The following is a 57,671-nucleotide window of genomic DNA, read 5'->3' on the forward strand; positions in this document are numbered from 1 at the left end:
CCCGTTAACTTTTATGCCCGAAGTAAGATTTGATAACGGTAAAAATGAAATCTTTACAGATAAAAATGGTGCGCCAACAAAATCAGCTTCTCAATTCCTGGTTGCTGCCGTTTACGCATTCTAATTAATTGAAGATAAGCATGCGCTTTATTACTAATTTGTTTGTTGATTAGTTAGTTAAACCGGCGCATGCAAAAGGGGATGTTTTGGCATCCCCTTTTATAGGTTAAAATTATGGCTGAGGAAAATAAAGAGCAATCGGTAGCGCATTTTTTGGAGCTGATAAAAAGCTCAAGGCGCGGTAAGTTCAAGATCTATATTGGCATGAGCGCCGGTGTAGGTAAAAGCTACCGTATGCTGCAGGAAGCCCATTCGCTGTTGCGCAACGGTATTGATATACAAATTGGATACATTGAAACCCATAACCGGGCAGAGACGCAGGCGCTGGTAAATGGCATACCTTTGATTCCGCGCCGTAAGATATTTTACAAGGGTAAAGAGCTGGAAGAAATGGATCTGAAAGCCATTCTTAACAGGCACCCCGAGGTTGTTATTGTTGATGAGCTGGCCCATAGTAATATTGAAGGCAGCAAAAACAGCAAGCGCTGGCAGGATGTGATGGATATTTTAGATGCCGGTATTAACGTAATATCAGCCGTAAACATACAACACCTGGAAAGCCTGAATGAAGAAATAGAAAAGATAACCGGCGTTGGCATTACCGAGCGCATACCCGATAAGGTGTTGGAGATGGCAGATGAAATCGTGAATATTGACCTTACTGCCGATGAGCTGATCGGCCGGCTTAAAGAAGGCAGGATTTATGACGAGTCGAAGATTGAAAGGGCTTTGCAAAATTTCTTCCGCAGCGAAAAGATCCTGCAATTAAGAGAGATCGCCCTAAAAGAAGTAGCACACCATTTGGAGCGTAAAATTGATACTGAAATACCTAAACAGGTTAAATTAAGGCCGGAAAAATTTCTGGCTTGCATATCATCAAATGCTGAAACTTCGAAGATCGTGATCAGGAAAACGGCAAGATTGGCCTCCTATTACCGGTCGCCGTGGATAGTATTATATGTACAAAGCAGCAGCGAAAGCCTGGACCGCATTAAACTGGATAAACAACGGCACCTTATCAATAACTTTAAGCTGGCTACCGAGCTGGGCGCCGAAGTACTAAAAGTGAAAAGCGACGAGATAACGAAGACTATTATGCAGGTAGCCACAGAACGCGAGATAACCACCATTTGCATCGGCAAACCACATTTAAACCTATTTCAGGTAATTTTAAAAACGCCCGTATTTAACGGCCTGCTTAAAAATATAGCAGCCGCAGAAATTGACTTAGTAATACTATCATGAAAGTAAAAAATAAACTCCGCTTAGGATTTGGCTTCTTATTTGTCATTGTCCTTTTTTTTGGTTTGATATCATTGTTTTATATCAATGAGATTTCAAACAGCGCCAAAGTAATTTTAAAAGATAATTATGAATCTTTAAATTTTACCAGGGATATGCGTACGATACTTGATAACGAGGACCTGCCGCTTAGACCTGAAGCGGCTAAACAGTTTAATATCCAGCTGGTAAAAGAAGAAAACAACATTACCGAAGCTGGTGAGCTGACGCAGGTAAAGGGTTTAAGAAATGCCTTTAACCAACTCCAAAATAAAGCCGCCGCAGTGCCCCAACTTAAATTAGCTGAACGTGATGCCCGGAAATATCTTCGCGCCATTGATATGGTTAATATGCGGGCCATTGTTATCAAGAATGACAAAGCGCATGAGTCGGTAAAAAATGCCAGTATCTTTTTGGGCCTTGCCGGTACATTTACCTTTTTGGTTTTATTCAGCTTCAGTATAAATTTCCCGGGCATTATTTCTGACCCGCTAAATTCTTTGCTGGACGGTATCCGCGAGATCGCCAGGAAAAATTACAGCCAGCGAATCCATTTTGATAAACATGATGAGTTTGCCGAGGTTGCCAACGCTTTTAACGACATGGCCGCCCGGCTGGACGACTGGGAAAATAGTAATCTCTCCAAGATCATGTCAGAAAAACTGCGTATTGAAACTATTATTGAGCAGATGCATGATGCCATCATCGGTATAAATGAAACCCGCGAAATTCTTTTCATAAACACCGCGGCTAAAAACATCCTCGGCTTAAAAGAAAACAAACCCGAGGGCAAATCTGTAAACGCAATTATTAAAGGTAATGATTTGCTTAAATCCATTGTCGAAGACGAAAAAACCGGGACACCCTTTAAAATATTTGCTGACGGAAAAGATTCTTATTTCCAACTGGAGACCCGCGAAATATCCATCCCCGACCTCTCGGCCGACCAGACAGCACCGGTTGTAAAAGCGCAAAAATCTGCCGGCAAAGTTTATATTCTTAAAAACATAACCGAATTTAAAGAACGCGATGAGGCTAAAAGTAACTTTATAGCAACTATATCCCACGAGTTAAAGACACCTATATCAGCCATAAAAATGAGCGCCAAATTACTGGCCGATAACCGGGTTGGTAATTTAAACCCCGAACAAAGTCAGTTGGTTGAACATATAAGCGGCGATGCCGAGCGCTTACTTAAAATAACGTATGAATTGCTTGACCTTTCGCAGGTTGAAACTGGCAACATCCAGCTTAATTTTGTGCCGGCCCGGCCCGAGAAAATTATTGAATACGCCGTTAAAGCAGTAAAGTTTGAGGCAGATCAAAAAGGGCTGATCATTGAGCAAAATATAGCGGGCAATATCCCCGAAATTAACGCTGATGTTGAAAAGACTGCCTGGGTAATGATAAACTTTTTATCGAACGCGTTACGTTACAGCCATAGCAAATCAAAGATCGTGGTTGATGTAAGTCTAAAAGGAAATAAGGTAGAGTTTTCTGTAAAAGATTTTGGTAAAGGTATTGATGCCCAATACCGCGAGCGGTTGTTTGACCGTTATTTCCAGGTACCGACTGACGGGCAGAACAAATCCGGATCGGGGTTGGGGCTGGCAATATCAAAAGAGTTTATTACGGCACAAGGGGGTGATATTGGCGTGGAAAGTGAAGTTGGGGTAGGTAGCAGATTTTACTTTCAGTTACCTACGCTGGCTGTCTAGTTTACAAATAAATTGAAATTTATGTTACTAACTGTTTTAGAGATTGCATTGCTGGTGGGGGCAATTATATTGCCCCTACGACCACGGAAAAGCAAGCAACGGGCGGGGGCGAAGCTAAAAATAGATACCGGCACGCATGATTCGACCTATGCCGTTAACAAAAACGGCAAGCTTGAAAAAATTGACAAGCATAGTTTGACTGATCATCGTTAATAGAAAGTAAACATACGCCATTGAAATTATCTATGGTCGCAACGGAAAACGATAATGATTTCATTTGCAATAGTTTTTGATCTTCTGTACACAACGATTCAGGTGGCCTGCAAAATTTTCGGACATATTGATATCATTATATCCCCAAAAACTCCTTTTTATATTCAGACGGCCGTTTTTGCATAATATCTCTAAACTGTTTGTTAAAGTTTGATAACGTTTTAAACCCCGACCTTTCAGATACAACCAGGATACTGAGGTCAGTTTCGGTGAGTAGTTTACAGGCGTGTTTAACTCTTAATTCACTGATGAATTTGGCAAATCCTTTATTGTTGGTTATGGTAAAATAACGGCTAAACGAGGTGGGAGTCATGCAAACTAACTCCGCCAGCTCGTTCAGATGTATCTTTTGGCGATAATTCTTCAATATATACTCGTACACGGCGCTCATCCGGTCAGTCTCATTCTTTTTAAAGGGTTCAATATATTCATTATGCGATATAAAGTGATACTCCCTGGTTGCGCTTAGCAACTGCAATATCATGAGTAAATGTATCACCGCCTCTAATCCGTTTAAATGCAATAATTCATGCATCAATTTAATTACTTTCAACTTTACACCGCCATAAAACTCTAACCCCCGTTGCGATTTTTTGAAAAGTTTATGCAATTGCACCAGTTCATCTTTACCCATCAGGTGTTCGCCCAACAGGCTCTCTTGCATATAGATCACTATACCCCTGACCTTTAACATATTGCTTTTTTCAAAATAAGCTTCATCGCTCCTCCACAAATGCGGCAGGTTTGAGCCTGTTAATATCAATTCATTTGGCTTAAAAGATTTGATGCTATCGCCGATAAACCGGGTACCCGTACCCTCTAACGGAACAAACAATTGATATTCTGAATGCGAATGCCAAACAGGGTCAAAATATTGATCCTCGAGGTACTTAATCATAAATATTTGTGAATCAGGAATAGAAGACTTATGTATGGCCGCTTTCATAGTTGATTATTTGCATCAAAAAATATAAAACTAAATATATTATGATAAAATACAGTCGGATTTAGACAAAAAAGAAAAGGGTTTGATTGCCATATTTGTTTTATACTAATTTCTGATTACGTATAAACCTATTTAGTCCCATTTTCATGAAGAAGTACTTAGTCCTGGCTGCGATTTGTTTGGCGGCTGTAATCAATTTTAAAGGCACCTTTATTAAAGGCGCCCCTCCGCACAGGTTAGAGATTTTGTTTCTAGGTCATACGGCTACGCACCACCTGTCTGATAAACTGGCAGAGATCGTCCAGCAATCCTTTTTTAAGGACGGCATCAATATTACCTACACAACCAACCCGGACGACCTGAATGAGGCCACGCTGTCAAAATATGACGGACTGATGCTTTATGCTAATTATGATACCATATCTAAATCGCAGGAGCAAGCTTTACTGCAATTTGTAAAAAGCGGAAAAGGTTTTATCCCGGTGCATTGCGCGTCATACTGTTTTCGCAACTCGGACGAGGTTGTTAAAATGATAGGCGGCCAGTTCAGTACCCATAAAACGGATACCTTTAAAATGGTCATCATAGACAAAAATCACCCGGTCATGAAAGGTGTAAATGCATTCACCACCTGGGACGAAACTTACGTACATACCAAGATTAATAAGAATATTCATGTTATAACCCAGCGGGTTGAAGGCGATCATCATGAGCCATATACCTGGACAAATACTTACGGCAAGGGCCGTGTTTTTTATACAGCCTATGGTCACGATGAGCATACCTGGAAAAACCCCGATTTTTTAAAAATGTTAGAAAATGGTGTTATTTGGGCAGTAGGCAAAAAAGCTGAAAAGCAATTGGATAAATTACCAAAGCCAGATCCGGCTTATACCGTTGCTGATATTCCAAATTATGAAAACCGCAACCCGGCACCTAAACTACAGGCACCGTTATCGCCTGCCGAATCGCAATTGTTAACGCAAATACCTGTTGGCTTTAAAATGCAGCTATTTGCCGCCGAGCCTGATATTGAAAAACCAATTGCCATGGCCTGGGACGAACGCGGCCGTTTATGGATCTTAGAAACTATTGATTACCCCAACACCGTCAGAGAAACCACCGGCGAGGGCAATGACAGGATAAAGATCTGCGAGGATACCGACGGTGACGGCAAGGCTGATAAGTTCACCATCTTTGCCGATAAACTAAATATCCCTACCAGTATAGTTTTTGCCCGTGGCGGTGTAATTGTAGCCCAGGCGCCCGACTTTTTATTTTTAAAGGATACCGATGGCGATGACAAAGCGGATATAAGAGAAAAACTGGTTTCGGGCTGGGGTAAGAGCGATACCCACGCAGGGCCATCAAATTTAAAATATGGCCTGGATAACAAGATTTGGGGAACAGTTGGCTATTCTGGTTTTGTGGGAACGGTTGGCGGCCGGAAATTTAATTTTAACCAGGCAGTTTACCGGTTTACGCCAGATGGTAAAAAACTTGAACATTTAGGATCAACCAGTAACAACACCTGGGGGCTTGGTTTTTCTGAGAATTTTGATGTGTTTATATCTACGGCAAATAACTCGCACAGTGATTACCTGGGGATACCGCTGCCTTACCTGCAAAGGCTGGCAATGCCGGGCATGGAGTCGGTTATGAAGATAGACGGGCATTACGGCATGCACGTGGTGACCAAAAATTTGCGACAGGTTGATGTGCACAATGGATTTACCGCCGCCGCAGGACATAATTTATATACCGCCCGTAATTTCCCTGAGGAATACTGGAACAAAATTGGCTTTGTAAACGAACCCACGGGCCGGGTTATACATCGCGCTGTATTAGAGTCCGATGGTTCAGGGTTTAAAGAAAAAGATGGCTGGAATTTTTTGGCCAGTGCTGACGAATGGATGGCGCCCGTACAATCAGAAGTTGGGCCGGATGGTGCACTTTGGGTAAGTGATTGGTATAACTTTATCATTCAGCATAACCCTACGCCAAAAGGCTTTCAAAACGGGAAAGGGAATGCTTATATCAATCCGCTTCGCGATCGTACGCATGGCCGTATCTATCGCATAATTTATGATGGCGCCAGGCCATCGCCAATAACCAAACTGGACAAAAACAATCCGGAACAGCTATTAGCCGGTTTGCAAAGCGATAATATGTTTTGGCGTACAACTGCCCAACGCCTGATAGTAGAAGGTGGCTATAAACAACTTGCTCCGCAACTTTTCGGATTGATTCGGAATCGGTCTGTTGATGCCGTTGGTATTAACGCTCCGGCTATACACGCTTTATGGACTTTAAATGGGTTAGGCCTATTAAACGGATCTGACGCGGAAGCATTAGCCGTTGCAGAAGACGCACTAACCCATCCATCTGCCGGGGTGCGCAAAGCCGCATTACAGGTTTTGCCGTTAACAGCAAGATCAATGGCGGCAATACAGAAAGCCGGGACATTAAATGACGTTAACTTAAATACAAGGTTAGCCGCATTTTTAACTATTGCAGACATGCCAGCGTCTGAACAAATGGGCGAGGTTTTGGCAGCAGCCCAAAAAATCCCGCAAAATGCTAACGATTACTGGCTAAGCCGCGCCATACCGATTGCTATGGCTGCACACGTAAAGGGTTTTGGCGATGAAACCAAAGCCGCCAACCTGGCTGCTATAGAAAATGCCAATTTATCACGGGCAAAAATTGACCAGGTGGTAAAGGTAAGTGTGGTGCAAAACGCCATGAAATATGATACCAAAACATTTACTGTAAAAGCAGGCAGCATGGTTGAAGTTGATTTTTATAACCCCGATTTTATGCAGCATAATTTCCTGATACTGCAAAAAGGCAGTTTAGAAAAAGTAGGCGCAGCGGCTGATAAACTGGCACAGGATCCAAAAGGTATTGAACAAAATTATGTCCCCAAAATATCGGAGGTCTTGTTTTCAACCAAACTGATTAACCCGCAGGAAACATTTAAGCTGAAGTTTAGGGTACCTGCCGATGCCGGCGATTATCCATTCATCTGTTCATTTCCAGGACATTGGCGCATTATGAATGGTATAATGAAAGTTGTTAAATAACCTTTAAATACAAATCAAACTATGGCCGCTCAACAAAAAAGCAGGAGTATTGATAACGCATCAGTGCCTGACATGAAGTTGTTTTATGCATGCTTTATAGCATTGGTTACCACCGCCTTTGGCTTTATTTTACGGGCATTAATATTACCGCAATGGGGCCATGATTTTAATTTAACCCAAACCCAGCTTGGCGAAATTGCCGGCGTGGGCTTATGGCCCTTCGCAATTAGCATCGTGCTTTTTAGCCTGGTTATTGATAAAATAGGTTATAAAACAGCCATGATATTTGCGGTGATATGCCATATTTCGTCGGCTATACTTACCATTTTTGCCAGCGGCTACTGGATGCTTTATATAGGCTCTTTTATCTGTGCAATTGGTAATGGCACCGTAGAGGCGGTGGCAAACCCGGTTGTTGCTACCATGTTCCCCAAGCAAAAAACCAAATGGTTAAGTATGCTGCATGCCGGTTGGGCAGGTGGCTTGGTTTTGGGCGGCATTATGGCATTACTGTTAGGCGTTAATACCCGTTGGGAATATAAAATCGCTTTAATACTGATACCCACCCTGACCTATGCAATCATGATGATCTCCAGAAAGTTTCCGCTGAACGAGCGGGTGCAGGCCGGTGTATCCTATAAAGAAATGCTGCAGGAGGTTGGCGCGGGCGGCGCGCTTATTATTGTGGCGCTAATTATATTCCAGTTAGGTGCGGTATTTGGCTGGTCAACCACAACCAATGTCATTATCACTTTGCTGATAACCGCAGGCTTTGGCTACTACACCCGGAGTTTCGGCCAACCGTTATTTATTGTTTTACTGTTGATCATGATCCCGCTGGCGACTACCGAGCTGGGTACCGACAGCTGGATAACCGACCTGATGACCCCCGAAATGAATAAAATAGGTTTCCAGGCCGGTTGGGTATTGGTTTATACATCGGCTATAATGTTCATTCTGCGCTTTTTCGCCGGACCCATATCACATAAATTTTCATCGCCGGGGTTATTAGCTATATGTTCGGCTATTGCCGGTGTCGGCTTGTATATCATGTCATTTTCTGCCGGTACAATGATCTTGGTCGCTGCCACTATTTATGGTTTAGGCAAGTCGTTTTTTTGGCCCACCATGCTTGCTATGGTGTCAGAACGTTTTCCAAAAGGCGGCGCTTTAACCTTAAACATCACGGGTGGTTTGGGCATGATAGCTGCCGGGGTTATCGGCGCAGGCATACTAGGTTTTATACAGGATAAGTCAGTAGATAAAAAGATAAGCTATTATGATACCGCCAATCATACCAATATCCACAACACTTATATAACCGAACAAAAGACCAGCTTTTTTGGTGACTATAAAGCCCTGGACCAAACCAGGCTGGCCAAAGCCGACGCTAACCAACAATTAACCGTTACCACTATCCGCGACGCGGCAAAAAAAGAAGCCTTGCGTTATATTGTTATTTTCCCATTGATCATGCTTATTAGTTTTTTACTGCTGATAGTCTATTTCAGATCAAAGGGCGGTTACAAAGTTGTGTTATTGCACAAACCCAACGAGCCGGAATCTACACCTTATTAACAGAAAGATATGCCATTACAAATAAAATTCGGTGTAAGTACCTGGCTGTTTACTTCGCCATTTCAAACATCATCAATAGAAGAGCTGTTTCCCAAAATCGCCGAGATGGGTTTTGATACGGTTGAAATCGCTATAGAAGATCCCGCGCTGATAGATGGTAATGCAGTTAAAAATGCGTTGAATAAATACAACCTTAAAGCTGTCGTATGCGGCGCGTTTGGCCCTACCCGCGATCTGACCAATGAGGATTCCGCCATACATGAGATCTGCTTTAAATACATTGCAGATTGCCTTGATTTATGTGCTTTATGGGATACCAAATTTTTTGCCGGGCCAATGTATTCGGCGGTAGGTAAGGCGCGGATGCTACCGCCGGAGCAACGCAAAGCCGAATGGGACCTTGCCGTTAAAAACCTGCGCAAGGTTTGCGACATGGCACAGGTCCGGGGATTAGAAATAGCTCTTGAGCCCCTGAACCGTTTTGAATCTGACCTGGTAAATACCGCCTGGGATGTAATGCGTTTGGTGGATGAAATTGATCATCCGGCTGCTAAGGTGATCCTTGATAGCTTCCACATGAATATCGAAGAACCCAATATTGAAGAAGCCATAAAACTTGTGGGCCATAAACTGATACATATACAGGTGGCCGAAAATTATAGAGGAACGCCTGGTAGCGGCCAAACCAACTGGGCCGCTTACCGCCGCGGATTGGAAACTATTAACTATAAAGGAACAGTATCAATAGAGAGCTTTACACCCGATAACAAGGAACTGGCACAGGCGGTTTGTATTTGGCATCCGCTGGCGCTAAGCCAGGATAAATTCGCATCAGAAGGGTTGGCATTTTTAAAACAATGGGCACAGTAGCCCGCAAAATATCTAACAAAGCTATTACGAATATGGAAAATAAAAAAATTAACGTAGCCATTGTTGGCTTAGGTTTCGGGGCAGAATTCATCCCCATTTATCAACATCATCCAAATGCCAATATGTACGCCATCTGTCAGCGGGATCATACCAAGCTGCACCAGGTGGGCGATGCCTTTGGAGTTGAAAAGCGTTATACCGATTATGAAGAGTTATTGCGCGACCCGGAGGTTGACGCCGTACATATTAATACACCTATTCAAAACCATGCCGAGCAATCAATAAAAGCATTACGCGCAGGTAAACATGTAGCTTGTACTGTACCAATGGCCACAACAGTGGAAGAATGCCGCATGATAGTTGAAGCTGTACAAGAAACCGGCCTCACTTATATGATGATGGAAACGGTAATTTATAGCCGCGAGTTTTTATTTGTAAAAGAGCTTTATGAAAATGGCGATTTGGGCAGGTTGCAATTCCTTCGTGCATCGCATCAGCAGGAAATGGCCGGCTGGCCGGGCTATTGGGAAGGCTTACCCCCCATGCATTACGCTACTCATTGCGTGGGGCCTGTTTTGGCTTTGGCTAAAGCTGATGCCGAATATGTTTCGTGCTTTGGTTCTGGTCGTATTGATGAAAATCTGATCAGCAAATACGGCTCGCCTTTCGCAATAGAAAGCTGCCATATTAAGTTTAAAGATTCTGACCTGGCTGCCGAAGTTACGCGATCATTATTCAACACCGCCAGGCAATACCGCGAAAGTTTTGATGTATATGGTTCAAAGAAAACATTTGAGTGGACTTTGGTAGAGCATGAGCCTTCTGTTATTCATACCGGCGAAACCCCTGAAAAAGTAACCATACCTGATTATGCACACCTGCTGCCTAAAGAAATACAAGCCTTTACTACCGGCGGGGTTTACGACGCTAACAGCAACCAACACTTATCCTTTATACAGGGATCGGGTCATGGGGGCTCGCATCCGCACCTGGTAAATGAATTTGTATCGGCACTGGTTAGTGGCCGCCAGCCATTCCCCAATGCACGGCAATCGGCCAATATCACCTGTGTGGGTATCTTGGCGCATGAATCTGCAATGGATGGCGGCAAAAAAATAAATCTGCCTGATTTTACGTTGGCAGATTAGCATCATGAAAAGAAGAACTTTAATAAAAGGACTGGCAACCGGATTGTCATCCTTGTATTTTTCAAAAAGTTATGCTGGCAGGTTATTAAAAGCGCCCTACGCCCCTGGGCCGTTCAAACCTACCTGGGATTCATTAACCCAATACCAGGTGCCTGAGTGGTTTCGCGACGCCAAGTTTGGCATGTGGGCCCATTGGGGGCCACAATGCCAGCCTGAATATGGCGACTGGTACGCGCGCGGCATGTATCAGGAAGGCAGCCCGCAATATAAATATCATGTTCAAAAATATGGGCACCCGTCAAAGTTTGGGTTTAAGGACATCATTCATGAGTGGAAGGCAGAGAATTGGGACCCCGAAGAATTGATTGGTCTTTATAAAAAAGCCGGTGCCAAATATTTTATGGCGCTGGCAAATCACCATGATAATTTCGACCTGTATAACAGCAAGTACCAGCAATGGAACTCAACACGCATTGGCCCCGGAAAGGACCTGGTTGGCGGTTGGGCAAAAGCAGCCCGGCATCTTAATTTGCGATTTGGCGTAAGCGTACATGCGGCCCATGCCTGGAGTTGGATGGAGACAGCCCAGCGTTCAGATAAAAACGGCCCTTTGGCAGGAATTCCATACGATGGTAAAATCACAAAAGCCGATGGAGCCGGTAAATGGTGGAATGGCGAGGATCCACAGGAATTATACGCGCAAAACCATCCGCTTAGCGAAGGGAGCTTAAATGATGGTATGATCCATCGCCAATGGAACTGGGGTAATGGTGTAACACCACCATCAAAAGCCTATTGCGAAAAGTTTTATAACCGCACCATCGATTTGATTGATAAGTATGGGCCGGATGTGGTTTACTTTGATGATACCGCCTTACCGCTTTGGCCTGCAAGCGATGCGGGCTTACGCATAGCCGCCCACCTGTACAACGCCAGTATTAAAAAGCACGGTAAGCTGGATGCTGTTATTTTTGGTAAGATACTGGATGAGCAACAGCGTAAATGTATGGTATGGGATATTGAGCGCGGTCAAAGCAATCAAATTGAGGCACAGCCCTGGCAAACTGATACCTGCATTGGGGGCTGGCATTATGATCGCCGTATTTATGACCGTAACGAATATAAAAGCGCCAAAACAGTTATACATACATTGATAGATGTGGTAAGTAAAAACGGCAACCTGATGCTGAATATCCCCGTACGCGGTGACGGGACGATTGATGATAAAGAACGAGCCGTAGTTGAAGAAATTACTGCATGGATGCAGGTTAACAGTGAAAGCATTTATGGTACCCGTCCATGGAAAACATTTGGCGAAGGGCCGGCGATAGAATCTGCCGCCCCATTAAGTGCACAGGGATTCAACGAGGGCAAGGGCAGACCGTTTGGTGCAGAAGATATCCGCTTCGTTGCCAAAGGCAAAACACTTTACGCCACCCTACTGGGCTGGCCCTCAACCGGAAACGTATTAATCAAAACAATTAAAGACAAGATAAAAAAAGTTGACTTGTTGGGACATCCGGAAAATTTGACATTTGAGCAAACCACCGCCGGATTAAAAGTAAATTTACCGGAACAGGCAACCGGCAAAAACGCTTTTGTTTTGAAAATAGAATGACCACAAGAGGTAAAATTGGGCATGATAAGGTTGAGATGAAAGCACACAATCTAATTGATAACAGGTAATGAAAATGGGCACCATGAAAGTCTTGGTTTGTGATAAACCGGGCGAACTGCTTTATACAACCAGGCCAATCCCGCAACCTGAGAAAGGTTATACCTTACTTAAAATAAAACGCATAGGTATTTGCGGCACCGACCTCCATGCTTTTGAAGGCTCACAACCTTATTTTAATTACCCCCGGGTATTAGGGCATGAGTTAGCTGCCGAGGTGGTAAGCAGTGCTGAAGGCGAATTTAAGCCGGGGGATTTAGTAACCCTTATCCCTTATGTTAATTGCCAAACGTGTTTTGCCTGCCGTTTGGGCAAAACAAACTGTTGTACCGGTATACAGGTATTAGGTGTTCATGCGGATGGCGGTATGGCAGAATATATGCAAGTACCCACCCGGCTGGTGTTAGCCGCCGATGGTTTAAGCCCGGACGAACTGGCATTGGTTGAGCCACTGGCTATTGGTGCACATGGCGTTCGCCGTGCTGCTGTAGTAAAGGGCGAGTATGTATTAGTAATAGGCGCCGGTCCGATTGGGTTAGGCACAATGGAGTTTGCAAAGATTGCAGGAGGCAAAGTAATAGCCCTTGATATTAACCCCCAACGCTTGGTTTTCTGTAAAGAAAAATTAAAGGTTGACCATATTATCAACGCCCTGACAGAGGACGTAACAGCACGTTTGTATGAAATTACCGGCGGAGATATGCCTGCCGTTATTATAGATGCCACAGGCAGTCAAAAGGCTATTAATAACGCGTTTCACTATATGACACATGGAGCAAGGTTTATTTTGATCGGCCTGCAAAAAGGCGAGATCAGTTTCAGTCACCCCGAGTTTCATAAGAGGGAAGCTACGTTAATGAGTAGCCGTAACGCCACCCGGGAAGATTTCGACCAGGTAATATCGGCAATAAAAAACAAATTGATCGAACCGGCCAACTACATTACACATCGTGTAAAATTTGATAATGTAGCCCACAATTTTTCAAGCTGGTTAGATCCTGACAACGGCGTTATTAAAGCTATGGTTGAGGTTGACTAAGATCAATTCGATATCTTTATATGGACTAAGGAAATCGATAATTCGATCTGATATATAATTATTTGATTAATATACTTCAAGCCTTGAGCAATGGGTTTTAGTTGTAGTTTAAACGGCGACACCCTGCTGAAGGTTGGCACTTTTCCTCACTACTTACGAAGCGGATAGGCTGTTTCGTGCTTAGCTTCCGACATCACAAAAAAACTCTGCATCATACCTACATCCGGCAGTTTGGACAGCTTGTTCATCACCAGCTGGTTATATTCGTCCATGTCCGAAATCGCGATCCGCAGCAAAAAGTCAAAGGCTCCCGTCATATGGTAACATTCCATAACTTCGGGAAGTTTGACCACCTCGTCCTGGAAAGCCAGCAAACTTTGCTGTGAATGCTGCTTCAATTGCACCTGTGTATAGGCAATCAGCCCACGGCCGATCATTTTCGGATCGAGGATGGCAGCGTAACGTTTGATATAGCCCTCTTCTTGCAGCCGCTTGACACGGGCATGTATAGGAGTAATCGTTTTGTGCAGCCGTTCGCCGATCTCTTTATGGCTCAGGCGCGCATCTTCCTGCAACAGGCGCAGGATACCGATATCAGTCGGGTCAAGTTCGTGCAGATTCATAAGCTATAATCATTAAAAGTAAGTTCGCCGGCTGCCGCCATAAAAGCCTCGGCACGCCGGACCATAGCATCAGAGCCGATAAAAACCGGCGAGCGCTGATGCAGTTCGGTGACCTCCAGGTCCAGGATCCGGTCGCTTCCGTTAGTCGCCCGCCCGCCCGCCTGTTCAATCACAAAGGCCATCGGGTTACATTCGTAAACCAGCCGTAGTTTACCATTAGGCGCCGAAGCCGTTACCGGATAAATAAAGATCCCGCCCTTGATCAGGTTGCGGTGCAGGTCCGCCACCATCGAGCCGATATAACGCGAAGTATAGGGCCGGCCGGTAGCCTGGTCCTCTACCTGGCAATACTTAATATACTGCTTTACGCCGGTAGGGAAATGCACATAATTGCCCTCGTTGACCGAATAGATCGTGCCGGTCCGTGGCATTTGCAGGTTAGGGTGCGAGAGACAGAACTCGCCGATCGACGGGTCCAGCGTAAAACCGTTTACGCCTTTACCCGTTGTATAAACCAGCATTGTCGATGAACCATAGATCACATAACCCGCTGCCACCTGTTCGCTGCCTTTTTGCAGCACATCACTCAACCCACAATCGCTGGCCGAAACCCGCCGGTAGATCGAAAAGATCGTTCCCACAGCCACATTAACATCAATATTGGATGAGCCGTCCAGTGGGTCGATGGCAACGATATATTTTGCCTGGTCAGACAGCGGCACAATGTCCTCGTTTTCTTCCGAGGCCACGATGCAGCATTCCCCGCCGCAGCGCAGCGCGGCTATAAACTGCTCGTTGGCATAAACATCCAGTTTTTGCTGGCTTTCGCCCTGGATATTGGTGCTGCCCGCCTGGCCGAGAATATCCATCAAGCCAGCTTTGTTGACCTCGCGGTTAACGATCTTGGCCGCGATGCCGATATCGCGCAGCAGCCGCGAAAGCTCGCCTTTGGCAAAAGGAAAATCCGCCTGTTTTTCAATAATAAACTGCCCCAAGGTCTTAAATTTCAGCATAGCTTAGTGTAAAAAATACATGACCGGCATGTTCCGACTAATGGCACGAAAGTAAAAATAAATTGCTGATAACCACAAATAAAGCCATTAATCTAACTAAAATTCAACCCTAAAATCAGACACTTAGTGTATTGAACTTTAAAAATAACGCGCCTAAATTTAAAAAAAAGACCAAAATGAGCCCTCAAAAAGTCATCACGACCAAAAAAAACCACTTTTTTAGGCATTGTTTCCAAAGTTCAGGCAGGTTGTGGTACATATGACCAAAACCCTCAAACTTTACGCTGAAATAAATCGCTAATGATGACGTCAACCGGCACCACTTTCCCGGCCACTATGGTCGACCTGTCCTACCTGAATTTCAGTAGTAACCAGGCCTGTTTTTATCAATTATCACCGGAAGACTTAATGGCCTATGCCCTGGAAAATGGGGAAGGCGTACCGACCGCTGACGGTGCCCTCGCCGTCGATACAGGCGCTTTCCATGGCCGCTCGCCGAAGGACCGTTTTATAGTTCAAGATGAACTGACCAGAGACCATGTTTGGTGGGGGGACATCAATATCCCGCTCAGCGAAGCATCGTTCGACCGAATCCTCACCAAAATGGTGGCCTACCTGGGCGAACGTCCGTTCTTTTTGCGGGACGCCTACGCCGGCTCCGAACCCGGCAGCCGCTTATCCCTGCAGGTACTCACGGAAACAGCTTATCAGCAATTATTTGCCTATAACCTGTTCATCCGGCCGGCCGCGCCGATAGAAGCCTTCCCTGAATGGACGGTCATAGCTGCGCCGGGCTTTAAAGCCGACCCAAAAATTGATGGTACCCGGCAGGAGAATTTTTCGATCATCAACTTTTCAAGAAAAATGATTTTGATCGGCGGGACAGGTTATACGGGCGAGATCAAAAAAGCAGTCTTCTCGGTATTGAACTTTTTATTACCCCAGCAGGGCACTTTGCCTATGCACTGCGCGGCCAATACTGGTAAAAACGGCGACACGGCCATTTTTTTCGGTCTATCCGGCACGGGCAAAACTACCCTGTCGGCCGATGCGGAAAGACGTTTAATCGGTGATGACGAGCATGGCTGGGCAATTAAGGGCATCTTCAATTTTGAAGGTGGCTGCTATGCCAAGACCATTAACCTCAGTCCGCAAAAAGAACCGCAGATCTACTCGGCGATCAAAGCCGGCGCCTTGCTGGAAAACACCTGTTTTTATGATGGTACCCGCCTGGTCGACTACGACAACGGCAGTAAAACCGAGAATACGCGAGTTTCTTACCCTATCCATTTTATTCCAAACGCGGTCATCCCTTCGCTGGGCGGGGCGCCAAAAAATATTTTTTTCCTGACCTGTGACGCCTTCGGCCTCCTGCCGCCCGTCGCCAAATTGGATATGGACCAGGCCCTGTATTATTTTCTGTCTGGTTACACCGCCAAGGTTGCCGGTACTGAGCAGGGCGTAGCCGAGCCGCAGGCGACCTTTTCGGCCTGTTTCGGTCAGGCTTTCCTGCCACTACACCCGCAAACTTACGCCGCCTTACTCAAAGAAAGGCTGGCCGCTCAACAGCCCAACATCTGGCTGGTCAATACCGGCTGGACCGGAGGCGCCTATGGCACCGGCCGGCGGATCAGCCTGAACTATACCCGCGCCATCATCAAAGCGGCGCTGAACGGCGAATTGAATCATCCGGCCTATGAAGTATTGCCCGTATTTAACCTGGCCATACCCCAGCGCTGTCCCGGCGTACCCAACGAACTGCTAAATCCGGTAAAAAGCTGGGCGGACCAGGCCACCTATTGGGCCAAAGCCGCGGAGCTTAAACAATTATTTACCCAAAACTACGAACGGCTGTTTAACAACGCATAATAATGAAAAAACATAATTTTGGAGCGTGACCTTACATCCTCCCGCCAGCCGTATTGGATCAGGCAGCGGCGGCCGTTAAACGCTGGGACGAACCGTAGCCGGGCTGCCGGGCTTTCAAAAGCTGCATGGACAAGAAAGCCGGCTAGTGACTAGCCGGCTTTAGTTTCTACGGGTTCGTATATTTTATAACACCCTTGTTCAATAAACAAAGTTTGCAGGCATCGTCATGCTATAAACCATATGCACTTATTTCGCCCAATACCATATAACTCTGTGGGCCGCTTATACCAACAAACTTAAAATACCTTGCCCTTGGATTATTGGGGGTTAAATACCGCTGTTCGCCATTAATTAAGCGATTAAAATTAAAAGTACCCTGATCTACCCAGTTTGTATTGTCGATACTGGTAAAAAACTGGAATTTATCAGGTCCGCGGTCATCTCCGCCAGTTTCAAAAGTAGTGCGCCAAACGCCAAATTGGGTAATTATCCGCTCTACGCCCATATCTATCGTTGCAAAATGCGGGTAGCTGGAGCATCCGGCACAGGTGTGCCAGCGTGTTGCATCGGTACCATCAATGAAATTGGTTACAGCGTTATCACCAGCAGAATGTTGCGTTGAATAAGCTATGATCTTCCAGTCTTTCTTGTCAAATGAAAACAGGCCGCCATCTGAATAGCTTGTGTAGAAATTATCAATACTTAAGGAATCCGGTCTAAATATAGTTCTGAATTGATAACTTGTGTTGGGTTTAAGATCAGTTATTTCTGACGTTTTCAAGTCCACTGAAAATATTTTAGACTTAATATTTCCCGACACGTCTGTATATTTAACTTCTGATGCAAAAGCTCCGTTTGATATATCGGCTCCGCCCCAATTTATGGTAAGGACTCCCTTAGCATTAATTACAGTTGAATTTACCGGCCTGGTTAATAACTGAGCCTGGTACTTTACTCCATAAGATCCGCCTACCACTTCCACAGGGATGGACGAATTTCCCTTTCCGTCATAGGTGCGGATTACAAATGTGTAATTTTTTTCCTCCAAATTTTCAATCATTGCGCTTATGGTATCCCCGGCAGGCGGAATATCAATGGCTAAGGAATCTGCAAAATTGTTCCAGAAAATTTTTGCTTTTATTACAGAGGGGTCTGCACCCCTTAGCCATGCTATCTTTATTCTGTTAAGGCCCGAATAAGCCTTTGGTGAAGTGGCTTTTTGTGTATAGGTTAATCCACCCGGAACTACGTATTGTTTGTAAGTTGCATCCATTTTGGTGCAAGCCGAATAAAGGCCGATTGTAACGAGTAATATTAGCCCTGTTTGCAATATTTTTTTCATAATATGATTTTATGATTAAGTAAGTAAAACACCTATTGTACTATCTGGCCAAAAAAGGTCATCTCCATGATCACAACCTGGCCCGGACTACTATATGTTTCTAATGATTTCAAACGCAGGTAACGTACTGCAGGCGGTTGAACGTCGAAATTAAAATCGGCACCCAGGTTGGTAGCGTAATTGATATCTTCATTAGTTTTTTGGCCCAAAGGCAAACCCGATGGTTTAAATGTTGTAAAATTTCCCAATAAGGTCCACTGCGTCCACCCACCGTCCGGATCTGGAGAATTTGATCCCCATAGCTCAAAGTTTTTCAAGCCCGATCCTGTATAACAATGATCATTGGGTTCCATCCACTGTTTAAACCTGCTTAGTAATACCTTTTTGCCCAGATCAATGGTGATCCATTGCGGAAGCGATGAGGCATTTGATGAAGCATAAATTCTCCTGTCTGCCAACCCGTTCCATATATTTTCAATGTTAAAACCCGGATCGGCAAGTTCAGTCTGATCAGTAGGAAGCACCAATTTACTAAAGGTGTTTTTGGGGATTTCGATCTCAAATTTCGGGGTCAGTGTTTTAACCAGTGTATCTGATTTATTATTCCAGCGGTCACGAATAAATACCGCGAATTTTTGGGGTTTGGAGTCAAATCCACGGGCAGCAAAGTTACCGGCAGTGGCAGCTGTATAAAAAGTTCTTACCGTTACCCAATTGTTGTTACCCGTTGTATCCCTTAATACCACTATGGCCAAATCTGCCTTATCGGGATTTTTAAATGATACGTTTACACCACCAAATGTTTCAGTAAAATTCGATGTTTTAAATACCGACCTAACCGGGGGCGTTTTTGGTGTTACATTAACTAAAATGGGCTCAGATATTTTTTCATTGTTACCCACGCTATATATCTTCACAGCATGCTTTAAAGTGTCACCAAAACCCACCAAACGGAGGGTATCTGTATATCTTGATGATTTTGCTTCTCTGAAAACACCCGGCTGTATTTCATATACGGCCTTTATGTAGGCTAAGTTCCGATCTGCCGGAAGTGTATAGGTTAGTATACCTCCCCCCGGGGTTGGATCAACCTTTACCGCACTGATTTGTGCCGGAGCAGGTAAATTGGAATCTACGAAGTCTAACCTTCCTTCTTTTGAACAACCGCACCATAGAAGGGCGATGAACAATCCTCCGATAAAATATATTTTTTTCATTTTTTTGTTTAATTAGTAATTAACCTGTAATGATGTGCGTTACCAGCCTAAGTTTTGAACTAAATTTCTGTTGGCTGTCATATTGCCCTCGGCAATGGGCCAGAAGTAATCTTTTGCCCCAAAGGTTTGGTTATAAAGCACCGTAATGCGGTAATAGGATATTGCTGTTGTTTGTGAAAGATCCCAACCTTTTATCGGATTATTTAATTCTTTGGCAGATTCTTTCCAACGGCGAAGGTCCCATAATCGTTGTGACTCGAAAGCCAGTTCGATCAGACGTTCCCGGTGAATAATGTCACGCATACCATCCTTGCTCTGAAATTTTACAGGATTGGTAGAGAAATTGGTCCATGATGATGCCACTGTACCTAAACCGGCCCGTTTCCTGACAAGATCAATGTATTTGTTTACCTCTGGTGATGGTCCTTCTGCTTCGTTCAACGCTTCTGAATACAATAAGTACAGATCAGATAAGCGCATTATAGGATAAGGGTAGTCAACAACCGAGTAATCGTTTGATGAATTGATGGTATTCTGAAAATTTATTAGTTTTTTAAGGTTATAGCCCGTTATGGTATTGTAGCCATATTTTCCTTTGCCATCCCGTTGTTTAAATTTACCTTCCAGGTAAAACAGGTCGGCGGACTTTTTATCGTCATAACGCCCCTGGCCATAATAAACGCCCCCGTCAAAGCCCAGATCTGCATAAAACCTTGGTTCTCTGTCAAAATGTAACCCGGCGGTAGTGTAACCTTTGCGTATGTATAACTTATCAGCGTCCTGGGCAGTACGTAATGCATAACGCCCGCTGTAATCCCATGTTTTATCTTCATCGATAGGTACGCCGTTACCGGTGTAAAACATTTCGGCAATTTTTAATGGCGGCGATAGTTCGCCCCTGGTAATAACCCCGTCAAGGTATAAAGGGTCCCACCAGCTGGATATCAGCCGCTGCAGGTCGCCGGTATTGGACTGGGTATTGGCCCAAATGATCTCGCTGTTCCATTTTTCTGTAACGGCATTTCTTATACTTAACTGCGTTTTAATGGTATCAGTAAGCGTAAATTGTTGAAAGGCCGGATTATAAACGTACAATTTTATGCCAGCAGATTCGCACACATCTATAGCTCTTTTACAGGCAGTAGCCGCAGAATCCCATTTAGCTTTAGAAAATGTAGTATTAAACAGCGGCGTTCCGTTCGGATTTTTTAAACTACTCTGATCTGTATTACCATTAAATAAAGGACTGGCTGCCGTAACCAATACCTTGGCTTTTAAAGATAGCGCTATTGGCCGGGTAATGCGCCCTGCCTCGGTAGTTGGGCTAATGATTGTTAAAGGCAGCGCCGGCGCTGCCTCGTCAAGAAGCTGTGAAATATAATGGAAACAGGAATCTACAGGATCACGGAGAACTTTTACCTGGTTTACATCTGCCGAAATAGGTAAATTGGTTTTAATCAGCGGGATAGCTCCGTACATTCTAACTAAGTTGAAATGATAATAGGCTTTAAGAAATTTTACTTCAGAAATCCAGCGTCGCCGCTCTGTTTCCTGCATATCTGGTACCTTTCCAATATTTTCAAGGAAAATATTACAATCTCTGATTGCCTGGTACATAGATTGCCATCTGTCGCCCAGCGGCCCTACTTTACTCTGAAAGCCTTTAGCCATATCCAAATAAGCCCCTCTTTCAGGAATCTCCCATAGCTCATCCCCCCCAACCATTGCCGGGTCATCACCCAATTGGCCATTTCTTGGCATAAACGAGTAGCAGGTAAATAAAAACTTCATGGCCTGTGTGCGCATGGTAAATGCATTATCTATAGTGGCCACGTTATCAGGAACTACATCTAAAAACTTTTTGCAGGACGTAATTGCTGCTAAAAAGAGCAAGATGCAGATTCCGGCTGTAATATATTTTCTCATAATTATGTGTGTTTATGAATTTAACAGGTGTAATAATTGTGCTTAAATGGTGTTTACCTAATTGACATGTTTAAACCAAGATTAAACACGCGTTGAATGGGATAACCAAGGCCATCACCACCCATTTCTACGTCCCACAATTTAAACTTGCTGAAATTGAGCAGGTTACTTGCATTTACATAAATTCTGAAGTTTGAAAGATGCAGGCTTTTTTGTATGCTTTGCGGAAGCTTATAGCCCAGTTCAACTTGCTTCAGGCGTAAAAACGAGCCATCGCGCATGAACCAGGTACTTGTCTGGTTATTGTTGTTGTTAATGTCTGGACTTAACCTTGGCCAAAGCGCATAGACATCACGCGAATCCTCAGACCAGTGGCTATCAGCGTAGGCTTTTAATAACTGGGTTTGATTATTAAAAGGTGATGTGCCATTGGCGTCAATCCAAAACGATTCATTTGCCAGTCCCTGGAAGAAAGCTGAAAAATCAAAGTTTTTGTAACCGGTTGAAAAACCAAAGCCATAAACTATTTCCGGTAACCTTGGATTACCAATAGGCACACGATCCGCGTCGGTAATTTGACCATCGCGGTTTACATCGGTGTATTTAATATCTCCACCGCCGTAGGGTCCAAAATTTTGCTTTGGAGAGTTTAGTGCTTCTGCATCATCAACAAAAAGCCGCTCGGCAATATATCCGTATTCCTGAAAAATAGGATGCCCTATACGGCTGCGGTATTTTTCGTCATAAACCGGTTCTTCATAAACGGTGTATTTGCTCCTTGCATAGGTAAAATTTCCCGTTGCCGAAAACCAAAAGTCCTTGCCTATATTTTGTTGATAATCTATAGAAATATCTGTTCCTTTTCCGGAAGCTTCACCCACATTTGACCTTACGTCGGCCGTTAAACCCATGGTAACCGGGATGGACGCGCGCGACATGAGGATGTTCTTACGTTTTTCGGAATAAACCTCAGCATTTATCTTTAACTTATTAAAAAGCCCAATTTCAAGCGCAAGATTTGTTTTTGTTGATCGTTCCCATGTAATTTCGTCATTGGCATACCGGGAAATGTTTACACCATTTAAATAAGTATTTGCACCCTGACCGTTTCCAAAAGTAGCACCTCTGTAATTTGCGTTCATATCAACATTAGAGAGGTAAAAGAAGCGATCTGAAGGCGATCCGATCGCATCGTTTCCGATAAACCCGTAAGTAGCCCTCAGCCTGAGGTTGTTGACAACCGGTTTGATGTTTTCAAAGAATTTTTCGTTAAATATGCTCCAGGCGATACCGGCAGATGGAAAATAACCAAACCGGTGCTTTTGAGAAAACCTTTCTGAACCGTTGTAACCAAAGTTATATTCTAAATAATAGCGGCTATCATAGTTATAAGTTGCCCTGCCTGATAATCCTATGTTTCTGAATGGAAGGGATTGTTGAAGATCCGGGGCATTTGCACTGATATTATTTTGTATCATATATACCAGCAAACCACTAAATCCGTGTTTTTGAAATTGATGGTTATAGCTTAACATTGTTTGCGCGTAGAAGGTGGAGTTAAGTTCTTTGCTTCCCTGATTATAATCCAGGTATTCCGTCGCGGTGGGTTCGTTAATATTTGTTATGTTATAAGTATTTTCAACCGGATCGTATCCGGTTAGCGTATAAAAGTATGGGTTATAGGATCTTCTTACGTCAAAAAATGAGGTGCGGTTTATATTCATCATAGCGCTTAAAGTAAGACCATCTGTTATAGCTGTCAGGTCCTGTTTGGCTTCTAATTGTGCCAGCATTAGCGATCTTGATGAATTCATGTAACCCTTGGTCATATCGGCATAAGGGTTTGTATAGCCGCCCTGGTCATAATTTCCATACATGATGTGCTTTACAAATGCATGATTGGCATCCACAGGATAATATTGAGGGAATAGTACAGGGTTAGAGCGCATTACTTTTCTGTACGTTTCTGCGCCCCCGTCTAAAGGGCCGGTATAATCGTCGAAGTTGCCACTTAAGCGGACGATCATTTCGGTTGTTTTAGTAAGGTTAACCGTAATGTTAGACCGAAGAGAGTAACTTGTTAAATCAATATTATTATTAAAGTTGTTCCGGTGATCTACCTTTAACATGCCATTGTCCTTATTTATAGACCCGGAAATAAAGTATTTTGCGACATCTCCGCCCCCGCTTATATTTAAGTTTGCACGCTGGTTCATAGTGTAATCTTTAAAAACCTGCTTTTTCCAATCGTTTGCCGGATATATAATAGGATTTAGGCCCGCAGCGGTATTTGCAATTTTCTCGTCGCTATACAGGGTTATGCCCAAAGGGTTACGCGTTAATATAGCTTCATTGGATAGTTTCATGTAAGTAACAGGATCGGCCAATTCAATGTCTCTCACGGAAGTTGATATGGAATTTTCTAACCGAAACGTGATTTGGGCTTTACCAACCTTGCCTTGTTTAGTAGTTACCAAAATTACCCCGTTGGCACCGCGCGCGCCATATACGGCGGTTGAAGTAGCATCTTTTAAAATAGAAAAGCTGGCAATATCGTCCGGCTGTAAACGGGCAAGGTCTGTCGTACTCAACTCCATTCCATCAATAAGTATTAAGGGATTGTTTTTATAACCGAATGTTGTAACTCCGCGAATAAAGAAGTCTGCGTTGTCTTTGCCGGGCTCTCCGCTACGTTGAAAAGCAATAAGGCCCGCTGCACGCCCCGCCAAAGCAGTTGTTAGATTACTTGAAGGGATCTTAAGGTCAGAAACCTTAATGGAAGTTACCGAACCAACTAAATCAGTTTTTTTTTGTGTTCCGAAAGCTACAACCACTACCTCACCTAATGCGTTTTTGGCAGATTTTAGCAGTACATTGATCACAGTTTTCCCATCTACAGGCACTTCTTGCGTAATATAACTAACAAAGGAAAATACAAGTACTGCGTTATCATTTGGCACATCCAAAACAAATTTTCCGTTCTCGTCGGTTTTCGTTCCTAAGTTGGTACCCTTAACTTTTATGGTTACACCAGCTAAAGTACCCGTCGAATCCCTCACTGTTCCCGTTACCGTAATCTTTTGGCTCTCTGCTGCAGCTTCCTTAAAAACTGTCATCGTGGGCTTCTTTTTAACAATAATGGTTTGTCGTTCAATAAGGTAGGTAACCGGCTGACCTTCAAAGCTTTTTTGCAGGGCGTAATCAACAGGTACGTTTTTAAGATCCAGGTTAATCAATTTGGTTTCTTTAAGCGAATTGGGATTGTAAAGGATTTTAAAGCCGGTTTGGGCCTTTATGTCTTTCAAAATATTTTCGAGTGTTGCTTCTTTTACCGTCAGGCTAACTTTTTGCCCGTAACTGGCTGCATTGACGTGTAAAAGCGTAGCAATTAATAAAATAATGGTAAGCTTCATTATCTTGATGAATTTGAGCATTAGGCGAGAGTGTATGCCGCGACAAAATGCCGTATAAGTTTTATACATTTGAGATTAGGTTTATGAAATGAAAGTTGTTCTTTAACGGGAATGATTTCAATAGGCCAACGTAGCCAGGGGTGTTGCAAGCACTCCTGGTTTGTTTTTCCTTAGAGCTAAGTAAGGTTAATTCATAGTTCTTCTCCTTTCATTGTTTAGGTTCGGTTGTTGTTTTCTTTAAATAAAAATTCGCTTAGCTTCCTTTACCCCACTTATTTTTTCAAAAACAGGATACCAGGCAGCTCATTTTGTAATTGGTTGCTATAAAGACGGACGAAGTAAAAAAAGGGGGGGATTAATTTTTTATTAATTGAGTGTTAATACTATAATTAAGCCTTGCTGGCATTTAAGGGGTTGCCGCAATAGATAGAAGCGGATGAAAAAGCAATACCCGCCGGTATAATGTCATTTTATTAGTGCCCATTAATAGTTGCCCAGCTACAATAAATTAACCTGGGTATTGCTAAATGAAAGGATTAGTGACCGGATATTACGAAACTGTAATCATCCGGCCCTTTATAGTAAAATTAACACTGCCGGTTAATTGCAACATCCTCAGCACTTCAGTTACATTGGTATATTTTGATATTACACCAGAGAAAACTTTGCCGCGCATATCGCCCTGATAATTCACTTCAACATTATACCACCTGCCAATCTTTCGCATTACGACATAAATATCTTCACTATCGAATTGAAAAAAACCGTTTTTCCATGCGGTGGCTGCTGCTGTATCAGCCGCGCTGACCTTAAAATTACGGCGATCAAGATCCGACTGCTGGCCCGGCCTGAGCATCATTGCGGGAAAGGGTGTATGCTGGTCACTGCTCAATGCATTGATTTTTACGGATCCATCAAGCAAAGTTGTCTTCGCGCTATTCTCTTCGTGGTAATCGTTTACGTTAAACCTGGTACCCAATACTTCTATTCTTTGCCGGCTACTTAAAACAACAAAGGGGAGTTTCCCGGTTTGATTTGCTTTTTCTTTTGGATATAAAACTTTAACCACCTCAAAATAAGCCTCGCCGGTTAACTCAACCAAGCGTTCATTTGATGCAAATCGGGTTGGGAATTTTATTGAAGATGCAGCATTTAGCCAAACCCTTGAACCATCAGGAAGCACAACCTGGTATTGGCCCCCATTGGGCGTTGTAATGGTGTTAAATAAGGGTTGCCCCATGGCAGAACCGGTGGGTTCAGAAGCGGCATTTGCCTGATAAACAATCATCCCTTCGCGTGTTTTTTTGATGGTGAAGTTTGACTGGGCGGCAATAGTTCCGTTTGCGGCATCGGCTAAATTAATTTTTTTACCATCACTCAATATCAAAACCGCCTTATTACCGCCAACAGAAATTTTATGCTGATAGTTATCACTTAGCTGTTGGCTTGGTATATTTTTTTTAAAAATATAAGCGCCGATAGCAACGAACAATAGAATAGTGGCAGCGACAGACCATTTATACAGTTGCCAAACATTTCTTTTATTGGATTTTTTTAATGGCACATCAGAATTTAAAATGGCCTCCAATTGGCGGTTAAGCGCCTCAGCAGATATTTGATCTGCGGTTGGGTCATACCCGGTTTGTTTTAATTGTTCTTCTGTCAGCTGGCGGAAGACTCCATCATAGGATCTGTCTGACAGCAATTTCAATAGCTGCTCTGCTTCCTTTTCGGTGCATTCATTTTTTACCAGTTTTTCAAACAGAAGTGATAATTCCCTGTAGTTCATCTTTCAGCAGTTATACTATTGTACTAAAGACGTAATTCAATAAATATGGGGGGCTCAAACAATCGAATTTAAAAATCGTGCACCAATTGATAGTTCAAAACTATGCAAAAACCAAACATCAAAATGTAACAATTTCCATGTTTTTAACCATATATGATTTTACTATATTTTTTGCTTTACAAAGATATTCTTTTACAGTATAGGGAGATATGCCGAGTTTGGTTGCAGTTTCTTTATAGCTAAATCCATCAAGTTTACATAGCTGATAAACCTGGCGTTGTTGGGGTGAAAGCTCGGCCAGTGCTTGTTCCAGGAGGTTTTCGCTTTCTTTGAAAAATATTTGTTCCTCTATATGAGAGTAATGCTCCATGATTGTTGACTTAAATTGAGTTCTCATTTTGCGATCGCTTTCCAGTTTTCTATAGAAATCACACACCAGGTGTGATCCGGCCCGGTATAAATAACCCGAAAAGTCGCGCTCATAAGTTATTGTCTCGCGCTGTTGCCAAATGCGCGAAAATAAAACCTGGACCATCTCTTCCACAACCTCCTTATCCTTCACCATCTTAAACATGTTGGCGTACATTTTAGGACTATATTTATAATACAACTGGGTAAATGCAAGAACATTTCCATTTTTCATCAATGCAGTAAGCTCTTTATCCGGGTTGTTAAGAGAAGAACTCATAGTATCTTTTTTCATTTGAAATTGTAAAGCAACATTTAATGACACCATCAATCGGTTTCAGATAGCTACTAATAATAGTACTTGAAATAAAATGCATCGTATAATATTCTTGTATCGCCTGTAAGGCGCTGCAACTCAACAGGTATAAATGGTTACTCAAAACTAAATTAACGGAACAAAACAACTGTCCCCCTCTGTCTGATAAAAGCTACCATTAACTGACATTGCTTTAACTAATTGTTTTACAACATCTTACCCTCTGTTTTATTTAAAACCGGCCAGCGTAAACAACTCGCCCGACCGACACTAAGCCTTTCCATTGATCAAAACACATGGTGCCAGATCCGACGGATAGTAACTTCCGGTGGGTTAAAGGCTATTGAATATATTTAAACGTATAACAGCAGACGTGCATGAAGTATGAGCTGTAAGTAAAATAGGGAGAGAAATTTTTGAGGCAAAAAAGCCCCCAGATTTAATCCAAAGGCTTTTCAATAATCTTCCCATGCCATTCCCGTGGATGGGTGTAAATGTGATCCTTGGACTACAAAACCCGAACTCTTTTGAGGCCGATTGCGGAAAGCGTCCGAATTGGATATTGACTGGGAAAACCCGCTTTAATATCTTCAGGGGTAGGTTTTCCTTGAAAACCGTTTAACATGAGCCGATACGAACCAATACGCACCGATGATGAGCCGACAACCCATTGAACCATCACCTTTTATTTATTCATACGCTGGACAAAACGCCGGGGAATGCGGACTATCCAAAGACCTTTGAGGCGTTGAAAGCAAAAAATTGGGATTCAATAAGTTTGACGCAATAGCTTCGTTCTTTATTTAGTTGCGTCCCGTTCAAGCGCCGGATGCTTTGAAAAAAATAAGGCTGCTCCATTAGCAACCTTATTTAAATTTTACCACTCAATGCTTAGAAAGCATTCTTGGAAAAAGGATGAGCTTTATTCCAATAATAAAGCATAAGATCAAGAAATACTTGAAAGCAACGATCAAAAGATGGTGCCGTGTCAAGTGTAGCAAGTTATGCGGCATTTTAACGCATTCTTGTGAAAGTATTATTGCAACTTTATCACCGTGAACCGGTCTAATTTATCAAAGTGGATCATCATTTGGAAAATCATGCAGCAGATAGAGAACTGGTTGATGAAGTATTGGCCGGTGATCGCTATGCTTTCGGCAAGATCATCAAAAATACGGAAGCGCTGGTGGCGATGATCGTTTTTAAAATGATCGCTAACAGTGGTGACCGCAAGGACCTGGTGCAGGATATTTATTTGAAAACATTTCATGGGTTGCCTAACTTCCGGTTCAAGTCAAAACTTTCCACCTGGATCGGGCAGATCGCTTACCACACCTGTCTGCATTACCTGGAGAAAAGAAAGCTGCTGTTGCTGGACCAAACGGATAACGGGGAGGAGACTTCTGAGCTGACTTTAGAAGCACTCAGCAACCAAAAGTTAAGCGCTTCCGAAAATGATATTGAAAAACAACTGAACAGGAAGGAACTGAATAGCATCCTGGAGAAGGAGATCGATAAGCTCCCGCCGGTTTACCGCACACTGCTGATCTTATACCGCGAAGAACTGAGCAACGAGGAAATGATGCAGATCACGGGCCTGCCGGAAGGCACGATAAAAAGTTATCTCTTTCGTGCGCGGAAAACATTAAAAGAAAATATATTGAGTAATTACAAAAAGGAGGACTTATGAATAAGCTTCATTTGAGCGAAGAGGAAATTCAGCAATACGCGCTGGGAAGAGCAGATTTAAGTACCAAAGAACATATCCGTTCCTGCGCATTCTGTGAGGCCAGGGCTGCTGATTACCGGTTGATCTTTTCAGAACTGGATCAGTTGCCCAAGCCGGCTTTTGACTTTAATGTGGCCAGCCTTGTACTGGCGCAGCTGCCCCAGCCGGAAACCTCCCTGGACAGGAGAGAACGCTGGATCTACCTGCTCGTTTTCGCGGCACTGGCTTCGATCGGCATCCCGGTTTATCTGTTCCGGATATACTTTTTTAAAATGTTCACCGATATTTTACCGGAGGCCATGTACCTGGTCATCCTCGTTACCCTGTTTTTACTCGTTTTCCAGGGCGTCGAAATGTTCCGTAAGTACCAAAAACAGATCAATACGTTAAATTATAAATAATTGCAACTTTGACCGGCGCTGCCGTTCTAATACCTTATAAACAGCATTAAAAAACAACATGAAAAAAATCATCATCACTATAGGCGCTGTGGCGGGCACATGGACTGCCGCCGCAGCGCAAAATTCAAACGCTGCTGGAGATAACTTCAGATATGATTTGCTTCACACGTCCAGTGTGATACTAACCATCGTGGTATTTTCCGTAGTCGCCCTCACCTTTATCAAATGGCTGCTGGACTACCGGCTTAAAAACAAGCTGATCGAAAAGGGAGCGCCGGATCATATCGTATCGCAGCTTTTACAACCCATTACCAGTGACGATAAAAATATAACCATTAAATGGTTTGCCCTGTTAATGGGCCTGGGTATTGGATTATCCTTTGTAGATTATTTCCAGCCGCTCGGCATCCATTCCCTGGCGATTATGTCCTTCAGCCTTGCAGTCAGTTTCCTGGGTTATTATTTTTATATCAACCGCAGGGAAAAATCATAAACAGCACCTTAAATTATTGAAATCATCTTGTTAAAAAACACCGCCCTGAAATCGGGCCCGGATAAATACTGCCTTATTTTAATTAAAAATAGATATGAAAACTTTTTTCCTGACACTCTCCCTATGTTCCCTGGTCTTCCTGAAAGGCTTAGCCCAGGACCTTAAATCTGCTTTTCCCGTAAAAGGTTACCGGGAAACCGCCCCCAAAATCAATGACCTGGTGCATACCAAACTCAGTGTGCGTTTTGACTATAAAAAACGTTATTTATATGGCAAGGAATGGCTGACCCTGCATCCTCATTTTTATCCGACCGACACTCTCCGGCTCGATGCCAAAGGCATGGATATTCATACTATCGCGATCCTGAAAAATGGTAAGAACATACCCCTGCAGTTTTCTTATGACAGTCTGAGTTTAAATATCAGATTGGACAAAATTTACCAACCTGCTGAAAACTATACCCTCTATATCACCTATACGGCAAAGCCCGAAGAATTGAAGGGAAGACGTAACAACGAACATGGCTTGTATTTTGTCAACCCGGACGGTACCGAAAAGGATAAGCCTACACAGGTCTGGACGCTTGGCGAACCGGAAAATAATTCTTGCTGGTTCCCTACGATCGACAAGCCGGATCAGAAAACCACCCAAGAGATCAGTATGACCGTTCCCGGCAAATATGTGACTTTATCCAACGGCCGACTGGCTGCACAGAAAAATAATCCCGACGGTACCCGTACCGATATCTGGAAGATGGAGTTGCCGCATTCGCCCTACCTGTTTATGATGGCCGTAGGTGACTTTAAAATCATTAAGGACAGCTGGCACGGAAAGGAAGTTAGCTATTACCTTGAGCCGAAATACGTCCCATATGCGAAAGACAATTTCGGCGTTGTACCAGAAGCCATTGATTTTTTCTCTAAAACTTTAGGGGTTGACTTCCCCTGGAACAAATATGCGGAGGTATCCGTTCGCGATTATGTAGGCGGGGCAATGGAAAATACGACCGCAGCTATATTTGGTAACGTTTCCACGCGAAGGGAACTGGCAGATAGTTATTACAATCCGGGTATGGAACATGAGCTGTTTCACCAGTGGTTTGGCGACTATGTGACCTGTGAGAGCTGGAGCAATATCACCCTGAATGAATCCTTCGCAGATTTTGGAGAACTGATCTGGCTGGAGCACAAATACGGAAAGGATGCGGCGGATGCACATCTCCAGTACGGATTGCAGAATTACCTGGAAAGCCGGGATGCCCGTACCAAAAACCTGGTGACTTTTTACTATAACAATCCTAAGGACCCCTTTGGCATTACTTATTCCAAAGGGGGGCGCATTTTAAATATGCTGCGAAACTACCTGGGCGATGCGGCATTTTATAAGGGCCTGCATCTTTACCTGACCACCTACGCCTTTAAGAATGCGGAAGTACCGCAATTAAGGATGGCGCTGGAAGAAGCCAGCGGCCTCGACCTGAACTGGTTCTTTAACCAATGGTATTATGGCGCGGGCCACCCGGTACTAGATATTCGCTACCAGTGGGACGAGGTAACAAAAACGCAAATGGTTTTTTTACAGCAAACACAGGATGGGGCCGCTTTTACCTTACCGGTCGCGGTAGATCTGTATGTTAACGGCGCGAAAGAACGCCATAAGATCTGGCTGCGCAATAAGGCGGATACGTTAACTTTCAAAACATCCACAAAACCCGAGCTGGTTAACGTGGATGCAGATAAAATATTAGTTGCTGAGAAGACCGATCATAAGACCCTGGCAGAGTTGGTTTACCAGTATTTCCATGCGCCGCTTTACCTCGACCGTTATGAAGCCATGGACTTTGCGGAAAAGAACACGGATGACACGGAGGCGCAAAGAGTGCTGATCGCTGCGTTAAAAGACCCCTTCTCCGGCCTGCGCCGGAAGGCGATCTGGGCACTTAACCAGAACAAAGAAGATATTCATAATATCAATGCTACTTTGCGAAATGCTTCGCTCCCTTTGCTGGCGAATCTTGCCCGTACGGACCCGAATACTTTGGTGCAGGCAGATGCGATCAATACCCTTTCGGTATTGAAAGACCCGGTCTACCTTGACCTGTTCCGACAAAGGCTCAATAGTCCATCATATTCGGTATCAGGCGCGGCACTGAATGGTATTATCCGCATAGACCCAGCATTGGGCTTAAGCTTGGCCAAACGCTTTGAAAACGACAATGAGGGACAGTTGACGCAGGCCATCATCAACGTTTATGCTGAGCAGGGCGCCGATACCCAGTGGCCCTTTGTTTACCAACGTTATCAAGCGGCCGAAATACAGGACCAGATCCACTTGGTTAAAGCATTTTCGGATATGATAGGGCGCTTAACCCGGCAGGAGGCGGTTTTACAAGGTATAGATGAGCTAAAGCGAGTGGCTATCAGGCACAAGGGCGACGGTGTGGCGCCTTACATGATCAAATTCTTAAACAGTATAAAAGACCAGCGTACCGGGTTGAACGATTCTTCCGGTGCGAAAGCATCGGCAGATGCCATTCAGCAAATCAATGATGCCAAATAATGATAATCCCAAAAGCGAATGCAATGAAAATACTATATAGACAATTAACGATAGCGCTTTTTCTTTTCTTTTTCCTTTTTGAGGCAGCTTTTGCGCAATCTGCAAATGATATTTCAAAACAGATTTCACCCGAATTGCTGCAACAGGATTTCACTTCGTTGCGCGACACACTGCAAAAAATACACGCCGGGCTATACCGCTATAAAAGCAAATCTGAAATGGACAGGCTGTTTGACCGCTATTTCAAAGAGCTGGACTATCCGATGAGCAAGGTAGCTTATTTCGCGATCATCAGCCAACTGATCAGCGGGATCGAAGACGGGCATACCGAGTGCTTCCTGCCAAAGGACCTGATCAGCCAATTCAAAACAGAAGTCAAACTATTCCCTGTTCAGCTTAGGTTCATCGGCAACAACGCTTACGTGCCCTGCGATACCCGGGAGTTTCCCGCAGGGACAGAGATCCTGGCCATTGATCATCGAAGCATTGGTACAATCAGGAAGCGGCTATTTGAACACTTATCATCCGATGGCCGTATCCAAACCGAAAAATATGTCAAAGTAAATGACGGCCATGATCCTTTTGCCTACCTGTATGACGTGGTTTACGGAACTCAGGAAAATTTCGAAGTAAAATATAAAACAAGAGATGGGGCTACGGCGGTAAAAACCATTGCCGCGGATTACTTCAAAAACATGGAATGTCCTCCTCCTGTGCGGGTTATGCCCAGCCGGTACCTGGAGCTGTCGTATCAGCCGGGTAACGTCGCCGTGATGACCATCCGCACCTTTGCCAATGAATACCTGGTCCAAACCAAAGAAAACCTGGCTGACTATTTAGCGGCATCTTTTAAGGAGCTGGAAGATAAAAATGTAAACAGCCTGATCATTGACCTGCGGGAGAATGGCGGTGGTGACGACAGTAATGGAGCTCTGCTTTATAGTTACCTTACTGATCGCCCTTTCGCCTATTATACCTCACTAAGCTCAACAACCGGTGCTATAAAAGATCATCCCGACCTGGTGGAATTACAACAACCGCAAAAGATTAATTACAAGGGAAAGGTCGTTTTCCTCACCAGCGGTAAAAGCTTTTCCGGTGCAGCTGAGTTTTCATCCATTGCCAAAACAAACAGCCGGGGTATATTTGTCGGCGAGGAAACCGGGGGCGGCTATGACGGAAATACCTCTGGAAATAGAATAACTTTCTTTCTGCCAAATACCAAAATCAAGGTAAATATCCCCTTGTTTAAATATGTCATGGCAGTAAAGAAAGTTAAATACAAAGATAGGGGCACTATTCCGGATTATTTGATCGTACCGTCGATGAACGATATACTTCAACACCAGGATGTACAGATGGTATTCGCGCTGAAACTTGCGGCTAAATAATAAGGTATAGTTTATTATAAGTTCCAACTGCTTAAATACTCGCCAGGCGATTTGTATTTCATGGAGATGGGCAAACCCAGGCTGCATGCCTATAACGTCAACAAAAAGCCTTCAGAAAAATCTGAAGGCTTTCGATAAAAACTTTTTTTAATGATCTCCCATGCTTATCACATGGATGGGAGATTTTGTGGTCCCGACGAGAATCGAACTCATATCTAGAGTTTAGGAAACTCCTATTCTATCCGTTGAACTACGGGACCGTGTTTGCAAATCTGCAGACGTGCAAATGTGCAAATTATCAATGAGTATCTAAAGGCTAAATTAAAAATCCTTTGGATCTCCCTGACATATTATCTAATGACAGACCCGTCATGAAATTCGTCAACCGGGGTTACAAAGGTTAGCTTGCCTTCTGCATTCTCTGCCATCAGTATCATCCCCTGCGATACAATCCCTTTTATTTCGCGCGGTTCCAAATTAACCAGGATACTCACTTTTTTTCCTATTACCGCCTCGGGCTCATAATATTCAGCAATGCCTGATACCACGGTGCGTTGATCAATCCCGGTATCAATTGTCAATTTTAACAACTTTTTCGTCTTAGCAACCTTTTCGGCTGTTAAGATGGTCCCGGTGCGGATATCCATTGCGGCAAAGGTTTCGTAATTAATATTATCCTTTGCAGGCATAATCTTTACCTCTTCCACAAGCGCAGGTTCCTGTTTCTTATTATGCAGTTTTTCTATTTGTCTTTCAATTACTTCGTCTTCAACTTTTTCAAACAGTAGCGCTGCGTGATTAAGCTGATGTCCGTTAGCAAATGTCAGTTCCTGATCAAAGGTAAATTCGACAGGTAAATTAAGCATTTCAAATATCTTCCTGGCGGTAGCGGGTAAAAATGGCTGTAAACAAGTTGCCAGATGCCCGATTATAAATAGGCTGTTATGCAAGGCGTCCTTTGCTGCGGCCGGATCTGTTTTAATAGTTTTCCAGGGCTCTTTCTCTGTAAGATATTTATTGCCTAACCGCGCTATATCCATTACGCTTTGCAGGCCCTGCCTAAAACGGTAGCTTTCAATACCGCTTTCCAACGCATCATAAAATATGCCTATTTCATCGTTTAGGTAGCCGTCAGTAAGCGTGATTTTGCCTGTTTCGCTTTCAACTTTACCGTCAAAAAACTTATGCATCAGGATCATCACGCGATTTACAAAATTACCCAATATGGCTACCAGTTCATTGTTTACACGGGCCTGGTAATCTTTCCAGGTAAATTCGCTGTCGCTGGTCTCGGGCAGTATAGACGTTAATACGTAACGTAATTCATCCTGCTTGCCCGGAAACTCCTCCAGATATTCATGCAACCATACGGCATGGTTACGTGAGGTTGAAAGCTTATCGCCCTCCAGGTTTAAAAACTCATTGGCAGGTACATTTTCAGGTAAAATATACTCGCCATGCGCATGTAATATTGACGGGAAAATAATACAATGAAATACGATGTTATCCTTACCAATAAAATGGATCAGGCAAGCATTGTCGGCTTCATCTTCCTGCTGTTTCCAATATAATTTCCAGTCCCTGCCCTTATCAATAGCCCATTGCTTGGTTGCTGATATATAACCTATCGGCGCATCCATCCAGACATATAATTTCTTTCCTTTTGCTTCCTCTAACGGAACGTCAATCCCCCAATCCAGATCGCGGGTCATAGAGCGTGGCTGCAAGCCTGATTTTAGCCATGATTTACATTGGCCAAATACATTTACTTTCCAGCTTCCCTCTTTCTGGTCAATCCATTGTTCAAGCCAGGGCTGATATTTATCTAACGGCAAAAACCAGTGTTTGGTAGGCTTTAACACAGGGGTTTTACCACTAAGGGTTGATACCGGGTTGATGAGGTCAGTAGGATTTAAAGAGGTGCCGCACCTTTCGCACTGATCGCCGTAAGCGTTCTCGTTATGACAATTTGGGCAGGTGCCGGTTATATACCTGTCTGCTAAAAATTGATTATAATCCTCATCATAGTATTGCTCAGAGAATTTTTCAATAAACTCATCTTTTTCATATAAGTTCAGAAAAAATTCCTGCGACAGATCATGATGGATCTGTGATGAAGTGCGATGATAAATATCAAAGGCGATACCAAATTCTTCAAAACTATTTTTTATTTGATGGTGATATTTATCAATAATAGCCTGTGGCGTAGTGCTTTCTTTTTTCGCTTTTATGGTGATAGCCGCCCCATGCTCATCTGATCCGCAGATGTAAACCACATCCCGTTTTTTAAGGCGCAAATAACGCACAAATATGTCGGCAGGTAAATAGGCGCCTGCTAAATGGCCTATGTGTAACGGGCCGTTGGCATAGGGTAACGCCGATGTAATTGTAAATCTTTTATATTTATTAAGTTGTGACATAATGGATTTGGCAAAGATAAGCTATTTGGTTGGGAAGTGGGAAAGGCGGAAAGTCAGAAACTTTTTTTAATATTGACTATGCATACAGCAACCCCATTACCCACAATACAACCGCCACATCTAAAAAAAGGCGATAAAATTGCCATAACCTGTCCGGCAAAAAAACTACCCGGGCCAATGGATGACGCCATTTCATTATTACAGTCGTGGGGTTTAGAGGTTGTTTTGGGCGCAACCGTTGATGCCAGCTATCATCAGTTTGCCGGCGATGACAATCTTCGCGCAGCTGATTTGCAACGGTTTATTGACGACGACAGCGTCAAAGCGATAATAGCCGCACGCGGCGGTTATGGCACCATAAGGATGATGGATAAGGTAAATTTTGACAGACTTGCACAGCAACCCAAATGGCTGGTAGGGTTTAGCGATATAACCTTATTACACGCCCATATATACAGCAATTATGGCTTACAAAGCATTCACGGGCAAATGCCGGTAAATATACCGGATGCTTCGGCCGGTTCGTTACAGACGCTTAAAAAAGCTTTGTTTGGATCTGAGATTTCCTATTCTTTTCAATCGCATTCAATAAACAGGCCGGGGCAAAGTACGGGTGTTTTAATCGGCGGAAATTTGAGTCTGCTTATTGCATCCCTCAGTTCGGTATCAGACTTTAGCTATGATGGTAAAATACTATTTATTGAAGATGTTGGTGAATACCTGTATGCTATTGACCGCATGATCCGCACATTGGACAGGGCCGGTAAGTTAAAAAATCTGGCAGGTTTAATTGTGGGTGGATTTAGCGAGGTTAAAGACAATGACATCCCTTTTGGACAAACCGTACCTGAAATAATTATCGACGTGGTAAAAAATTATGGATATCCGGTTTGTTTTGATTTCCCGGCGGGGCATGTGCCGGATAATCAGGCGCTGATACTAGGCAAAAAATTGATACTGTCTGTTCATTCACAACAAGTTCAAATCCATTATTAACAAAAATGGTCCGGAAAACGATGTTTTCCAGACCATTAAAACAACTTTAAAATATTTTATAGTTGTGTAATCTTTATAGACGCTTTTTGATTAGCAGCCACATTGTCTTGCCCAATGGTAAATACTGTTCCATCTGCCGCAACGGCCTTGTTAAGGACGATAGTTGCAGTACCCGGAGCAGTACCTGCTGGTACCGGTACACTGATAGCAACGGTTGTTGCATCTCTTGGTATAACCGCTGTTTGATTAGTCAATGTTATGGCGCCGCTTACCGAATAGGTAACCGTAACTGTTTGTTGTAAAGCGGTACGTATTAAAAATGTAAACGCAGCCGCGCCAGGCGTAACATGGTCTGCATTCAATTTCACATTTACAGTAGCCAGGCTTTTAAATGCCGCATAAGGCGGTAATACGTTAACAATGGGATAATTATCTCCCGGCGAATATGCTTTTTTGCATGATTGAAACACTAACGGCATCAACAGGCATATATATATTATTTTTTTCATGTCTTTATGTGTTATAAATCAAACCACTGTTTTTCGTAATAATGTACAACTGCTTTTGGAGCGTTTGGATTTTGGTTAATTTCGTTGGTTATCGGATACTCGTATCTTCTAAACAAACCATTTGCCGGCGCACCAATAGGGATTGTTAAAGCAGGTATTTCGCTACCCTCTGGCCCTGATCTTCTCCATTGTGTGAAGGCATCAATACCCCTGTCTGTCAAGTCAACCCAATGCTGATATTGAATGTTATATATTAAGTCAGTTGCAATATAGGTTGGCAAACTGGCAGAAAAAGCAGTAGCTGTTGCAGTTGCAACACCATAAAATTTACACGACTCAAGCACAGCTTGTTTGTATAACAGGTTAGCCTTAACTATATCTACAGCAACACCAATACCTCTTGCATAAATCTCAGCTTCATAGAAAAGCTCATCCTGATAGTCAAATATGGTTTCAGGCTCTGTGGCTGTTTGTAAAGATGTAGAAACACGTGGATTAATAGCGTCGTCACCGTCAGCACCTTGTTCAATGCCTATATAATGAGTCTGGCCGGCAGGAAGATCAAACAATTTCGGTAAACGCGGATCATTAACCGGATCAAGGTAATTGGTTACCCATTTTGAAGCAAAAAAGAAGTTTTGCTTACCGTTAAATTGTTCACTAATAAAATATTTAGGGTTTTTCTTATTCTGGATATCCTGAAAAGGTACCTGGAAATTGTCAGCAGCTGAAGCTACCAGACCACCGGCGTTTATCATTGCGCCTATTTTGGCAGCTTGGGTCGGATCTTTATCAACCATTGTCATCAAAGTACGCAATTTAAGAGAGGTAGCAAGTCTTTTCCATTTTGCGATATCACCTTTATAAAACAAGTCATAATCTGATATTTTTACAGTGCTTGCAGGATCAAATTGAGCCAAAGCTTCGTCAAGGGTGGCTACTACACCAAGCAATACTTTTTGCTGAGGATCAAAGTGTGGATACGCGATATCAGAATTAAAGGCCTCTGTATAAGGAACATCCCCGTACAGGGTTGTTAACTCATAATATACTAATGCTAATATAACTTTACATTGAGCAGCAGCATTATTATTTTTCGGAGTCGCGCTTTCAGCAATCTTAATGGCTTGCTTTAAGTTATTGCCGATTGAAGTATAGTATGCTCTCCAAGGGTTACCGTAAATTAGCGGGTCTATTTTGTATTCGCCTTCATCAAGACCACCACCAGACCAGCCTGTCGGGTTAGAAAAACCATCCATAACTGCCTGGCCTGCAAGAGATGTAGGTATCCATAAATCCCCGCTCGCTCTAAGGTCAACATACGATGTAACCGCATATGAGAATAGCAGTTTAGGATCAACTGTTACCGCCGCATTTGGATTTGTATTGATATCCAAATATTTTTTGCAGGAAGGCAACGCTAAAATTAGTGTTAAAACACTAAACGTTAATATAAATTTCTTTTTCATTTTCTTTTTAATTAAAGTGTTAGACGCACATTAAATCCAATACTTCTGGTTGATGGCATAGAGTTAAATTCTACCCCTGACCCAGCGCTTCCAGAGCCGAAGAAGTTAACTTCCGGATCAATATATGGAACGTTTGAGTGGATAAGCCATAAGTTTCTTCCTTCAACACCAATACTTAAGCCTTTGATAAAGTTGGCATATCTTTTATAAATACTGCTAGGGAAAGTGTACGAAAGCGCAGCTTCCCTTAATTTTACATAAGAAGCGTCAAATGTATTGGCTTCGGTGTTACCGGCACTGTATTGTCCCCAGTAATCCTGCATACTTTGTACTGGTACCGTGTTGGGTATAAAAGTAGTACCGGAAGCAACAACACCAGGATCAACAAATATTTTACCTCTGTTAAGTGCTGTTTCTTCAGACAAACCATTTGTACGCAATGTAGATACGGTATTTGAGAACAGAACACCACCCTTACGGATATCAACCGTGAAAGCCAATGTTAAACCTTTATAGTTGAAGGTATTGGTTATACCACCTGTATAGTCCGGAGAAATCCCGCCCAACCGTTGATCGGTGATTGTTTTACGAAGACCTGTAGCAGGGTCAATAACAATATGTCCATTACCATCACGTACCCAGGCTACACCATATAGCCCTATTGATTTACCATTTTCTGCTTTAACTGTCAAACCACTATAGCCACTTTGAACAGTTACTTGTTTAATTTCAGCAGGTAAACTCACCGTGTTAATATTTCCGCTATATCTAAATTGGATATTCCAGTTAAAGCTTGGTATTTTTACAGGAACAAAACCCAATGTAACCTCTAAACCCTTGTTAGTTAATGAGCCGGCATTAATCACCTTAGCCGCATAACCGGTTGATTGAGGCAACGGTAAACTTAAAATTTGGTTTTTAGTAGTGTTTTTGTATAGATCCGCATCTAACGTAATCCTATCGTTTAAGAATCTTAAATCAACTCCAAACTCTGTTGAATTTTGATTTTGAGACACCAATTTATCAAGCCCCGGAATTGTTGACGGGCCGGTAAAGCCTAACAAACCGTTAAACGGAAAAGTAGAACCCGCACCATATTGAGCAAAAACAGAGCTTGCCGGTGTATAAACAAAATCTAAAGCATAAGGGTTGGTATCACCACCTACGTCAGCATAACTGGCTCTTAATTTACCATAGTTTAGCCAGGTGCTTTTTGGTAACACATCAGTAAACACAAAGCCTGCGCTAACTGAAGGGTAAAAGTAAGAGTTGTGGCTTTTTGGAAGTGTTGAGCTCCAGTCATTACGACCTGTTGCTTCCAAGTATAAGAAGTCCTTGTATGACAACGTTAAATCGCCATACACACCTTGAATTCTCTTTTTATTTGATGTATTTGTTGTAGTTACAGCTGCTGCGTTAGCAAAGTTATATAACTTGTCAACTGTTAAGGTTTGAGCATCTTCCTGATCTCTTTGATAATAGGTTTCATAAACAGACGTTCCTGCAATAAATTTCATATCTAAATCCGAAGTGATTTTATGATTAAAAGTAGCAAGGAAATCATCGTTAATGATTCGCTCATAAATATTAGCTGTAAAGAAGTTACCTGTTAACGCACCAATTGTTCCTGGTCTGGTAACAGCTTTGCGATATTCATTATAAATATCTGTTCCAATATTGTTTGATAAGGTTAACCAAGGTGCCACTTTGTAGCTTAATATAGCGTTTCCGTATATACGGTTATTAACAGCGCCAGATTTATTATTGTAAAGCAACCAATAAGGGTTATTACCATTTCTGGCCGGTGTTAATGTATTTTGCTGGCCGGTTGCATCCACATAGTTATCTTTCAACAAACCAATATCCACCGTTCTTGGGATGGCGTAGACAGCAGTGGATAATACGTTTGGAAAATTTGAGCTTTGTGTAGGCAAACCATCAGTAACGGTTCTTACATAATTAACAGTTGTCCTGACATCAAAACCAGGCAAAATAGTTTTGCCTGAATTAAACGATACTGCATTTTTATTTAACTTTTCCTGCTCAATTATACCAGTCTGTATGGTATTGGTATAACCAAAACGATAATCACCAGATTCACCGCCACCAGAAAAAGCAACCGAGTTGATATCGGTATGTCCGGTTTTGAAGAAATTCTTGATGTTATCAGGGTAAGCCTGAAGCTTAACATTTTGTCCTAAAAAGTTAGGGAATGTTTTATCTTGAACTTCACTAATCTTAGGACCCCAACCATTGGTATTTGCAATGTTGTAAGTACCCTGATTACCTTGCGCATATTCATTTTGGAATTTAGGTAATAATAACACATTATCAAACCTGGTTGTTGAATTAAACTCAATTGTTCCGGGGCCGTTCTTTTTACCTCTTTTTGTTGTGATGATGATTGCGCCGTTTTTTGCCAGCGTACCATATAAGGCTGCAGCTGCTGCACCTTTCAATACACTTATAGATTCAACATCGTCAGAGTTAATATCACCTGCGCGGTTACCAAAATCAATTGAAGCGACGCCCTGTGGGACAGCACTGTTTGATGTGGCCAACTGCTGAGCCGAGTTATCAATAATTAATCCGTCGATAACAAAAATTGGCTGTACGTCAGAGCTCAATGAAGTAGCACCACGAATAACAATTTTTGAACCGCCACCTAGTGTACCTGAAGATTGAGTAATGTTTACACCAGCAATCTTACCTGCAAGTGCCTGTACAACGTTGGTCTCTCTTGATTTAGTAATCTCACTACCTTTAACAACAGCAACAGAATAACCCAATGACTTGGTTTCTCTGGAAATACCCAAAGCTGTTACAACAACTTCGGTTAATTGCTTATTGTCTTGTGCTAATGTTACATTGATAACGCTTCTGCCCGAAACAGAGACTTCTTGCGTTACATAAGAAATGAATGAAAATACAAGTGTGGCGTTTTCTGGCGCACTTATGGAAAATTTACCATTCACGTCTGTTGGAACCCCAACACTTGCCCCTTTGATTTTTACTGTTACTCCCGGGATGGGTAGGCCATCATCTTTGGCTGTAACCGTACCAGTAACAGTACGGTTTTGTGCAAATACTTGTGTTACGCATAACACCAGAAAACACAAACTTACTAGTAGAAGTTTTTTCATGTTTGTTAATAATAAGATCAGTTAATAGTTAATTAATTATAAAAGTAATGTTCCGTTATTAAAAACACAAATTAAATCGTTAAAAAACCAAACTTTTTTTTTAAAAAAAGATGTTTTATTCGAGAAAATAAATATTTTTAGTACTATGTATTGCATAATACAATATAAAACATATATCTTTGTGATATGATAGCTGAAAACACACAAACACAAATGCGTAAGGGTATACTTGAGTACTGTATACTCTCTATCATCGCCCGCGATGAAACATACGCGTCTGATATAATTGCCGAGCTTAAAAAGGCTCAACTACTTGTGGTTGAGGGCACTTTATATCCATTATTAACCCGGTTAAAAAACAACGGCCTGCTAACTTATAACTGGGTCGAGTCAACCTCAGGCCCGCCGCGTAAATACTACGCGTTGTCTGACGATGGCCGAAAGATGCTTGAACAGCTGGACAAAACCTGGCACGAGCTTTCGTTTGCCGTACAAACCGCAACCGGAAAAAAGAAATAAAACTCACTCACTAAAAATCACATCATGAACAAAACAATTATCATAAATATAAATGGCACCGTTTTTCATATTGAAGAGGATGCCTACGAGATATTAAAAAACTATATGACGGATGTAAAACGTCATTTTTTAAACTCGGCCGATAGCCATGAGATCACTACGGATATTGAGAACCGCATTGCCGAAATGCTTTCTGAAATATTAGCGAATGAGAACAAGCAGGTTATTGTTGAGCAGGACGTTAGGCAGGTTGTTGAACTAATGGGCACCGTGCAGGATTTTGAAAATGCCGAACAGGACAACGACGCATCAGCGCCACATAACGGCTACGTTTATAACAGCGGTGCACGCATCCTGTTCCGCGATCCGGACGACCACCTGCTGGGCGGTGTTTGCGCCGGCTTAGGTAATTACTTTGATATAAAGCCTACATGGGTAAGGTTGTTGTTCCTGCTGACTCTGGTGTTTTTTGGCACGGGCTTCTTTCTGTATATCATACTTTGGATCGTGATCCCCCGCGCCGTTACCCGCGCCGACCGTATGGCCATGAAAGGCGAAAAGTTAAACCTGCAGGGTTTTAAGAATAATTTTGAAGAGGAGTTAAGCGCGGTCCGTAACCACCTAACCGATTTAAAGGACGAAGCTAAACCCATGATATATAAGCTCAGAGATTTTATAAGCGAGTTCTTTTATCATTTAGGCAGGTTTTTTAATGGCGTCGGCAAGGTATTAGTTAAAGTCTTTGGTATTGTTGTACTCTTGGCTTGCCTGGGTTTCGCTATTGTTTTAATAGTGTGCCTGGCAATGGTAACCCTATGGCCCGATTCACACAATCATATGTTTCCATTTAGCGTAATGGCCAATCAATATGCTAATCACATATATTTCTCTGGCTTTGTGGTGGCGGTGATACCACTGTTAGCTGTTTTCTTAATAACCTTAAAGGCGATCTTCAATACCGGTACCATTGATAAATCTATGGGCTCGGTAATATTTGTAATCTGGTTATTCGCAGTCGGTGTGTTGGTATTTTATGGATCGCGGGTTGCGGCCGGCTTTAGGTCATCCGCCAGCTTTAATCAAACTATCAGCCTGGCTACGCCCTCAAAAAACACCTACTACTTAAAGCTGAACGATGTAAAATACTTTACCCATGACGATAGTGTGCGGCTTAACCTGCAATCAGACAAAAATATAGTGGTTACTAATAGTAATGATTTTGAGGACTATGAACAAGACAACCTGTCAATCAGGATTGAAAAGAGCGACGTAAGCAAACCGGTGCTGGTTGAAACCTTCCGCGCCAAAGGCAGCCATTATGAGGATGCCTTATTAAATGCGCGCAATACCAAGTATATCTTTGTTCAACAGGATTCTGTTTTAAAATTTGACCGCTACCTGCAACGGTTACCGGGTAACCCATGGCACTCCCAGGAAATAGAGGTTACCTTAAAAGTGCCCATGAACTCGATTATTGTAATTGAAGACCGGCTAAGCGATTTTTTAAGAGACGGCATTGACGTATACCGGTGTAAAGAAAAAAACAAAAAGACAGAAGCTTCATCTGCGTCATTTGTGATGACAGACAATGGCTTGGAATGCAAGGTAGACACCCTGGTCACCACCATCCCAAAACCGGATAGCTTAAAAATTTTAAAGGTAAAATAGTAAAGGCGTTTGCTATTAATATAAGGTATATAGGTCTGCTGCCGTGCGGCGGGCTTATATAACCTTATATATTATTAAGATCTGCACACCATGCCTGTTTGAGCAGAATTTGAAGGCTAAGTGATCCATCTAAAAAAGTGGATCACCCGGATCACCATTTTTTGCTAAGTATCTGTAAATTAATATTTTGGCTTTTTGAGCGGATCGCTTTGGATCATCCTTATTCGTCAGGATCTTTAAGTATATTTTTTAATTAGGGTATTGATAATCAACAAACTGAAAAACGACCATTTTTTGCTGATTTTTCGGCGGTGGATCACTAAAAGTGGATCACCTGATTTAAGTGACTCGTCCTGAAAAAGTTTATCCTTTTAGTTGTTATATAGTTAAACGAGTTCACTTATCCTCAATCAAAACAATCAGAAAAAGAGGATTGAATAAATCCCCGGCGTTAAAAAGTTAAATTTCCCTGTAACCTTCTTCCGGGTTTCTGCATCTTATATAAAAACATTGCCACAGCCCTGATGCTATTGCTATGATAAACAACCGGTAACAAGCCGGATAATTAACATCAACGTTTACACTAACTATAAAAAAGAAGGAAAATTCTTTTACAGGAGTTTTATTGCCTAAGCTTTACCTGATATGAAAAAAACAGTTACTAAAATATACTATACCTTATTGCTGGCGGGTATTGGCTTAACCACTTTTGCGCAAACGGCCAGGGTAACCGGCAAGCTGGTAAACGACCAGGGTGTTAAATTAGATTATGCTACCGTGAGCATATTAAAAGCCACCGACTCGACCGTTATTAAAGGAGCGCTGACCAATAATGCAGGCGTTTATATTTTTGATAATATTAAACCCGGCGATTACATTGTAAAAGCAACCAATGTAGGTTATACCAAAGCCGCCAGCGCCACTTTTACGGTCACTGCCGATAAAGGCGATCTTACCGTGCCTGATTTAAAAATGAGCGCCAATGTAAAGACACTTAATACCGTTAATATTACCTCAACCAAACCTTTAATAGAGCGTAAGATAGACCGCACTGTTATGAATGTTGAAAACAGCGTGCTGGCTGCCGGTAACACCGCAATGGAAATTTTGGAGCGCGCCCCCGGCGTTACTATTGACAAGGACGACAACATCAGCCTTAAAGGCAAGCAGGGTGTAACCGTTATGATTAATGATAAGTTAACTTATTTATCCCCGGCACAACTGGCCACGCTTTTACGCTCGACCGATGGTACGACTATTCAGTCTATCGAGATTATTTCAAATCCGTCAGCAAAATATGATGCGGCGGGTAATTCGGGTATCATCAATATCAAATTAAAAAAGAACAAACAAAACGGCACCAATGGCAGCCTTACCGCCGCCGTGGCCAGCGCAAGCCGCCTGCGCGAAAGCCAGAACCTGAATATCAACCATAAAGAAGGTAACTTAAATATATTTGGTTTGCTTAGCCACGGTGATATCCCCAATTACCAGCGGATGGACCTTAACCGTAAAACCGTCGATGCAGGTAACAACACCTATTTTAGGCAAGAAGCCAGTTCGCCGCAGGTGTATCATTATAACAACTTTAAACTAGGCGCCGACCTGGATGTGACCAAAAACAATACTGTCGGGGTTGTAATAAGCGGCAACAGCAACAAAGAAAAAGATCTTAATAATAACTTTACCAAAATCGGCCAGTCAATGAATACCGTCGACTCTGCGTTAAATACCAGCTCTGAGATCCGGCAAACTTTTAGCAACCTGGCCGTTAATTTTAATGATCGTTTGCAATTAGATACCCTGGGGCAGACGTTAAGCGCGGACCTTGATTATTCAAAATTTAAAAACAACAGCAAAGCCAGTTATAATACCGATTATTATTTACCCGACGGTACTATCCAGCACGCCCCGGAGTTACTGCGTAATGAGACCCCCTCCGACATCGAAATATATTCGGCAAAGGCTGATTATGCCAAACCGCTAAGTAAGACCGTAAAAATAGAAACAGGTGCAAAATTTTCGAGTGTTAAAACGGACAATGACCTGAGGGCCGGGAAATTTAACGGCGCTGACTTTGTAAACGACACCACCCGCTCAAATCGGTTTATCTATACCGAAAAAATAACTGCCGGCTATTTTAATATTAACAAGCAATACAAAAACGGTTCGGTACAATTGGGCCTTCGTGCAGAGTACACGCAGTCGAACGGGAACCTGCTTGGCAGCACCCCGGTTGACCGGAGCTATCTTAACTTTTTTCCCAGCCTGTTTATCAATCAGACGCTAAATAGCAAAAACGAATTTAATTTTTCATTCAGCCGCCGTATTGACCGCCCTAATTACAGCGAATTAAATCCTTTTGTTTACTATCTTGATCCGTACACATTTTCAAAAGGAAACGCGTTTTTAAAACCGCAATACACCAATAACTTTGAATTGGGTTATGTATATAATAAAACCATTGACGTGAATTTTGGCTATAGCCATACTACGGATGCAAATATTGAGATCATATTAACACAGGGCAAAAAAAGCTTTCAAACCAACCTCAACCTGGCTACACAAACTAATTATAATGTAAATATATTTTCTCCTTATACTATTGCGAAATGGTGGACAGGGAACGCGAACCTTAACGGTTTTTACACCAAATTTAAAGCTGATAGCATTAATGGCCACAACATTGACAACGGCACCGCCGCTTTTGTTTTTAAAACCACGCAGACTTTCCTGTTCGGTACCTTTAAAGGCGAAGTTTCACTTAACTATTCATCGCGGATGACGTATGGTATTTATGAGATGCACGACCGGAAATCCATAGACGCAGCGGTAAGCCAAACCTTTGCTGATAAGAAATTCAATGTTAAGTTTGGGGTAGATGATGTCTTTAATCTGCGTCGTAATGATCTTGACAGCCATGAACTGGGCAATGATTTCAGTATCCGACAAAAAAGAGACAGCCGGGTATACAGATTGACAGTGACCTACAACTTTGGCAATGCTAAGATCAAACAACGCGAGCACCGCACCGGCGCCGAAGAAGAAGCTGGCAGAGCCGGCGGGGGTAATTAAACGTAGCTATAATAACATCGAACACCGAAAATCAACATTCGGTGTTCGGTTTAGCTTACTGCACCATAAAAACTGCGTTACCAAACAGCAGCTTACCATTCTCCCAAAAACTACGGAACAATGGGTCGTCAACCAGGTATACTACCGAGCCGCGGCCCATAGGTTGTATACCCAACAGTAAACCATCCCTAATTTTTTCTTTGCCTTTTTGGCCAACAAAACCGGCAACGTAGCCATCCTTTTTTACGGTGCCCACATTCCAGTCGCCGTCATCTAAAAGTGCATAGATATCATCGGTTAATTTAAGCGTATAGTAATAGTTTGGGTAGCCAAAACCCAATGGATGGGTGTTATCCAGGTTAATTTTATAAATAGCGCCAGGCACTGTGCTTTTAATGTTATCGCGGTTGCGGTTTCCAAATATTTTTAATGAGGGTTTGTTTTTTAAGGTGTCGGCGTCCCTCCGTTTAATGTCAAATCCTTTTTTACCGGCCAGTTGCGATACCGCACCCTGTAACGCAATTAACTTACCACCTGCTTTTACCCAGTTTTGCAAATCATCTGACGGAAAATCCTGATAATTACCATCGGGAAAGATAATCACGTCAAAATCGCCCAGTTTGGCCCGGCCCAAATTGTTATAGTTGATCAGGGTAACCGGGTAACCTATCTGCTGTTCAAAATATTCCCAGATCTCGCCCATCGCTTCTGACGATACACCTTCACCGCTCATCAGCATTACCTTAGGCGGGTGTATAAAATGCACCGATGCCGAGCCCAGGTCTACGCCCTTGTCAACAAATCCGGTGGTTAAAGGCGTCAGCTCAATGCCGGCATTGTCGGCGGCGCCGCGTACAACAGCGTCAAAGCCGGCATCAGCATTACCCGCTTTGGTTATAATTAATGAGCCGGCGCCAAATTTTTTACCGGCCGCTTCAAACGGCGCTTCGGCATACCTAACTTTAACGTTTTTTTGTAACAGCCCGCTTAAAAACTGAACGCTGGTTACTGATTGCCAGGCCGCAACATAGGCATAAGCGTGGGCGGTGGGTTGCGTTGCCAGCGGTGGGGTTAATACAACATCAACGATAGGTACAGCAGCCGGTTTTATGGCTTCCTTAAGGCCGTATGCCCGCAAGCCGTAAACATAAGGCAATGACCAGGCGGTAATGTCGTAGGTATTTGAGTCGGCAACAAAGGTTTTGGGCTCTAACAATACATTTAACAATACGGATTTAGGCTGATATGCACTAATGGTGATGTCCCTGGTATCAATATCAAACCGCTCGGTTTTCCCCGAAAAATAATTATATCCTGTTGCGCTGGTTTTTATACCGAATTTATATTGGATCCCATTTCTGCGCAGCAATTCGGTAAGGCTTTGCATCTTATCATCATTATCATTTTTAATAACATAACCCTTATACTCGCCGGTTGGGTTGGTGCGGCTGTTGTCAAAATACTTTTTAAACTCTGTAACCGCTTTTGCAGCGTTAGCCGATGCGGTTTCAATCGTACTTAAACTGTTAGAATGATGGTGTGCAATACGATCTTTCAAGGTCAGCACATCGCCGGTGCGGGTGGTAATGGCCAATCCTGCACCTATGCCCCCCTGCTCATACGTCATGCCGATAGAACCGTTATAAATGGGATAGGTATCGCCATACGAAGGATAAAGCAGATCAAATTCTTCCTTGGTAAAATATAACCACCCGTTCTGATCGAAATATTTAGCATTGTTTTTGCCGATAGTAGTTTGAAACTCTTTTTGCCATGGCGTAATGTCTCTATGAAAAGGCTCGGCAGCCGGCGCGAAATAATAGGGCGCATTATAACCCTGCTCATGAAAATCAACATGCACCTGCGGCAGCCATGAATTGTATAAGCCAACCCGGGCCTTTGATTCCTTTTGAGTTTGCCAGGCCCAATCGCGGTTTAAATCAAAGTAATAATGGTTAACCCGGCCACCCGGCCAGGGTTCGGCGTGTTCGCGCGCTGCCGGATCGGGATCAGGCACGGCGCCCTTTACCGAATTATAAAAGTTAACATAACGCTCATGTCCATCGGGGTTTAAACAGGGGTCGATCACCACAACCGTATTAGCCAGCCAGGTTTTAGTTTTGGCGTTGTCCGGATCAACCATATCAAACAAAGTAAGCATAGCAGCCTCGCTTGACGAAGGTTCGTTTCCGTGTACATTATAACTCAACCACACGATAACCGGGGTATTGGCCGTAACCGTTGCCGGGTTTGTTGCGGTCTGCATAAAGCCGTTTCCCAAGGCCTTGTTTTCTGCTAAACCAGCCAGGCCTATATTGTTTTTGCGGATTTCTTCCAGGCGGTCAATATTAGCATCCGAAGCTATAAACGCGGCAACCAGCGGGCGGTCCTCATTGGTTGTACCGTATTGCACCAGTTTTACATTTTTTGATACCGAGGCCACATACTTAAAATACTCGGTCACGCGGTATTGGTAGGTAAACCGGGTGCCCAACTCATAACCCAGGAATACTGACGGAGACTGGATTTTTTGCCCGAATGCCGAAACCAAACAGCCCAGGCAAACAGCTAATAGCGGGATCTTTTTTATCATACAGTTAATAAAGCTAAATATAATAGTTAAAATCACAAAAATCCGCACATTTGCATATCTTCATTTGCACATCAAAAACAATGACACCTAAACAGGCCCTCCAACAATATTTCGGATACAGTGAGTTCAGGCATGAGCAGGAAGCGGTTATAGAGCATGTTTTAAGCGGCGGGGATGTAATGGCGCTGATGCCTACCGGCGGCGGTAAATCATTATGTTACCAACTGCCCGCGGTATTACTAAATGGGTTAACCATAGTGATATCGCCCCTGATAGCATTAATGAAGGACCAGGTGGACAGCCTGAATGTGGCTGGCATACCGGCCGCTTTTTTAAACTCTTCGCAAAGCCCCGACGAACAGAGCCGCATTATTACCAAACTAAACAGCAACCATATCAAGCTGTTGTACCTGGCGCCCGAGCGGCTTTTTGGTTCAGGAAACAAGCTGGTTGATTTTTTGAGATCACTACCCGTACCCGTTGCACAGATAGCGATTGACGAAGCGCACTGTATATCGCACTGGGGCCATGATTTCCGCCCGGAGTATTTGATGCTGGCGGGATTGAAGGACCACTTCCCCAATATCCCGGTTATAGCGCTCACCGCCACGGCGGATAAGCTGACGCAAAAGGATATTCTTGAAAAATTAAATTTAAAGAACCCGGCCATATTTATCTCGTCCTTTAACCGGGCCAATATCACCTACCGGGTTAATCCCAAAAGAAACAGCTTTGACCAGCTGCTTGATTTTTTGGAGGATAGAAAAGATGAATCGGGGATCATTTATTGCCTGTCGCGTAAATCGGTTGAAAGCTTAGCCACTGATTTGAAAGCGCATGGTTTTTCGGCCGAAGCCTATCATGCCGGTTTGGACAACGCCTTGAAGGCCCGCAACCAGGAAACCTTTTTGCGGGATGATACCAAGATCATTGTGGCTACCATTGCCTTTGGCATGGGTATCAATAAATCCAATGTGCGTTACGTGGTGCATATGGATATGCCCAAAAACATTGAAGGCTATTACCAGGAAACCGGCCGCGCGGGGCGCGATGGCCTGGCCTCATCGGCGTTGCTGTTTTATTCGCCGGGCGATGCCATTAAGCTAAAAAGCTTCGTAAGTATTGATGGCGACCCTGAACAAACACAGGTAATGCTGAGCAAGCTGAACGATATGGCCAGGTATTGCCAGTTGCCCACCTGCCGCCGTAAGTTTTTGTTAAACTATTTTGATGAGCCGGCTCCCGACCATTGCGGCGCCTGCGATGTATGCCTGAGCGAGATCACCCGGTTTGACGGAACGCTCATTGCTCAAAAAGCATTGTCAGCGGTATTCAGGTTAAAGGAGCGCTTTGGTACCACTTACGTAATCGACTTTTTACGCGGATCAAAAAACGAAAAGATCCGTGAGGAACATAAAGAATTAAAAACCTACGGTGTGGGTAAAGACATCAGTAAGGCCGACTGGCAACGTTACCTGCGCGAACTGGTTGCCCTGGGTTACCTGCAATTTACCGAAACCGAATACCCTGTTTTAAAGCTCACCCCGGCAAGCGATGCCGTATTAAAAGGCTTGCAAAAGGTTGAGCTGATTGCCACACAAACCGTTGAAGAGCGCCAGACAGAAGATCTGCCATTTGAAAACGATTTGCTAAGCATCCTGAAAAATACCCGGCGGGATATTGCAACACACGAAAACGTCCCGGCTTATATTATTGTGTCAGACGCTACGTTGATGGAGATTGCCACCTATCTGCCGCAAAGTTTAGACGAGCTGCGGTTTATATCCGGCTTTGGTGATGTTAAGCTGGCGCGATACGGGCGCGAGTTTTTAGAACCGGTTAAAACCTACGCCCGCGAGCGGGGCCTTGACTCCAAGATCATCCATAAAAGTAAAAAGCGCGAGCGCAAAGCAAGGCCCGAAAGGGCAGCCACGCCCCGCAGCAGCGACACCCGGCGCGCAAGTTTAGAACTTTACCAGAAAGACAGGACCATTGCAGAAATTGCCGCCGAGCGCGGGCTATCGGTATCTACGGTTGAGAGCCACCTGAGCCATTTTGTGCAATCGGGCGAGCTGGATCTGCTCGAGATGGTGCCGTCAGAAAAAATACCGGCTATTAAAGATGCCGTGGAAAGCTACGGCGCCGAAAGGTTATCGCCATTAAAAGAAATACTGGGGCCTGATTTTACCTATGGCGAGATTAAAGCCGTGTTGGGCTGGATGAACAGAAATCAATAACTTTGGGCGTTCCACTTTGCGTGAGCGGAACGGAGCGGAACACCCGGAACGAAGCGGAACACTCCGGAACAGAGCGGAACACCCCGGAACACTCCGGAACAGAGCGGAACACCCCGGAACACTCCGGAACAGAGCGGAACACCCCGGAACACTCCGGAACAGAGCGGAACACCCGAAACAAAAAACCAGCAAGGTTCTTAAGTAAGATATGACTACTACCGAACAACTATACCAACACTACCTGCAACACCCGGTTATTACTACCGATACCCGTAAAATAACGGCTGGCAGTTTGTTTTTTGCCCTAAAGGGCGATAAGTTTGACGCCAACACTTTCGCCGGGCAGGCAATAGCAGCGGGGGCGGCGTACGCGGTAATTGATAATCCCGAATATCAACTTAATGAGCAATGCTTACTGGTTGACAATGTCTTGACCGCTTTGCAGGACCTGGCCCGCCATCATCGCCGGCAATTAACCATCCCGGTTATAGGGCTTACCGGCACCAACGGCAAAACCACCACGAAAGAGTTGATAAACGCCGTGCTGTCACAACATTTTATAACCTTAGCTACCCAGGGTAACCTGAATAATCATATCGGCGTACCCTTAACCATTTTAGGGATCAACGCGTCGCACCAAATGGCGGTGATTGAGATGGGCGCCAATCATATTAAAGAAATTGAATTGCTTTGCAGCATAGCCCGGCCAACGCACGGTCTGATAACCAACGTAGGCAAAGCGCATTTAGAAGGCTTTGGCAGTGTCGAAGGCGTGAAAATTGCAAAGGGCGAACTCTACGATTTCCTGAGCGGCCACGGTGGTGTAGCTTTTATCAACAGCAATAACCCGATATTAATGGAGATGCAGGCAGCCCGTAAGTTTACTACCCCGCCTATATTTTATGGCGATGCCATTGACGATTTGGTTAGCGGCGGGATTACAGAAAATGCCCCGTTGCTTTCCCTGGAATGGACCAACAACGGATCGGGAGAAACCTACGCTGTTAAAACACATTTAACCGGCGCTTATAACCTGGATAATATATTGGCGGCTATTAGCATGGGCGTTTACTTTAAAATGCCGGTTACCGAAATTAATGCCGGCATTGAAGGCTATCAGCCTAAAAACAACCGCTCGCAAGTTGTGCGGACAGCTACCAATACGCTGATCTGCGATTATTACAATGCTAATCCAAGCAGCATGATGGTAGCTATTGATAACATCGGCAAAATAACTGCCGGCCGCAAAGTTTTGATCCTGGGCGATATGTTTGAAATGGGTGCCGAAGCCGCTGCCGAACATGCCGCAGTTATTGAAAAGGCCCTGGCTACCGAAGTTGATGAGCGGATCTTTATCGGTACAGAATTTTTGAGGCAAAAGGCAAAAGGGGAAGGGCAAAAGGCTGTTTTTTATGAAACCGCCGAAGATGCCATTGCCGGACTGAAAGCTCAGCCTATAAAAAATTCGACGATATTGATCAAGGGGTCGAGGGGGATGGCGTTGGAGCGGTTGGTGGAGCTGTTTTAATAGTTCTTACCGGTTGCATTTTTTAATATCAGCATCAGGACTTACATTTTTTCCTCTTCCAACGGACTGTATCCCAAACGTGGAAATCCACCGCTCAATCGCCGCGGGGGCTATTACTTTGTCTTGATACAAAGTAATCAAAAATCAAGTCAGACGATAGGCCTCTTTGCCGCACAGGGCCTTTGCCCGGCAAATCAGGTAAAATCGGGGGCCCGGTCCTTTTGCCGCTTGTTGTCGCGCAAGGCTACCGCTTCAGGCAAAATTACCAATGCCCTTGCCAGCGCACAGCCCAACTTGTTTTACCTGATTTCACCCGAAGCTTTTCGTCTGACGGCTCGGTGCCAGCCAAAATTTAGTACTGGTAAGGATCAAAAAAGAAGGGCTTGTCTGTAAAGTGTCAATACTCGGGCTGACTTAATTTTGGTTACGCTAACGTCATCGCAATAAAAACCAACCTGTTATTTTGTCAGTCCCGCCCCTTTTTTAAACATCGGAATACTTTTTGAAATACGTATTTTAAAATACAAAGTATGAATCATTTAACATTCATTTTAGGATATATAAGTATGGGATCAGCATGGTTATTAATGATTGTAATTGCTGTTGTAAGCTTAATTGTGCAATGGCGCTTTAAAAGTAAATTTAAGCAGTACTCAGAGATAGGGTTAATGTCGGGCATGTCCGGGCAAGAGGTGGCCGAGCGCATGCTGAAGGATAACGGGATTTACGATGTACAGGTGATCTCTGTTGAAGGGCAGCTGACGGATCATTATAACCCCGAAACCAAAACGGTAAATTTAAGTCCGGATGTATTTAACAGCCGCAGCGTGGCTTCGGCGGCGGTAGCGGCACATGAGTGTGGGCACGCGGTACAGCATGCCGCCGGCTATAGCTGGCTAAGCCTGCGTACCATCCTGGTGCCGGTTACCAATGCGGCATCAACCTTAGTACAAATTACGCTGTTCATTGGTGTAATGCTGTTGTTTTTTGCACATAACCCGTTGGTATTAGCTATAGGGGTGGCCGCTTTGGCCGTAGTGACCTTGTTTAGCTTTATTACCCTGCCGGTTGAGTTTGACGCCAGCAGCCGCGCTTTAGCCTGGTTAAACAATAACTACACGGTAATGCAAACCGCCGAAGAGCATGAGCAGGCCAAAGATGCTCTTTGGTGGGCCGCTATGACCTATGTGGTTGCCGCGCTGGGATCGTTAGCTACGTTGTTGTATTATGCTTCAATGCTGAATAATAACAGGCGATAAGCCCCGGCCTCCTAAAGGGGGAGTAATAAAGCGCAAACAAAATATAAACGCCTCATTGTTTACACAATGAGGCGTTCTTTTTAATAAAACAGTTCTTTAAAAACTCCCCCTTCAGGCGGGCGAGGATGATTAGTTCATCCTGTATGGCGCAATCAAATAAAACTCGGGGATTTGGACATCAAACATCGCATTGTCCATCAGGCGCATCATTTGATACTCGCCTTTCATGCTTCCCATATCAGTTTTTAAATTACAGCCCGATACATACTCGTGCGAGCTCCCGGGTTCAATTACCGGTTGCAGGCCCACCACACCTTCGCCTTCCACTTCGCGCTTTGCGCCATTCGAATCAAATATATACCAGTGGCGGCTCATTAAACGCACGGCGTAGCTGCCCATATTTTCAATATTAACCTTGTAGGCAAACATAAAGTGGTCATTTGCCGGGTTAGAATATTCCGGCTGATAAATGGTTTCTACCGAAACCTTAACTCCTTCAGTTATAAATGTAACCATGTTGATAACTATCCTTTAATTCAAATATAAACCAGTTAATCAAAAACCAAGCCATCTTAATGGCATAATTTTCAGCAATATATATTTTTAAATGAAAAAGAAAAAAAACTAAAATGTTAAATCGTTAAAGCAGATACGGAATTTTCAAACCTTGGGTTGTGTTCAATCTCCTGTAAAATATCCTCCAACTCATCAAAAGTGCCGGCGGTCACCAGTTTCATGCGGTACTCTTTAAAGTTATCAATCCCCTTAAAATAGTTGGCATAATGCCTGCGCATTTCAAAAACGCCGGTTTTGGGGCCTTTCCATTCTATTGATTTTACCAGGTGGGTACGGCAGGCGTCAATCCGCTCGGCAAAGGTTGGTTTCTGCAGATGATTTCCGGTTTCAAAGTAGTGTTTTATCTCTCTGAAAATCCAGGGATAACCAATTGCCGCCCTGCCAATCATCATGCCATCTACGCCATATTCCATGCGCCAGGCTGCCGCTTTTTCAGGCGAGTCGATATCGCCATTGCCAAAAATGGGGATTTCTATCTGCGGGTTCTTTTTAATTTCGCGTATCAAACTCCAGTCGGCCGATCCTTTATACATCTGCGCGCGGGTGCGGCCGTGTATGGTTAGGGCCTTTATGCCCACATCCTGCAAACGCATGGCAACTTCCTGCACGTTTTTGGTATTATCATCCCAGCCCAGGCGGGTTTTTACGGTAACGGGTAAATGGGTGGCTTCAACAACCGCTTTGGTCATGGCTACCATTTTATCAATATCCTGCAGCAAGCTTGCGCCTGCGCCACGGCAGGCCACGTTTTTAACCGGGCAGCCGTAATTAATATCAATCAGGTCGGGCCCTGCCTGCGATGAGATAGCGGAAGCTTCGCGCATATGCTCGATATCACTGCCGAAGATCTGGATCCCGATGGGGCGCTCGTACTCAAAAATATCCAGTTTCTTGCGGCTTTTGGCCGCGTCACGGATCAGGCCCTCAGACGAGATAAACTCGGTGTACATCATATCCGCGCCATGCTGTTTGCATACGTAACGGAAAGGCGGATCGCTCACGTCTTCCATCGGTGCCAGCAGCAGCGGGAATTCTCCTAAATCAATATTTCCTATTTGTACAGACATGGCTTATCTTTAACCGCTGCAAAAATACGCATTTTAACGCAAATGACAGAAAACACTAATAAACAACTACATCCGGCTTTACAATTTATAATATTTATCAGCCTGACCATAGCCGTTATAGGCGGTGGTTATTTAATTGGCGCGGCTATGGTTGTTGGCCTGTATGGGGTAAACATTTTAATGGATATAGCCCGGCTTAACCTTAATAACCCCAATGCAGTAAATGGCCTTTGGGTGGTGCAAATTGTAAGTACCACCATCCCTATTTTGGCGGCATCGATCATCTTTGCCAGGCTGGTGGTAAAAAATCAGCGCGAATATTTAAAAACGTCTTTTAATTTCCCCGGGTTATTGCTGGTTATTGTTTTTTTTGTGATGCTGATATCAT

At 43.5% G+C, this 57,671-nt stretch carries 39 protein-coding genes and 1 tRNA gene (1 of these 40 running past the window's edge); 23 read left to right on the top strand and 17 right to left on the bottom strand.

All coding sequences use genetic code 11. The features are described 5' to 3' along the window. Positions 1-234: 234 nt before the first annotated feature. From LJ658_RS05420 to LJ658_RS05430, 3 genes are read left to right on the top strand one after another with little or no spacing between them, the layout of a single operon-like run. On the top strand, positions 235-1,365 hold the full coding sequence (locus LJ658_RS05420; protein WP_230545458.1) for a sensor protein KdpD: 1,131 nt from the start codon (positions 235-237) through the stop codon (positions 1,363-1,365). After that, positions 1,362-3,119, top strand: coding sequence for an ATP-binding protein (locus LJ658_RS05425; RefSeq protein WP_230545459.1), 1,758 nt, complete (start codon positions 1,362-1,364; stop codon positions 3,117-3,119). The genes LJ658_RS05420 and LJ658_RS05425 overlap by 4 nt, the downstream gene beginning before the upstream one ends. Before the next feature lie 21 nt (positions 3,120-3,140). Next, a complete protein-coding gene (locus LJ658_RS05430; protein WP_230545460.1) occupies positions 3,141-3,332 on the top strand; it encodes a hypothetical protein in 192 nt (63 codons plus the stop codon). Positions 3,333-3,468: 136 nt separating this feature from the next. On the opposite strand, the gene LJ658_RS05435 is transcribed toward LJ658_RS05430, so the two are convergent. Further along, complete coding sequence (locus tag LJ658_RS05435) at positions 3,469-4,290, bottom strand: AraC family transcriptional regulator (protein WP_230545461.1); 822 nt, start codon at positions 4,288-4,290, stop codon at positions 3,469-3,471. 194 nt (positions 4,291-4,484) lie between these two features. Between LJ658_RS05435 and LJ658_RS05440 the strand changes: the two genes are divergently transcribed. The 6 genes from LJ658_RS05440 to LJ658_RS05465 all read left to right on the top strand — a co-directional run bounded on the left by LJ658_RS05440 (position 4,485) and on the right by LJ658_RS05465 (position 13,734). Continuing rightward, entirely contained in the window at positions 4,485-7,424 is a 2,940-nt protein-coding gene (locus LJ658_RS05440; protein WP_230545462.1) for a PVC-type heme-binding CxxCH protein, read from the top strand. Positions 7,425-7,445: 21 nt separating this feature from the next. After that, a complete protein-coding gene (locus LJ658_RS05445) occupies positions 7,446-9,002 on the top strand; it encodes a sugar MFS transporter (RefSeq protein WP_230545463.1) in 1,557 nt (518 codons plus the stop codon). A 9-nt stretch (positions 9,003-9,011) separates the two neighbouring features. Next, positions 9,012-9,872, top strand: a complete 861-nt coding sequence (locus tag LJ658_RS05450; protein ID WP_230545464.1) for a sugar phosphate isomerase/epimerase — start codon at positions 9,012-9,014, stop codon at positions 9,870-9,872. Between the two features lie 32 nt (positions 9,873-9,904). Next, entirely contained in the window at positions 9,905-11,020 is a 1,116-nt protein-coding gene (locus LJ658_RS05455; protein WP_230545465.1) for a Gfo/Idh/MocA family protein, read from the top strand. Positions 11,021-11,024: 4 nt separating this feature from the next. After that, entirely contained in the window at positions 11,025-12,638 is a 1,614-nt protein-coding gene (locus LJ658_RS05460) for an alpha-L-fucosidase (RefSeq protein ID WP_230545466.1), read from the top strand. An 82-nt stretch (positions 12,639-12,720) separates the two neighbouring features. Then, positions 12,721-13,734, top strand: coding sequence for a zinc-binding alcohol dehydrogenase family protein (locus LJ658_RS05465; RefSeq protein ID WP_230545467.1), 1,014 nt, complete (start codon positions 12,721-12,723; stop codon positions 13,732-13,734). 149 nt (positions 13,735-13,883) lie between these two features. Here LJ658_RS05465 and LJ658_RS05470 read toward each other — a convergent pair whose 3' ends face one another. Both LJ658_RS05470 and fbp read right to left on the bottom strand, forming a co-directional pair. Beyond that, positions 13,884-14,357, bottom strand: a complete 474-nt coding sequence (locus tag LJ658_RS05470) for an Lrp/AsnC family transcriptional regulator (RefSeq protein ID WP_230545468.1) — start codon at positions 14,355-14,357, stop codon at positions 13,884-13,886. After that, positions 14,354-15,370, bottom strand: a complete 1,017-nt coding sequence (fbp, locus tag LJ658_RS05475; protein ID WP_230545469.1) for a class 1 fructose-bisphosphatase — start codon at positions 15,368-15,370, stop codon at positions 14,354-14,356. The genes LJ658_RS05470 and fbp overlap by 4 nt, the downstream gene beginning before the upstream one ends. A 300-nt stretch (positions 15,371-15,670) precedes the next feature. Here fbp and pckA point away from each other — a divergent pair, with 300 nt between their 5' ends. Next, positions 15,671-17,239: a phosphoenolpyruvate carboxykinase (ATP) gene (pckA, locus tag LJ658_RS05480; RefSeq protein WP_230545470.1), complete on the top strand. Its 1,569-nt coding sequence runs from the start codon at positions 15,671-15,673 to the stop codon at positions 17,237-17,239. 229 nt (positions 17,240-17,468) lie between these two features. Here pckA and LJ658_RS05485 read toward each other — a convergent pair whose 3' ends face one another. From LJ658_RS05485 to LJ658_RS05510, 6 genes are all read right to left on the bottom strand, one after another. Next, positions 17,469-18,581, bottom strand: a complete 1,113-nt coding sequence (locus tag LJ658_RS05485) for a DUF4998 domain-containing protein (protein ID WP_230545471.1) — start codon at positions 18,579-18,581, stop codon at positions 17,469-17,471. Between the two features lie 32 nt (positions 18,582-18,613). Next, on the bottom strand, positions 18,614-19,798 hold the full coding sequence (locus LJ658_RS05490; protein WP_230545472.1) for a DUF5000 domain-containing lipoprotein: 1,185 nt from the start codon (positions 19,796-19,798) through the stop codon (positions 18,614-18,616). Positions 19,799-19,837: 39 nt separating this feature from the next. After that, positions 19,838-21,724: a RagB/SusD family nutrient uptake outer membrane protein gene (locus LJ658_RS05495; protein WP_230545473.1), complete on the bottom strand. Its 1,887-nt coding sequence runs from the start codon at positions 21,722-21,724 to the stop codon at positions 19,838-19,840. Between the two features lie 53 nt (positions 21,725-21,777). Further along, complete coding sequence (locus LJ658_RS05500) at positions 21,778-25,158, bottom strand: TonB-dependent receptor (protein ID WP_230545474.1); 3,381 nt, start codon at positions 25,156-25,158, stop codon at positions 21,778-21,780. Positions 25,159-25,687: 529 nt separating this feature from the next. After that, positions 25,688-26,926 (bottom strand): FecR family protein, encoded by a 1,239-nt coding sequence (locus LJ658_RS05505; protein ID WP_230545475.1) that lies wholly within the window; start codon positions 26,924-26,926, stop codon positions 25,688-25,690. Between the two features lie 118 nt (positions 26,927-27,044). Continuing rightward, entirely contained in the window at positions 27,045-27,629 is a 585-nt protein-coding gene (locus LJ658_RS05510) for an RNA polymerase sigma factor (protein ID WP_230545476.1), read from the bottom strand. Positions 27,630-28,740: 1,111 nt separating this feature from the next. Between LJ658_RS05510 and LJ658_RS05515 the strand changes: the two genes are divergently transcribed. From LJ658_RS05515 to LJ658_RS05535, 5 genes are all read left to right on the top strand, one after another. Then, positions 28,741-29,340, top strand: coding sequence for a sigma-70 family RNA polymerase sigma factor (locus LJ658_RS05515; RefSeq protein WP_230545477.1), 600 nt, complete (start codon positions 28,741-28,743; stop codon positions 29,338-29,340). Further along, positions 29,337-29,780, top strand: coding sequence for a hypothetical protein (locus LJ658_RS05520; protein ID WP_230545478.1), 444 nt, complete (start codon positions 29,337-29,339; stop codon positions 29,778-29,780). Before LJ658_RS05515 ends, LJ658_RS05520 begins: the two co-directional genes overlap by 4 nt. Before the next feature lie 58 nt (positions 29,781-29,838). Further along, the gene (locus tag LJ658_RS05525; RefSeq protein WP_230545479.1) at positions 29,839-30,273 is read left to right on the top strand and encodes a hypothetical protein; all 435 of its coding nucleotides are present in this window, start codon (positions 29,839-29,841) and stop codon (positions 30,271-30,273) included. Between the two features lie 94 nt (positions 30,274-30,367). Further along, positions 30,368-32,833, top strand: a complete 2,466-nt coding sequence (locus LJ658_RS05530; protein WP_230545480.1) for a M1 family aminopeptidase — start codon at positions 30,368-30,370, stop codon at positions 32,831-32,833. Positions 32,834-32,856: 23 nt separating this feature from the next. Further along, positions 32,857-34,224 (top strand): S41 family peptidase, encoded by a 1,368-nt coding sequence (locus LJ658_RS05535; RefSeq protein ID WP_230545481.1) that lies wholly within the window; start codon positions 32,857-32,859, stop codon positions 34,222-34,224. 188 nt (positions 34,225-34,412) lie between these two features. Here the strand turns inward: LJ658_RS05535 and LJ658_RS05540 are convergent. Together LJ658_RS05540 and metG are read right to left on the bottom strand one after the other, a co-directional pair. Further along, positions 34,413-34,484, bottom strand: a tRNA-Arg gene (locus tag LJ658_RS05540). Positions 34,485-34,574: 90 nt separating this feature from the next. Then, positions 34,575-36,644, bottom strand: a complete 2,070-nt coding sequence (gene metG / locus LJ658_RS05545; protein WP_230545482.1) for a methionine--tRNA ligase — start codon at positions 36,642-36,644, stop codon at positions 34,575-34,577. Between the two features lie 78 nt (positions 36,645-36,722). Between metG and LJ658_RS05550 the strand changes: the two genes are divergently transcribed. Further along, a complete protein-coding gene (locus LJ658_RS05550; protein ID WP_230545483.1) occupies positions 36,723-37,640 on the top strand; it encodes an LD-carboxypeptidase in 918 nt (305 codons plus the stop codon). A gap of 56 nt (positions 37,641-37,696) precedes the next feature. On the opposite strand, the gene LJ658_RS05555 is transcribed toward LJ658_RS05550, so the two are convergent. Genes LJ658_RS05555 through LJ658_RS05565 form a run of 3 tightly spaced genes read right to left on the bottom strand, consistent with a single transcriptional unit; the run spans position 37,697 to position 42,761 of the window. After that, complete coding sequence (locus LJ658_RS05555; RefSeq protein WP_230545484.1) at positions 37,697-38,149, bottom strand: hypothetical protein; 453 nt, start codon at positions 38,147-38,149, stop codon at positions 37,697-37,699. Positions 38,150-38,160: 11 nt separating this feature from the next. Then, a complete protein-coding gene (locus LJ658_RS05560) occupies positions 38,161-39,618 on the bottom strand; it encodes a SusD/RagB family nutrient-binding outer membrane lipoprotein (RefSeq protein WP_230545485.1) in 1,458 nt (485 codons plus the stop codon). Positions 39,619-39,629: 11 nt separating this feature from the next. After that, positions 39,630-42,761: a SusC/RagA family TonB-linked outer membrane protein gene (locus LJ658_RS05565; RefSeq protein ID WP_230545486.1), complete on the bottom strand. Its 3,132-nt coding sequence runs from the start codon at positions 42,759-42,761 to the stop codon at positions 39,630-39,632. A gap of 186 nt (positions 42,762-42,947) precedes the next feature. Here LJ658_RS05565 and LJ658_RS05570 point away from each other — a divergent pair, with 186 nt between their 5' ends. From LJ658_RS05570 to LJ658_RS05580, 3 genes are all read left to right on the top strand, one after another. Beyond that, the gene (locus LJ658_RS05570) at positions 42,948-43,280 is read left to right on the top strand and encodes a PadR family transcriptional regulator (RefSeq protein WP_230545487.1); all 333 of its coding nucleotides are present in this window, start codon (positions 42,948-42,950) and stop codon (positions 43,278-43,280) included. Positions 43,281-43,304: 24 nt separating this feature from the next. After that, entirely contained in the window at positions 43,305-44,948 is a 1,644-nt protein-coding gene (locus tag LJ658_RS05575) for a PspC domain-containing protein (protein ID WP_230545488.1), read from the top strand. Positions 44,949-45,593: 645 nt separating this feature from the next. Further along, positions 45,594-48,023, top strand: a complete 2,430-nt coding sequence (locus LJ658_RS05580) for an outer membrane beta-barrel family protein (protein ID WP_230545489.1) — start codon at positions 45,594-45,596, stop codon at positions 48,021-48,023. 55 nt (positions 48,024-48,078) lie between these two features. Here the strand turns inward: LJ658_RS05580 and LJ658_RS05585 are convergent, their stop codons facing one another. Further along, positions 48,079-50,616, bottom strand: coding sequence for a M14 family metallopeptidase (locus tag LJ658_RS05585; RefSeq protein WP_230545490.1), 2,538 nt, complete (start codon positions 50,614-50,616; stop codon positions 48,079-48,081). 80 nt (positions 50,617-50,696) lie between these two features. Here LJ658_RS05585 and recQ point away from each other — a divergent pair, with 80 nt between their 5' ends. From recQ to LJ658_RS05600, 3 genes are all read left to right on the top strand, one after another. Beyond that, on the top strand, positions 50,697-52,853 hold the full coding sequence (gene recQ, locus LJ658_RS05590; protein WP_230545491.1) for a DNA helicase RecQ: 2,157 nt from the start codon (positions 50,697-50,699) through the stop codon (positions 52,851-52,853). A 208-nt stretch (positions 52,854-53,061) separates the two neighbouring features. Further along, complete coding sequence (murF, locus tag LJ658_RS05595; protein ID WP_230545492.1) at positions 53,062-54,381, top strand: UDP-N-acetylmuramoyl-tripeptide--D-alanyl-D-alanine ligase; 1,320 nt, start codon at positions 53,062-53,064, stop codon at positions 54,379-54,381. A 530-nt stretch (positions 54,382-54,911) separates the two neighbouring features. Then, on the top strand, positions 54,912-55,640 hold the full coding sequence (locus LJ658_RS05600; RefSeq protein ID WP_230545493.1) for a zinc metallopeptidase: 729 nt from the start codon (positions 54,912-54,914) through the stop codon (positions 55,638-55,640). Between the two features lie 129 nt (positions 55,641-55,769). Here LJ658_RS05600 and apaG read toward each other — a convergent pair whose 3' ends face one another. Then, positions 55,770-56,156 carry a Co2+/Mg2+ efflux protein ApaG gene (gene apaG / locus LJ658_RS05605; RefSeq protein ID WP_230545494.1) on the bottom strand — a complete coding sequence of 129 codons (387 nt, stop codon included), beginning with the start codon at positions 56,154-56,156 and terminating at the stop codon, positions 55,770-55,772. Between the two features lie 116 nt (positions 56,157-56,272). Next, positions 56,273-57,283, bottom strand: coding sequence for a tRNA dihydrouridine synthase DusB (gene dusB, locus LJ658_RS05610; RefSeq protein WP_230545495.1), 1,011 nt, complete (start codon positions 57,281-57,283; stop codon positions 56,273-56,275). A gap of 42 nt (positions 57,284-57,325) precedes the next feature. Between dusB and LJ658_RS05615 the strand changes: the two genes are divergently transcribed. Beyond that, positions 57,326-57,671, top strand: the start of a protein-coding gene (locus tag LJ658_RS05615; RefSeq protein ID WP_230545496.1) for a CPBP family intramembrane glutamic endopeptidase. The gene runs 581 nt beyond the window's last position; only the first 346 of its 927 coding nucleotides appear in the window; it begins with the start codon at positions 57,326-57,328; its stop codon lies beyond the right edge, outside the window.

Origin of the sequence: Mucilaginibacter sp. UR6-11, from assembly GCF_020880695.1 — a bacterium.
Lineage (GTDB): Bacteria > Bacteroidota > Bacteroidia > Sphingobacteriales > Sphingobacteriaceae > Mucilaginibacter.

What these genes read in the sequence shown, in the direction of transcription:
- pckA (WP_230545470.1), top strand. Translation starts at nt 15,671, where the DNA reads ATGATGACGTCAACCGGCACCACTTTCCCGGCCACTATGGTCGACCTG.
- LJ658_RS05535 (WP_230545481.1), top strand. Translation starts at nt 32,857, where the DNA reads ATGAAAATACTATATAGACAATTAACGATAGCGCTTTTTCTTTTCTTT.
- LJ658_RS05560 (WP_230545485.1), bottom strand. Translation starts at nt 39,618, where the DNA reads ATGAAAAAGAAATTTATATTAACGTTTAGTGTTTTAACACTAATTTTA.
- LJ658_RS05570 (WP_230545487.1), top strand. Translation starts at nt 42,948, where the DNA reads ATGATAGCTGAAAACACACAAACACAAATGCGTAAGGGTATACTTGAG.
- LJ658_RS05495 (WP_230545473.1), bottom strand. Translation starts at nt 21,724, where the DNA reads ATGAGAAAATATATTACAGCCGGAATCTGCATCTTGCTCTTTTTAGCA.
- LJ658_RS05445 (WP_230545463.1), top strand. Translation starts at nt 7,446, where the DNA reads ATGGCCGCTCAACAAAAAAGCAGGAGTATTGATAACGCATCAGTGCCT.
- LJ658_RS05450 (WP_230545464.1), top strand. Translation starts at nt 9,012, where the DNA reads ATGCCATTACAAATAAAATTCGGTGTAAGTACCTGGCTGTTTACTTCG.
- LJ658_RS05420 (WP_230545458.1), top strand. Translation starts at nt 235, where the DNA reads ATGGCTGAGGAAAATAAAGAGCAATCGGTAGCGCATTTTTTGGAGCTG.
- LJ658_RS05530 (WP_230545480.1), top strand. Translation starts at nt 30,368, where the DNA reads ATGAAAACTTTTTTCCTGACACTCTCCCTATGTTCCCTGGTCTTCCTG.
- murF (WP_230545492.1), top strand. Translation starts at nt 53,062, where the DNA reads ATGACTACTACCGAACAACTATACCAACACTACCTGCAACACCCGGTT.
- LJ658_RS05550 (WP_230545483.1), top strand. Translation starts at nt 36,723, where the DNA reads ATGCATACAGCAACCCCATTACCCACAATACAACCGCCACATCTAAAA.
- apaG (WP_230545494.1), bottom strand. Translation starts at nt 56,156, where the DNA reads ATGGTTACATTTATAACTGAAGGAGTTAAGGTTTCGGTAGAAACCATT.
- LJ658_RS05580 (WP_230545489.1), top strand. Translation starts at nt 45,594, where the DNA reads ATGAAAAAAACAGTTACTAAAATATACTATACCTTATTGCTGGCGGGT.
- metG (WP_230545482.1), bottom strand. Translation starts at nt 36,644, where the DNA reads ATGTCACAACTTAATAAATATAAAAGATTTACAATTACATCGGCGTTA.
- recQ (WP_230545491.1), top strand. Translation starts at nt 50,697, where the DNA reads ATGACACCTAAACAGGCCCTCCAACAATATTTCGGATACAGTGAGTTC.
- LJ658_RS05600 (WP_230545493.1), top strand. Translation starts at nt 54,912, where the DNA reads ATGAATCATTTAACATTCATTTTAGGATATATAAGTATGGGATCAGCA.
- LJ658_RS05490 (WP_230545472.1), bottom strand. Translation starts at nt 19,798, where the DNA reads ATGAAAAAAATATATTTTATCGGAGGATTGTTCATCGCCCTTCTATGG.
- LJ658_RS05525 (WP_230545479.1), top strand. Translation starts at nt 29,839, where the DNA reads ATGAAAAAAATCATCATCACTATAGGCGCTGTGGCGGGCACATGGACT.
- LJ658_RS05425 (WP_230545459.1), top strand. Translation starts at nt 1,362, where the DNA reads ATGAAAGTAAAAAATAAACTCCGCTTAGGATTTGGCTTCTTATTTGTC.
- LJ658_RS05500 (WP_230545474.1), bottom strand. Translation starts at nt 25,158, where the DNA reads ATGCTCAAATTCATCAAGATAATGAAGCTTACCATTATTTTATTAATT.
- LJ658_RS05485 (WP_230545471.1), bottom strand. Translation starts at nt 18,581, where the DNA reads ATGAAAAAAATATTGCAAACAGGGCTAATATTACTCGTTACAATCGGC.
- LJ658_RS05510 (WP_230545476.1), bottom strand. Translation starts at nt 27,629, where the DNA reads ATGAAAAAAGATACTATGAGTTCTTCTCTTAACAACCCGGATAAAGAG.
- LJ658_RS05455 (WP_230545465.1), top strand. Translation starts at nt 9,905, where the DNA reads ATGGAAAATAAAAAAATTAACGTAGCCATTGTTGGCTTAGGTTTCGGG.
- LJ658_RS05435 (WP_230545461.1), bottom strand. Translation starts at nt 4,290, where the DNA reads ATGATTAAGTACCTCGAGGATCAATATTTTGACCCTGTTTGGCATTCG.
- LJ658_RS05470 (WP_230545468.1), bottom strand. Translation starts at nt 14,357, where the DNA reads ATGAATCTGCACGAACTTGACCCGACTGATATCGGTATCCTGCGCCTG.
- LJ658_RS05430 (WP_230545460.1), top strand. Translation starts at nt 3,141, where the DNA reads ATGTTACTAACTGTTTTAGAGATTGCATTGCTGGTGGGGGCAATTATA.
- LJ658_RS05555 (WP_230545484.1), bottom strand. Translation starts at nt 38,149, where the DNA reads ATGAAAAAAATAATATATATATGCCTGTTGATGCCGTTAGTGTTTCAA.
- LJ658_RS05565 (WP_230545486.1), bottom strand. Translation starts at nt 42,761, where the DNA reads ATGAAAAAACTTCTACTAGTAAGTTTGTGTTTTCTGGTGTTATGCGTA.
- fbp (WP_230545469.1), bottom strand. Translation starts at nt 15,370, where the DNA reads ATGCTGAAATTTAAGACCTTGGGGCAGTTTATTATTGAAAAACAGGCG.
- dusB (WP_230545495.1), bottom strand. Translation starts at nt 57,283, where the DNA reads ATGTCTGTACAAATAGGAAATATTGATTTAGGAGAATTCCCGCTGCTG.
- LJ658_RS05505 (WP_230545475.1), bottom strand. Translation starts at nt 26,926, where the DNA reads ATGAACTACAGGGAATTATCACTTCTGTTTGAAAAACTGGTAAAAAAT.
- LJ658_RS05460 (WP_230545466.1), top strand. Translation starts at nt 11,025, where the DNA reads ATGAAAAGAAGAACTTTAATAAAAGGACTGGCAACCGGATTGTCATCC.
- LJ658_RS05585 (WP_230545490.1), bottom strand. Translation starts at nt 50,616, where the DNA reads ATGATAAAAAAGATCCCGCTATTAGCTGTTTGCCTGGGCTGTTTGGTT.
- LJ658_RS05575 (WP_230545488.1), top strand. Translation starts at nt 43,305, where the DNA reads ATGAACAAAACAATTATCATAAATATAAATGGCACCGTTTTTCATATT.
- LJ658_RS05520 (WP_230545478.1), top strand. Translation starts at nt 29,337, where the DNA reads ATGAATAAGCTTCATTTGAGCGAAGAGGAAATTCAGCAATACGCGCTG.
- LJ658_RS05465 (WP_230545467.1), top strand. Translation starts at nt 12,721, where the DNA reads ATGAAAGTCTTGGTTTGTGATAAACCGGGCGAACTGCTTTATACAACC.
- LJ658_RS05440 (WP_230545462.1), top strand. Translation starts at nt 4,485, where the DNA reads ATGAAGAAGTACTTAGTCCTGGCTGCGATTTGTTTGGCGGCTGTAATC.